This window comes from Rothia uropygioeca, from assembly GCF_004136585.1.
Classification (GTDB): Bacteria; Actinomycetota; Actinomycetes; order Actinomycetales; family Micrococcaceae; genus Rothia.
In genome coordinates, this window is sequence record NZ_NOIR01000005.1 from 57,018 (window position 1) to 114,688 (window position 57,671).

The 57,671-nt window shown below is 60.7% G+C and carries 42 protein-coding genes and 1 pseudogene (1 of these 43 only partly in view); 16 read left to right on the forward strand and 27 right to left on the reverse strand.

What is annotated here, in order from left to right; translation table 11 throughout:
* Both sepH and EWR20_RS12715 read left to right on the forward strand, forming a co-directional pair.
* On the forward strand, positions 1 to 572 hold the 3' portion of the coding sequence (gene sepH, locus EWR20_RS11925; protein ID WP_129360911.1) for a septation protein SepH. It extends 547 nt beyond the left edge of the window; the window shows 572 of its 1,119 coding nt (coding positions 548–1,119); the start codon falls outside the window, past its left edge; it ends in the stop codon at positions 570 to 572.
* A 107-nt stretch (positions 573 to 679) separates the two neighbouring features.
* Positions 680 to 2,005, forward strand: coding sequence for a hypothetical protein (locus EWR20_RS12715; protein ID WP_165001041.1), 1,326 nt, complete (start codon positions 680 to 682; stop codon positions 2,003 to 2,005).
* Between the two features lie 72 nt (positions 2,006 to 2,077).
* Here the strand turns inward: EWR20_RS12715 and EWR20_RS11935 are convergent, their stop codons facing one another.
* The 3 genes from EWR20_RS11935 to EWR20_RS11945 form a co-directional block, all read right to left on the reverse strand.
* Complete coding sequence (locus tag EWR20_RS11935) at positions 2,078 to 3,313, reverse strand: alkaline phosphatase family protein (protein ID WP_129360912.1); 1,236 nt, start codon at positions 3,311 to 3,313, stop codon at positions 2,078 to 2,080.
* Between the two features lie 14 nt (positions 3,314 to 3,327).
* Entirely contained in the window at positions 3,328 to 3,927 is a 600-nt protein-coding gene (locus EWR20_RS11940) for a DUF5998 family protein (protein WP_129360913.1), read from the reverse strand.
* A gap of 130 nt (positions 3,928 to 4,057) precedes the next feature.
* Complete coding sequence (locus EWR20_RS11945) at positions 4,058 to 6,775, reverse strand: bifunctional acetate--CoA ligase family protein/GNAT family N-acetyltransferase (protein WP_129360914.1); 2,718 nt, start codon at positions 6,773 to 6,775, stop codon at positions 4,058 to 4,060.
* Positions 6,776 to 6,860: 85 nt separating this feature from the next.
* Between EWR20_RS11945 and EWR20_RS11950 the strand changes: the two genes are divergently transcribed.
* On the forward strand, positions 6,861 to 9,428 hold the full coding sequence (locus EWR20_RS11950; RefSeq protein ID WP_129360915.1) for a DNA gyrase/topoisomerase IV subunit A: 2,568 nt from the start codon (positions 6,861 to 6,863) through the stop codon (positions 9,426 to 9,428).
* Here EWR20_RS11950 and EWR20_RS12995 read toward each other — a convergent pair.
* The 7 genes and pseudogenes from EWR20_RS12995 to EWR20_RS11990 form a co-directional block, all read right to left on the reverse strand.
* Positions 9,425 to 10,337: pseudogene (locus tag EWR20_RS12995) on the reverse strand (IS481 family transposase); the annotation flags it as partial. The gene EWR20_RS11950 and the pseudogene EWR20_RS12995 sit on opposite strands and share 4 nt — an antisense overlap.
* 371 nt (positions 10,338 to 10,708) lie before the next feature.
* Complete coding sequence (locus EWR20_RS11965; protein ID WP_129360917.1) at positions 10,709 to 11,737, reverse strand: endonuclease/exonuclease/phosphatase family protein; 1,029 nt, start codon at positions 11,735 to 11,737, stop codon at positions 10,709 to 10,711.
* A gap of 111 nt (positions 11,738 to 11,848) precedes the next feature.
* Positions 11,849 to 15,583: a thiol reductant ABC exporter subunit CydC gene (cydC, locus tag EWR20_RS11970; RefSeq protein ID WP_129360918.1), complete on the reverse strand. Its 3,735-nt coding sequence runs from the start codon at positions 15,581 to 15,583 to the stop codon at positions 11,849 to 11,851.
* A 9-nt stretch (positions 15,584 to 15,592) separates the two neighbouring features.
* A complete protein-coding gene (cydB, locus tag EWR20_RS11975) occupies positions 15,593 to 16,657 on the reverse strand; it encodes a cytochrome d ubiquinol oxidase subunit II (protein ID WP_129360919.1) in 1,065 nt (354 codons plus the stop codon).
* Between the two features lie 12 nt (positions 16,658 to 16,669).
* Positions 16,670 to 18,247: a cytochrome ubiquinol oxidase subunit I gene (locus tag EWR20_RS11980; RefSeq protein WP_129360920.1), complete on the reverse strand. Its 1,578-nt coding sequence runs from the start codon at positions 18,245 to 18,247 to the stop codon at positions 16,670 to 16,672.
* Between the two features lie 180 nt (positions 18,248 to 18,427).
* The gene (locus tag EWR20_RS11985) at positions 18,428 to 19,459 is read right to left on the reverse strand and encodes a malate dehydrogenase (protein WP_129360921.1); all 1,032 of its coding nucleotides are present in this window, start codon (positions 19,457 to 19,459) and stop codon (positions 18,428 to 18,430) included.
* 57 nt (positions 19,460 to 19,516) lie between these two features.
* Entirely contained in the window at positions 19,517 to 21,625 is a 2,109-nt protein-coding gene (locus tag EWR20_RS11990; RefSeq protein ID WP_129360922.1) for a DNA gyrase/topoisomerase IV subunit B, read from the reverse strand.
* 252 nt (positions 21,626 to 21,877) lie between these two features.
* Between EWR20_RS11990 and EWR20_RS11995 the strand changes: the two genes are divergently transcribed.
* Complete coding sequence (locus EWR20_RS11995) at positions 21,878 to 22,090, forward strand: DUF7455 domain-containing protein (protein ID WP_129360923.1); 213 nt, start codon at positions 21,878 to 21,880, stop codon at positions 22,088 to 22,090.
* An 81-nt stretch (positions 22,091 to 22,171) separates the two neighbouring features.
* Here EWR20_RS11995 and EWR20_RS12000 read toward each other — a convergent pair whose 3' ends face one another.
* The 3 genes from EWR20_RS12000 to EWR20_RS12010 form a co-directional block, all read right to left on the reverse strand.
* On the reverse strand, positions 22,172 to 23,578 hold the full coding sequence (locus tag EWR20_RS12000) for an RNA polymerase sigma factor (RefSeq protein ID WP_129360924.1): 1,407 nt from the start codon (positions 23,576 to 23,578) through the stop codon (positions 22,172 to 22,174).
* A gap of 262 nt (positions 23,579 to 23,840) precedes the next feature.
* Complete coding sequence (locus tag EWR20_RS12005; protein WP_129360925.1) at positions 23,841 to 25,187, reverse strand: DUF4192 family protein; 1,347 nt, start codon at positions 25,185 to 25,187, stop codon at positions 23,841 to 23,843.
* Between the two features lie 140 nt (positions 25,188 to 25,327).
* Positions 25,328 to 26,257 (reverse strand): proteasome assembly chaperone family protein, encoded by a 930-nt coding sequence (locus tag EWR20_RS12010; RefSeq protein WP_129360926.1) that lies wholly within the window; start codon positions 26,255 to 26,257, stop codon positions 25,328 to 25,330.
* A 258-nt stretch (positions 26,258 to 26,515) separates the two neighbouring features.
* Here EWR20_RS12010 and EWR20_RS12015 point away from each other — a divergent pair, with 258 nt between their 5' ends.
* The 4 genes from EWR20_RS12015 (at position 26,516) to EWR20_RS12030 (ending at position 31,984) form a co-directional block, all read left to right on the forward strand.
* Positions 26,516 to 28,036, forward strand: a complete 1,521-nt coding sequence (locus tag EWR20_RS12015; protein ID WP_129360927.1) for a leucyl aminopeptidase — start codon at positions 26,516 to 26,518, stop codon at positions 28,034 to 28,036.
* 182 nt (positions 28,037 to 28,218) lie between these two features.
* Positions 28,219 to 29,592: a dihydrolipoyl dehydrogenase gene (gene lpdA, locus EWR20_RS12020; protein ID WP_129360928.1), complete on the forward strand. Its 1,374-nt coding sequence runs from the start codon at positions 28,219 to 28,221 to the stop codon at positions 29,590 to 29,592.
* Positions 29,593 to 29,660: 68 nt separating this feature from the next.
* On the forward strand, positions 29,661 to 31,466 hold the full coding sequence (gene sucB / locus EWR20_RS12025; RefSeq protein ID WP_129360929.1) for a 2-oxoglutarate dehydrogenase, E2 component, dihydrolipoamide succinyltransferase: 1,806 nt from the start codon (positions 29,661 to 29,663) through the stop codon (positions 31,464 to 31,466).
* Positions 31,467 to 31,633: 167 nt separating this feature from the next.
* On the forward strand, positions 31,634 to 31,984 hold the full coding sequence (locus EWR20_RS12030; RefSeq protein WP_129360930.1) for a hypothetical protein: 351 nt from the start codon (positions 31,634 to 31,636) through the stop codon (positions 31,982 to 31,984).
* Positions 31,985 to 31,987: 3 nt separating this feature from the next.
* On the opposite strand, the gene EWR20_RS12035 is transcribed toward EWR20_RS12030, so the two are convergent.
* Positions 31,988 to 33,553, reverse strand: a complete 1,566-nt coding sequence (locus EWR20_RS12035) for a protein kinase (RefSeq protein WP_129360931.1) — start codon at positions 33,551 to 33,553, stop codon at positions 31,988 to 31,990.
* A 120-nt stretch (positions 33,554 to 33,673) separates the two neighbouring features.
* Here EWR20_RS12035 and lipB point away from each other — a divergent pair, with 120 nt between their 5' ends.
* The 3 genes from lipB to EWR20_RS12050 all read left to right on the forward strand — a co-directional run bounded on the left by lipB (position 33,674) and on the right by EWR20_RS12050 (position 36,329).
* Positions 33,674 to 34,354: a lipoyl(octanoyl) transferase LipB gene (gene lipB / locus EWR20_RS12040; RefSeq protein WP_129360932.1), complete on the forward strand. Its 681-nt coding sequence runs from the start codon at positions 33,674 to 33,676 to the stop codon at positions 34,352 to 34,354.
* 54 nt (positions 34,355 to 34,408) lie between these two features.
* Positions 34,409 to 35,416: a lipoyl synthase gene (gene lipA, locus EWR20_RS12045; protein WP_129360933.1), complete on the forward strand. Its 1,008-nt coding sequence runs from the start codon at positions 34,409 to 34,411 to the stop codon at positions 35,414 to 35,416.
* A gap of 166 nt (positions 35,417 to 35,582) precedes the next feature.
* The gene (locus EWR20_RS12050) at positions 35,583 to 36,329 is read left to right on the forward strand and encodes a DUF4191 domain-containing protein (RefSeq protein WP_371811983.1); all 747 of its coding nucleotides are present in this window, start codon (positions 35,583 to 35,585) and stop codon (positions 36,327 to 36,329) included.
* A 61-nt stretch (positions 36,330 to 36,390) separates the two neighbouring features.
* On the opposite strand, the gene EWR20_RS12055 is transcribed toward EWR20_RS12050, so the two are convergent.
* The gene (locus EWR20_RS12055) at positions 36,391 to 36,867 is read right to left on the reverse strand and encodes an RDD family protein (protein WP_129360934.1); all 477 of its coding nucleotides are present in this window, start codon (positions 36,865 to 36,867) and stop codon (positions 36,391 to 36,393) included.
* 228 nt (positions 36,868 to 37,095) lie between these two features.
* Between EWR20_RS12055 and glnA (EWR20_RS12060) the strand changes: the two genes are divergently transcribed.
* Positions 37,096 to 38,520 carry a type I glutamate--ammonia ligase gene (glnA, locus tag EWR20_RS12060; RefSeq protein WP_129360935.1) on the forward strand — a complete coding sequence of 475 codons (1,425 nt, stop codon included), beginning with the start codon at positions 37,096 to 37,098 and terminating at the stop codon, positions 38,518 to 38,520.
* Between the two features lie 940 nt (positions 38,521 to 39,460).
* Here the strand turns inward: glnA (EWR20_RS12060) and EWR20_RS12065 are convergent.
* Positions 39,461 to 39,658 (reverse strand): hypothetical protein, encoded by a 198-nt coding sequence (locus tag EWR20_RS12065; protein WP_129360936.1) that lies wholly within the window; start codon positions 39,656 to 39,658, stop codon positions 39,461 to 39,463.
* 592 nt (positions 39,659 to 40,250) lie between these two features.
* On the opposite strand from EWR20_RS12065, the gene EWR20_RS12720 reads away from it, so the two are divergent.
* Entirely contained in the window at positions 40,251 to 40,388 is a 138-nt protein-coding gene (locus tag EWR20_RS12720) for a hypothetical protein (RefSeq protein WP_165001042.1), read from the forward strand.
* A 4-nt stretch (positions 40,389 to 40,392) separates the two neighbouring features.
* On the opposite strand, the gene EWR20_RS12070 is transcribed toward EWR20_RS12720, so the two are convergent.
* Complete coding sequence (locus tag EWR20_RS12070; protein ID WP_129360937.1) at positions 40,393 to 43,479, reverse strand: bifunctional [glutamine synthetase] adenylyltransferase/[glutamine synthetase]-adenylyl-L-tyrosine phosphorylase; 3,087 nt, start codon at positions 43,477 to 43,479, stop codon at positions 40,393 to 40,395.
* 4 nt (positions 43,480 to 43,483) lie between these two features.
* Positions 43,484 to 44,824, reverse strand: coding sequence for a type I glutamate--ammonia ligase (gene glnA, locus EWR20_RS12075; protein WP_129360938.1), 1,341 nt, complete (start codon positions 44,822 to 44,824; stop codon positions 43,484 to 43,486).
* A 169-nt stretch (positions 44,825 to 44,993) separates the two neighbouring features.
* Here glnA (EWR20_RS12075) and panB point away from each other — a divergent pair, with 169 nt between their 5' ends.
* Positions 44,994 to 45,857, forward strand: a complete 864-nt coding sequence (gene panB, locus EWR20_RS12080) for a 3-methyl-2-oxobutanoate hydroxymethyltransferase (RefSeq protein ID WP_129360939.1) — start codon at positions 44,994 to 44,996, stop codon at positions 45,855 to 45,857.
* 19 nt (positions 45,858 to 45,876) lie between these two features.
* Here the strand turns inward: panB and EWR20_RS12085 are convergent, their stop codons facing one another.
* Positions 45,877 to 46,089, reverse strand: coding sequence for an SPOR domain-containing protein (locus EWR20_RS12085; RefSeq protein WP_129360940.1), 213 nt, complete (start codon positions 46,087 to 46,089; stop codon positions 45,877 to 45,879).
* Between the two features lie 43 nt (positions 46,090 to 46,132).
* Here EWR20_RS12085 and map point away from each other — a divergent pair, with 43 nt between their 5' ends.
* Both map and ppgK read left to right on the forward strand, forming a co-directional pair.
* Complete coding sequence (gene map / locus EWR20_RS12090) at positions 46,133 to 47,047, forward strand: type I methionyl aminopeptidase (protein ID WP_129360941.1); 915 nt, start codon at positions 46,133 to 46,135, stop codon at positions 47,045 to 47,047.
* A gap of 38 nt (positions 47,048 to 47,085) precedes the next feature.
* A complete protein-coding gene (gene ppgK, locus EWR20_RS12095; protein WP_129360942.1) occupies positions 47,086 to 47,970 on the forward strand; it encodes a polyphosphate--glucose phosphotransferase in 885 nt (294 codons plus the stop codon).
* Between the two features lie 198 nt (positions 47,971 to 48,168).
* On the opposite strand, the gene nrdR is transcribed toward ppgK, so the two are convergent.
* The 8 genes from nrdR to sepF form a co-directional block, all read right to left on the reverse strand.
* Entirely contained in the window at positions 48,169 to 48,819 is a 651-nt protein-coding gene (gene nrdR / locus EWR20_RS12100; protein ID WP_129360943.1) for a transcriptional regulator NrdR, read from the reverse strand.
* A 1-nt stretch (position 48,820) separates the two neighbouring features.
* Entirely contained in the window at positions 48,821 to 50,152 is a 1,332-nt protein-coding gene (gene hisD / locus EWR20_RS12105) for a histidinol dehydrogenase (RefSeq protein ID WP_129361033.1), read from the reverse strand.
* A gap of 84 nt (positions 50,153 to 50,236) precedes the next feature.
* Entirely contained in the window at positions 50,237 to 53,752 is a 3,516-nt protein-coding gene (dnaE, locus tag EWR20_RS12110; RefSeq protein WP_238147753.1) for a DNA polymerase III subunit alpha, read from the reverse strand.
* A gap of 78 nt (positions 53,753 to 53,830) precedes the next feature.
* Positions 53,831 to 54,796, reverse strand: coding sequence for an RluA family pseudouridine synthase (locus EWR20_RS12115; protein ID WP_129360945.1), 966 nt, complete (start codon positions 54,794 to 54,796; stop codon positions 53,831 to 53,833).
* Entirely contained in the window at positions 54,793 to 55,347 is a 555-nt protein-coding gene (lspA, locus tag EWR20_RS12120) for a signal peptidase II (protein WP_238147746.1), read from the reverse strand. The genes EWR20_RS12115 and lspA overlap by 4 nt, the downstream gene beginning before the upstream one ends.
* A gap of 156 nt (positions 55,348 to 55,503) precedes the next feature.
* The gene (locus EWR20_RS13040) at positions 55,504 to 56,289 is read right to left on the reverse strand and encodes a DivIVA domain-containing protein (protein WP_129360947.1); all 786 of its coding nucleotides are present in this window, start codon (positions 56,287 to 56,289) and stop codon (positions 55,504 to 55,506) included.
* A 228-nt stretch (positions 56,290 to 56,517) separates the two neighbouring features.
* Positions 56,518 to 56,820, reverse strand: a complete 303-nt coding sequence (locus EWR20_RS12130; RefSeq protein WP_129360948.1) for a YggT family protein — start codon at positions 56,818 to 56,820, stop codon at positions 56,518 to 56,520.
* Positions 56,821 to 56,866: 46 nt separating this feature from the next.
* The gene (gene sepF / locus EWR20_RS12135; protein ID WP_129360949.1) at positions 56,867 to 57,580 is read right to left on the reverse strand and encodes a cell division protein SepF; all 714 of its coding nucleotides are present in this window, start codon (positions 57,578 to 57,580) and stop codon (positions 56,867 to 56,869) included.
* Between the last annotated feature and the right edge of the window lie 91 nt (positions 57,581 to 57,671).

Below are 57,671 nucleotides of genomic sequence, written 5' to 3' on the forward strand. Positions count from 1 at the left end.
CGAACCAGACCGTGGTCGCCGGCAACGCCGTCGCTGAGTTCTTGTTCGGACAGCCGCATGAAGACGCCGAGGAGCTCGTTTCCCCAGAAAACGAAGACCCGGCGCAGGCCGACTCGCCCGGTGGGCCCACCGAAGAAGCAGCCTCCCCGTCCGATCCGGCAGATGAGGGAACGGGACCCGAGGCCGTTTCTTCCGCGGACCAGGATGCGTCAAGCGCATCGGGAGAGCCGGCGCCCGAGGAAGCCGGATACGAAGAGTCGGCACCGGCGCGGAAGCATTTGCGGGCGGTCGCAGACGATGAGCCGAATGCCACCGAATCGCTCCTGGACGAGCTCGAGGCACGTCGGGGAACCGCGGCCGGAAGCGATCCGGACAGCGACCAACACATCACGGGCCTGACCGAGAAACTTCCCGAACCAGATACCGACGCAGACGACGACAATGCTTCCTCGACCGCAAAGCGCGACGCCGCGACCGACAGCGATCCACGGGGCAATCGCTCACGCGGCGGTCGCCCGTCGGTACCGAGTTGGGACGACATCGTCTTCGGCCAACATCGTCCCAAAGACTAAGTGTGACGAAACCGGCGCACGACTCGCCACGGGGAGGCAGTAACGGTATTTTTAGGTGTTACAGGTAGTCAACGACCTGAGACCGCACGCTATGCACAAAGGTTTTCATGGGGAAAAAGCGTCGTAAGACACGTCCTGGGAGCGGCACTCATTCTGCGCTCCCCCACAACGATCAGGAGCCGAAGGATTCGTCCACAGAGGACGCAGCCGCCTCGGCCCCTGGTTCCGACGCGTCGAGCCGAAACGGGAGCCCAGAAGCAGAGCCCGCAGGCCCCCGGACGGGGAAGGCACAATCCCCCTCGAACAGTTCCGCTGACGGAACGGAATCCTCAGTCCAGAGCACAGATGACCCTGACACGGACGAGACCCAGGACCTCGCTCCGGGATACGAGTACGTCGGACAGCAACCGAACGTTTATTCGCCCGAAACGGAACCGCTCCAGAGCCTGAATGACGAGCTCTTTGCCGATGCAAAGATTCCCCAAACCAAACGCGAGCGTCGCGAACAGGAACGGCGCCGGGCAGCCGCGGCCGCCGAACTACGACGCAGAGAACGTCAAGCTGCTGAATCGACACGTCAAACGGAGGAGAAGTCCGGTCACGACGTCGCCGCCCCGGGGGGAACCGCAGGAGCCCCTGACGTTGCAGGTACTGCAAGCGCTCATCCGTCGACGGCGCCCACCGGCCCAGTGCTCTCGACTGGCGGCGCGGGTTCCACCCGGTGGATTCAGCACGAGAACTCCGCCCCTTCGAAGAATTCCGGCCCGGCCGCGGCCGCGACAGCTCCAGGCTCCGGCCCTGCTTCTGAAGCGGATTCCGACCAGTCGCATTCGTCCGGCAAAAAACCGCTTTTGTGGGCTGGAGCGGCGGTTCTCGCGGTTGCCGTGATCGGTGCAGGCGCCACGGCGGCATTCATCAACCACGACGACGACTCATCAAAGGTCACGGGCAATTCCTCCTCCACGTCCTCGAGCTCTCCCAGTTCCTCGAGTTCCTCGTCAAAGCCTGCTTGGTCGAGCCCTGCACCTCCGCCCACGCCAACGGTCATCGAGCAACAGCCCGAGCCGACCGACCCTTATGGCGAGGTGACGCAGGCGCCTGCGCCGGTGGTACCGACCGAGGCTCCTCCGGCTCAGGAGCCCACGGCCCCCGCACCCACCTCTGCCGAGCCAACGCAACCTGCCCCGACGACGCCGGAAAAGACCGAGGAGCCGACCCAGGCGCCAACTCAGGAGCCGACCCAGGCGCCGACTCAGGAGCCGACTCAGGAACCCAGCCGGGGAACTCCCGAGCAACCGACACAACAGACGCCACCGGCTCCGTCATCGGCCCCCGCGCAAACGGGGAGCACGGCTGCCGATGAGCGAGCTGGGAACGCCGGGCAACCTGAGCAAGAGGGCAGTCCAGGAGCCTCCGGGTCCGCTGGCCGTTGAGTCCGGTCCCATATGGTCCCGAGACATCGTGGGCTCGAGGAACGGGTTTGTCCTCGCGAATGGGCTTAGCCCCTAGCTTCCAGCACCGACCCAGGCCCTGAGGGGAACCGACCGTTCTTCCTCGGTCCACGAACCGTGTTGTCCGACCATCTTGAGTGCCCCTGTGTTGGTGCGCCGCACGTCGTACAGGGCCAGCGAACCGTGTGCGGCAACGATAATGTCCCCGATGCGATGCCTGACTTCGGGCCGTATGCGGTCTCCGAAGTATCCGGCGGAAATCAGCTCCTCCCTGTCGAGGATCCACGCACGATCTCCGAAATGATGAGCCCAGGCTTCGACGAGACGACGACGCACAGCAGCGTCGTCGGGATCCTCGAGATGCAGTTGCACCATTCTCGGCTCACCGGCTGTCAGCCGGACACCAGCCACCAGCTCGGGAATGTTCGAATAGTCCACACGGTCTGCTTCGGGGACATCGACCATTCCGTGATCGGCCGTGAGGAGAATCAAGGTATCGGGGCCAACTCGAGACGAAAGCCTCTTGAGTCCGTGGTCCAGTTCTTCGAGAGCTTCCAGCCAACGCTCCGACGTGCAACCGTGCTTGTGGCCGGTCTGATCCAATTCTCCCCAGTAGAGGTACATGAACGTCGGGTTCCGGGTCTTGAGGATATCCGCTGCTTGGCTCACGCGAGCAAGCGTCGATCCAGCTGCCACGAAGCGGCTCCCGCGCAGCGCCGCCCGGGTCAGAGCGCTGTCTTCGTATGCGGACATGGACACGGTGACGGCGTCTCCGAGACCGTCGATCCGCTCAAAGATTGTCGGATTGGGTTGCCAATGCAGCGGATCCACGGCGGGGTCCCATCCGGAGAGCTGGTTCACGACGACGCCCCGATCAGGATCGACGACGTCGTAGCCGACCATGCCCGTCTGTCCCGTCGGCATGCCTGTTCCGAGTACGGCGAGGGATGCCGCGGTCGTCGACGGCAAGGCGGAATCGAGCTCGCCCAGATCGAGGGATTTCCGGAGATGAGGCGCATGTCCGCCGTGTCGAGAGAGCAAACTGCTCCCCAAACCGTCCACGAGCACCACACACACGTTACGATAAGGCCCTCGTCCTTTGCCGTTTGCGGCAAGGCGCTCGCCGAGGTCCAACGAGTCCGGGAATTCGGTGCTCCGCTCGGACTCCGCGACCGGTCTGTACAGGGACGCCGCCGAGGTCATGAGGTCGGCAATCGATGCCTCCCCGTACCGAGGTGGGGCCGGGAACGCTTGTCCCGTCAGATCCTTACGAGGGTTTTTGCAGCTCATGCCTGGGTCCGACATCAGGAGTGGACGGTTCCGGACAGTGCAGTGTTCGCCCGACGCAGTGCCCGCGCGAATTCTTTGGCATCCTGCACTGCCTGCTGGCCGTCCGCCTCGGCGGAGATGCGCAGGACGACGTCTTCCCTCGCCGCGACGCCGGTGTAGCCGTGGTCGGCGTCGCACTGGGGGTCTGAGCAACCGGCCGGCTGGAGATCGAGGCGATGGCTTCCGGTCCAGGACATCATCAGGGTGACTTCGGCGGCCAGCGCATCAGAGGTGTAGTTCTGCGGTTGCCTGTAGGCATACGAGAGTGTGACCGACGTGAGATTACGAATGGGAACGGTCTCGGTCGAGACGTGGGCGACGACCTGATTTCCGTCTTCGTCCAAGGTTTGGTCATCAACGTGCGTGATCTGAACGATTTCCCCGGCCAAGGCCACCACGGTCACATGGCGGTGAACTTCGGTCTGATCGAAGTGGGTCTCCAAGTGAACCAGGTGTGAGGATGGGATCTGCCCATCCAAGGCATCCCGCACCACGTCGCTGACCAACTGAGGGTAAAATCCCGCGTTGACGATATCGCGGTCTAGGTTCTGCCCGTTGTTTCCTGACTCAGCCATGCACTCGCTTCCGATGGTCTTGTTGACGGCGTGTTGGCCGTCCGGCCCCTATGCAGGGGAATTCCTCGCCCAGATCAGGGCGCTGCATCTATTCTACGACCCGATGCCCTGGCCAGGCAGCCCTCGCCCGTCATGAGCGTGACATCGTCCGACGAGCGCTGTCCGTTCTCTGCTGCGGATTGCCCAGTTTCACGGTGGAATCCAGGACAGTAAGGGTCTGACCGGAAATCATGATCGGGTTGAGTTCGACCAGAGCTATTTCCGGATGTCTGTCCTTGAGCTCGGCTACGCGACGGATGAGGTCTTCGAGGAGGTCCACCCGTACCGGGGGTAATCCATCGTAGCCGAAGAGTTTTCTGGATGCTTTGGGCGATCGTACGAGCTTTTCGACATCTCTCTGGGTCAATGGCGGAACACGGTGCGCCCAGTCGTCCAGCAAGTTGACCGAGTCCCCCGACATGCCGAAGGACACGACCGGACCGAGTAGAGGGTCCTCCATTGCACGAATAACGCAGTTCTGTCCCGTGGGGGCCATACTCTGGACCTCGAGGTCGAAGTCCCCGTACGTGGCCAGCGTGCGTCGCATCAGATCGATGTCCCGTACGAGCGATTCCTGGTCTTCGATTCCGAGCCGCACTCCCCCAAGGTCCAACCGGTGTCGCATGGTCGGATCGATCGCTTTGAGTGCGACGGGATAGCCGAGTTTCTCGGCGGCCTCGCAGGCCTCGTTCTTGGTCTCGAATGGCACCGATTCCAGGACGGCGATTCCGTAGTCGCCCAGCAGTTCGGCGGTTCGACGTGGATCCAGTTCCAGCAGCCCTTCCCCCTGGATCTTGGGTTTGAGCTCCTCGATCTTTTCCTCGACCGCTTTGGCGTTCACGCCCTCAATGTCCTCGACGAAAACGTCTTCCTGTGCACGCCACGCCACGTAATCCATCGCCGCGGCGAGCGCCCCGATGGCCGCCCCCGGGCTCTCGTAGCAAGGAACGCCCGGGTAGTTGAAGGACTCGTCGGCTTCTGCAGCCCGGTATTCGCGGGGGCACGGATAAATTCCGCGCTGATACGGGGTAGGCTCCACGACGCCGGTGAAGGCGGCGAGCACGGGTTTCCCGGTTTCGGCTCCACAATCCGCCAGGACTTCGGTAATTTCGTCCTGCCCGACCAGAGGAGAAGGCAGGAACGAGGCAACAGCTGCGTCGACCTCGGATGAGCGCAATGCCGTGAGCACGGCGTCGCGGATCATGTCCAGGGCATCGATGTCGGGACTGGCAGTGTCGAGCACGTGCTCGGTGTGCTTAGCCTCGACGCCGTGGCTCGTGCAGGCGTCCGCAATGACCTGGCCGAGAGCGAAGGCATTGGAGAAAACCGCGACCCGCCGGCCTCGCGGCAGAGGTTGGGACACGAGCAACTGCGCAATGTCCATGAGGTGTTCGGAGGTTTCGGCTCTGATCACTCCGGATTGGCGGAACATCTCGTTGAGGGCTTCCGGCGGAGCGGAACTCGTGCGGCCTGTATGTCCGGGAGGCAATTGGACACCGGTCACATCCGACTTCGCGACCACGACGGGTTTGCTTCGAGCTAGGCGACGGGCGATCCGGGAGAATTTGCGAGGATTGCCGATAGATTCGAGGTACATGCAGCACGCGGTGGTTTCGCCGTCGTCCTCCCAGTACTGCATCATGTCGTTTCCGGAGACGTCGGCGCGGTTCCCGGCTGAGAGAACCGAAGAGAACCCCAGCTGGCGTCTGCGTGCCGACGTGTACAGCAGCACTCCGATGGCCGCTGATTGACTGAAGAGTCCAAGGCCTCCGGGCTGGGGCCTGGCTTCGCCGAGGGAAGCGTTGAGGTTCACGGCCGGATCCGTGTTGATGAGTCCCAAGGAGGCCGGCCCGATCACGCGCATCCCGGAGCTTCGAGCAGTGCGCACGAGAGCTTGTTGACGAGCCCGCCCTCGCGCACCGTCGTCGGCGTATCCGCCCGTGACGATGCACACGCCGCGTACGCCCTCGCGGCCGCATTCCTCGACAACGCCCGCAACAGCCGAGATCGGCACGGTGATGATCGCGAGGTCGACGGGTTCGGGGACCTCTGCGATGCTTGGGTACGCTTTCATGCCCGCAAGTTCGAAGGCCTCGGGGTTGATCCCGTAGACCGGGCCGGTGAATCCGCCCTCGACGATATTGACGAGGATCTCGTGCCCAACCTGGTTCCAATCACGGGAGGCCCCGATGATCGCGACCGATCTGGGAGCGATCAAGGAGGACACGGATTTCGCTTCGGCACGGTGCTCGCGGGTCGCCATGACCTCTCGTGATTTTTTCGTGGGGTCGATATTGAAATTGACCATGACGACGCCGTCGTCGAATACTCGCGCCACCTCGAACCCGGCCTCCGAGAACACGTTGAGCATTTTTCGGTTCTCCGGAAGCACTTCCGCCGAGAATTTGGTGATACCTCTCTCCAGTCCTGCTGCCGCAAGATGCTCGAGGAGAATCGATCCTATTCCCCGGCCGTGGTGGGCATCCGAGATGAAGAACGCGACTTCCGCCTCGTGGGGATCGTTCGTCCGGTCGTAACGGCCGATGCCTATCATTTCTTGACCGAGCATGATCACGAAAGCTACGCGGTCATGATGGTCGACGGTGGTGAATCGGGCGAGCTCTTTGGCGCTCAAGGACGATTTGTAGGTGAAGAACCGCAAGTAGATGGTTCGTTCCGACTGACGGGAATACATCGCGGCGAGCGCGTCCTGGTCGGTCGGGAGAACGGGACGGAGGTGGGCGGTTGCGCCGTCACGCAACACCACGTCGGCTTCCCAGTGGGAGGGGTAAACATTCTCTTCGGCCATACTCCCAGTCTAGTAGCGCAAGTCACAGGAGCCTATTGTTCTAGACTGGTGAGGCCCAGAACCGTCAGACCGTGAGGATCCATAGATGGCCCCCCGCCGTAAGTCGTCGAATACTCCCGAGGATTTCCCGCTCGACGTCGTCGAGAACATCGTCGATATCGATGTGTCGTCCGAAATGGAAACGAGCTTCCTCGAGTACTCGTATTCGGTGATCTATTCTCGTGCACTTCCGGACGCACGCGACGGTCTCAAACCTGTGCAACGGCGCATTCTCTATATGATGACCCAAATGGGCCTGCGCCCGGATCGGGGTCACGTGAAGTCTGCCCGCGTGGTCGGAGAGGTCATGGGCAAGTTGCATCCTCACGGGGACAGCGCCATCTACGACGCCATGGTTCGGCTAGCGCAGCCTTTCGCGATGCGCCTGCCTTTGGTCGATGGGCACGGCAATTTCGGCTCGGTCGACGACGGTCCCGCGGCTGCCCGTTACACCGAGGCCCGTATGGCACCTGCGTCCCTCGCTCTGACCGGCGATCTGGATGAAGACGTCGTGGATTTCGTGCCCAATTACGACAACCAGTTCACGCAACCGGGTGTCCTTCCCGCGGCATTCCCGAATCTATTGGTCAACGGCTCCTCGGGGATTGCCGTGGGCATGGCAACCAATATGGCCCCGCACAATCTTCGCGAAGTCATTGCGGGAGCCCGGCATTTGATCGAGCAACCGGATGCGACCCTCGATGAGATCATGAGGTTCATTCCTGGTCCGGATCTGCCGACGGGCGGCAAGATCGTCGGGCTAGACGGCATCAAGGATGCGTATGCGACGGGCCGTGGATCCTTCAAAACCCGTGCCAAGGTCAGCATCGAACAGGTCACGGCCCGGAAACAAGGCCTCGTGATCACCGAACTGCCGTATCTGGTGGGCGCGGAGAAAGTCATTGAGAAAATCAAGGACGGTGTCCAGTCCAAGAAGCTCTCAGGCATTTCCGACGTCGTGGATCTCACGGACCGCAAGAACGGCACGCGGCTCGTCGTAGAGCTCAAGAATGGGTTCAATCCCCACGCTGTCTTGCAGTCGTTGTACAAGTACACGCCGCTCGAGGACTCGTTCGGGATCAACAACGTGGCGCTGGTCGACGGCCAGCCCCGGACACTGGGTCTGTTGGACCTGTTGAAGGTTTACGTCGGGCACAGGATCGACGTCGTTCGTCGCCGAACTGCCTTCCGCTTGGGCAAATCCAAGGACCGGTTGCACCTGGTCGAGGGCCTTCTGGTTGCAATTCTCGACATCGATGAAGTCATCGAGATCATTCGCTCCTCGGATCAGACGGCTCAGGCACGAGAGCGACTGATGATGGTCTTCGACCTGAGCGAGGCCCAAGCCAATCACATCCTGGAATTGCGTCTGCGCCAATTGACCAAGTTCTCCCGCATCGAGCTGGAAACCGAGCGGGACGAACTCCGCGCGAAAATCGAAGAACTCGAGTCGATCCTCGCTTCCGATGCCAAATTGCGCGGCGTGGTCTCGGACGAGCTGGCCGAGGTCGCCGAACGCTACGGAACGGATCGCCGCACCGAGTTGGCTGGCTCGGACGATCTGGCGAAGTTGGCCTCCGCGGTGACCGATTCGGGAGCGAAAACTGCAAAGAAGGGGCTGGGTCTTGCTCTGGAGATAGCGGACGACCCGTGTTGGGTCGCGCTCTCCACGTCAGGTCAGCTCGGGCGAACTCCGGGTGGGCCCGGCGGCAGGGAGTCCTTCGAGGACCCCGGGAAACGGATCAAGCACGATGCCCTGCGTTCTTTGGTGCCGGCGACTGCCCGGGGCGAGATCGGGGCCGTCCTCTCCTCGGGACGAATGGTCCGCGTCAATGTCATGGACATACCGCAGCTAGAGCTCTCCGGAAGTGCACCGAACCTCGGCACTGGTGTTCAGGTCAAGGACTTCCTGACCTTGGAAAAGGGCGAGTCGTTGGTCGGCCTCGCGCCACTCAATCAAGTCATCGCGCTCGGTACGGCGCAAGGCGTCGTCAAGCGCGTCAATCCGGACTACCCGTTGAACAGGGACGACTGGCCCGTCATTTCGCTCAAGGACGGCGACGAGCTGGTGGGAGTCACGCATGCATCGAATGATGACAATCTGGTTTTCATCACTCGCGAGGCCAAGCTTCTATCCTTCGACGCGGCCAAGGTCCGCCCGCAGGGTCGTACCGCAGGAGGTGTCGCGGGAATCAAATTGGCCGAAGGAGACCGCGTTCTGTATTTCGGCGCCATCGCACCGGGCGAGCCCGCTGTCGTCGTGACGGTTTCCGATTCGGGCGAAGCGCTGCCGGGGACTGTGGCCGGGTCGGCGAAGATCACCGAATTCAGTGAGTACCCGTCCAAGGGGCGAGCCACAGGTGGTGTACGTGCCCACCGTTTCCTCAAGGGCGAGTCGGTCCTTCGGCTTGCGTGGGCCGGCAGGGGTCCGGCCAAGGCCGTCTCAGCGGCCGGCGTCTCCCGGTCCTTGCCGACCGAATACGGTACCCGCGACGGCTCGGGGGTTCAGCTCTCACAGTCGATCGATGCCATCGGACCAGCCCTCGGATCCGGTGCAGAAGACGGTTCGGTGCGAGACGACACCGATGATTCGGTCGACATCACGGCTAGCTAGTTGTACCGATCGGGGATGTTGATTAAACGTGTCAAGGACGCGGCTGATTGCCGCAAGCTGAGTGTGGGCGGTGCTGGTTGTAGTGATGCAACCAGGCATTGATCGCGTCGCGCCGTTCCTGCACTGACCTGTAGCAGCGGGAATAGGCCCAACCGTCCGCCTGGGCCCGGTGGAGGCGTTCCACTGTGCCAGTCGTCTGTGGCTGGTATGGGCGTGTCCATCCCGAACGGATAGTTAGGGATTCACAGGAGTCGCGCCGAAGGCGCGAACGGTAGGTACTGCCATTGTCTGAGATAACACGCTCGACGGTGACGCCACGTCCGGCGAACCAGTCGACGGCCCGGTGCATAACCCCGACCGCAGTGACTGCGGTCTCATCATCATGCACCTCTGTATAGGCAACGCGGGGGCGCTCGTCGAGGACATTGTGCGCAAAGGCGTAACCGAGATTGGGGTTGTGTCACTTGCTCTTCTGCTTGTCAGGCGTCACTGACCGATTCTTCTCCCCTTGCCCGCGGCCGGAATATCGCCATCCACCTCCGTCAGGGATGTTTTCGAGATTCTTCACATCGACGTGCACGAGCGATCCTGGATGGTCATGCTCATGGCCTCGGATGGGCTCGGCCGTGGCGAGGTCGGTGTAGGAGAGTCGATTGAGCCGCGCGGTGCGCAGAATCCGATACACAGTGGACGGGGCAATGCCGAGCCGAGCGGCGAGCTGAACCGGCCCCTCCCTCAACCGTTTTCGCTGGCTCACGCGCCGTTTTGTTGCTGCCTTCCGCGTTTTGTTCGGCGAGATTCCGGGTTGCGATGAGTGGTCTGATCATGGCCTCCCCCAGCGAGATACCTTCCGACCCATCTCTTGACGGGTGGCCATGAAACTTGAACGCGGGCTGCCACCTCAGCAATGTCTCGTAGGGCGACCCAGCTCGTCGGGGAGTCGAGTGGCAGCACGGTCCGGAGCCGCCCGGTCTTGATCGATGCCAGGTCCAACAACAAATTCGTGAAGAAGAAACCACACACAGGTGGGTGACATCCACATCGCAGGCGTCGAGGGCGACCTCTGTCTCTGCGAGGCCTGCGATCTCGCGCGGGTCGCATGATCCGCGAGTCTTCCCATGGGCCTCAATCGAGGATTGGCTCACAAGCAACTTCGGAGCACGCGACGAACACTCAACTAATGTCCCCGGTCAGTACGGCTAGTACCAGGGGCATTGCGCCGGCGGGGCTCGCATGGGGCGCGGCGGACAAGCCCGAGTACACCGGCTTCGGTGCGGCCGCTAGTATCGCAGGGTTGCTGTCACTGGCACGTGGTCCGAGGGACCCGTAAGTGACATGACTTTGCCGTCTTCCACTCGGACGGCCCCATTGACCACGATGTGGTCGATCTGAGTTCTGGCCCACGCAGGGGCAGCGCTCGGCCAGGTTCCGGTGGACACGCCCGATGACGGAAGCGCATCCGAGCATCCTTCACGCGAGGGAATGCTCGCCATGTGGCCGTGCCACGGATTGGCGTTGTAGTCACCCGCGGCGATGACGGGGCGTTCACGTTCGTGACGAGGAGAGCACACGGCATCGAGAACGTTCCCGACATCCGAGTCCCACAGGTCCATCCAATTCGGAACGGGACTAGCGGTGTGCACACCGAGGATGACCGGTTTTCGGGAATTCTGGTCGCGCGGTTCTACGGTCAATGTGCCCAATGTGGTCTCCGCTCCGTCCCGGACCTGGTACCGCCCCATGTTCTTCGAGATCATGACCGTCGTCGGGGAAACCCCGGCTTTGGTTTCGGTTGCAAAGATTTGGTATCGCCCGCCCTTGCCCAGTTGAGCCAGGTGAGTCTCGAGCGGCCCCGTACTCGCCTCCGGCAGGACCACGACCTCCGGGTCGTCGACGACGAGGTCCCGGAGATCATTCAAGTTCAGCTCGTCATGGACGTTCCAGCTCACCACGGAGAGGGTTTCGCCCTCGGACGGGCCCGTCTGCGACTCGGATACCGGATTGGCAGCCAAGACCACGCAAACCGCCGAGACCAGGATGCCGAGTAGGGGTGTCACATTGACGGTGCGGCGATCGTGCGAGAGAAATCGGGATGTCCAGCCGAGCAGCGCCCACATCAAGAACAAGAGCCCCATGGCGCAACCGACAAGCACTGGGAAGGCCAAGATCTGGCCGAAGACGAGTCGGGTGGTCCACGGTGCGGCGATCCCGATGCCCTGCACCGCCAGCCACGGAGTCACCAGCACGAACACCAGGTACAGCGGAGGGAGCAGAAATACGACCGAAGCAAGCTTGAGGCCTTTGCGCATGTGCTGTGGTGCTCCTTCGAAGAGGCCGAGCTGTTCGAGTGAATGGTCCGATTCCCCGTCCACTCAGGCGATTTGGGCGCCCGGCGTGCGGCTCAGCCACGACGTACCGGGCTACCGGCCCGAGTCGCCCTCGAGAGAAATGACGGAGCGACAATGCACGAGATCGGTGGGCCGATGCGAAATGACTATCGTACCCGGAGCGTCGGTACCCGATGTTGAAGTGCGCGTGGCTCGGTCCAGTTCCTCAATGAGAGATAACGCGGCCTCTTCGTCGAGATGCGCGGTCGGCTCGTCCACCAGAAGAAACGGCGCTTCAGTCAGAAGGGCTCGCGCCATCGCGAGGCGCTGCCGCTGCCCTCCGGAGAGCATTGAGCCTCCAGCGCCAACGCGAGTCTCCAACCCGAATTCCCATGAGTCGAGGAGAGGCCCCAGACCTACACGGCGCATGACGGATTTGAGTTCTTCATCGGACGGAGCGGCCCTCCGCGGGCGGGCGAGAGACAAGTTCCCCCGGATGGTCGAGTCGAAAATATAGGCGTCCTGTGGGCACCATGCCGAGGCCCCGCGGAGTCTCTGGGAGGTCACCTGTTCCGAGTCGACGCGGATTTCACCGCTCTCGGGAGTCAGGAATCCGAGCAGTATCGCAAGGGTGGTTGTTTTTCCGGAACCGGAGGGACCGGTGATCCCCAGGGTTGAGCCACGGCGGACCTGACCGGACAGTCCGTTGACCGCGGGACGGTCCATTCCTGGCCATCGTGCCGAGAGATTGTCGAGGGTCAGGGCCTGCGCGCCCATCAGACTCTTCTCAGAGGATTCTGCCTCATCACTCTCTTCCACTGTGTACGCCGACCCACGAGACGTGGTGACCAGCCCGCGACGGATCTTGGCTACGAGGCGCGAAAAAGTCGGCCACGAACGGATGGCATCAATGGCTTGGGTCGAGGGCTCGACGAGTGCCGTGCACAGGAGGACCGGGATCGCGGCCATCGGAGCGCTGATGTCCCCGTTGGTCACAGGACCCCACGCGAGAGCGGCAGTGCCCAGCGCCGTTGCCCACCACGTCGCGAGCGTAAGCCCGTTGCCCAGGCCGGTTGCGACGGCGGATCGTCGGGAGGCTCGCAGAGCTATGTGGTCCTGGCGCGTGAGTGTCGACAACACGGCGTTGCTCAGACGATTGCCCCTGAGGTCTTCGGAAGATTCCATGGCCCCGAGAGCGCCTCGCAGCGTTCGCTCACTGGATGTACGGCTCACGGTGTCCGCATGCCGGTCAGCAACGAGGACGATCCAAGGGATGATCACTGAGGTCACGAACGCGGCAACGGCAACCAACCACGCGGCGGACGGCACGGTCCAGGCCGTAGCCGCCACGGCTGCGATCATCGTGGGGACGATCGTGGCGATGGGCAGCAGGACTCGTGGCATGGCGTCGCGCAATTCGTCGACATCACCGACGAGCCGGTCCAAAAAAGTTCCTCCTCGCAACAGCGAGCGGAGGCTGAGTGCCGACTCCCCCATCGAGTTCCAGGCATTCATGCGCAAGCGGTTCGCGGCGCGCAGCACGATGTCGTGCGTGAGCAACCGCTCGAGGTAACGGAATACGGCACGTCCCAGACCGAAGAATCTGACGCCCACGATCGCGACCATCAGATACATCATCCCCGGCTGCTGCGAAGCCCGAACGATCAACCACCCCGAAAGCGCCGTGAGTGATGCCCCGAAAGCGACTGTCAGAAAGGACAGGCCCACGGAGCCCAATGCTTGGCGCCAGCGCACGCCGGTTGCGCGCCGGACCGTCGCCAAGGTCTCCCGGATGCCGTAAGCCTCGACGTCTTCACGCTCCTCGTCTCCGTCAACGATCGGTTTTTCAGTGCCAGGTCGGCGGGAGGCGACCCGCACCGATGCCGGCTCTCCTCCCGAGCGCACTCGGGATCCGAGGCTCTCATCCTGCCTGGAGGAATGATCCCGTTGGGCGATCCGACCGTTTCTGTCCAAGACGATCCGCCCCGCGCCGGGAGGGGCCGTGGAAACGTCGTGAGTCACCCACAGGATCGTGGCTCCCGCCTCCGAGAGTTCCCGCAACGCGCCGGTGACTTTGCCGGCTGCCTCCGCATCAAGATGAGCGGTCGGTTCGTCGACCAGGATCAGTTGACCGGTCTTGGACTCCCCCGAATCCGTGCGATCGGACAGCTGGACCCTTGAAGCAGCCAGGACCCGTGCGATGGCCAGACGGCGTGCTTGCCCGGCGGACAACGCTGTTGGCGCGATGCTCCCCAATTCCTCGAGACCTACCGATCGCAGAGCGGCACAGATGACGGGAGACCATTCGGATCGGAGCCTTTCACCCTTCGGGCTTTGGTCCGGTCCTCGTTCGGCTTCGAAGTCGCGGAGCCATATCTCGGCGTCTTCGGGATCGGCGTAAAGACCTACCTCGTCGGCCGCGGTCGAGGCCAGGAATTGGGGAGACTGTCCGATCCACGCCACCGCATCCGGCGTCGAGATGCTCCCGCTCATGGTTGGCCCTTGCGCGTTGGGTTCGACCCGCTCAGCGCGTGTCAGATCGCCCATGGCCTTGAGCAAGGTGGTTTTTCCGCTTCCGGAGGGGCCGGTGAGGAGGGTCGTCGTCCCAGGGGCGAGTGTGAAGGAAACGTCCCTGAGAACCTGACCACGGTCCGGGTATCCGACGGTCAGCCGGTCCACGGATACGGAACCGAGGCTGTGCTTGGTCACCACGGATCGGCCGACGGGCTCGTCGAGGATTTCTGCAGAACGACGAAGGGCTTCCACGCCGTCCTGTGATTGGTGGAAAGCCGTTCCGACGTCGCGGAGGGGCTGAAAACATTCCGGGGCGAGCAGGAGGACCAGCAACGCGGTATCGAGGCCGATCTGACCGTGGACGAGCCGCAGTCCGATGAACACCGCGACCAATGCAACCGAGATCGTCGTGATGAGCTCGAGGGCAAGAGAAGACTGGAAAGCCGATCGCAACGTCGTCATCGTCCGGCGGCGGTATTGTTCGCCCAGTTCGGAGAGCGCTTGGGCTTGTGCTTTCTCCCGTTTGAGCCCGAACAGAACCGGCAGTCCGCGGGAGAGCTCCACAATATGTTGCGACAGCCGAAGCAACTGCGACTGCGCTTCTCGTGTATCGTTCTGTGTCGTCTTCCCGATCAAGATCATGAAAATCGGGACCAGCGGCAGCGTGAGGACGAGGACCAGTGCACTCAACGGGTCCACGCAGAGGACCACGACCAACAGGATCGCAGGAACCACGCCCGTAGAGACCAAGGCAGTGATGGTTTTGACGTAATAATCGTCCAGGGCATCGAGGCCTCTCGATACCAGGATTGCAATGGCGCCGTCGCCTGTTGCTTCCCTGCCCGAGGAAGAAGCCCTAGGGGCGGAGAGAACACGTTCGAGCAGCCCTCGCCGAATGGTGGATTTCGTTTCCGTAGCGGCTCTTTGCGAGACGACGGACAGCCCCCAATCAGCGAGGGCACGAAGTACAAGCGATGACAGCCCGACCGCGACCGTGCCCCAGGACCAGGCTCCTCCGTCCCCACCGATCAACCAGTGCGGGAACAGTCCGTCCACGCCAGCCGACTTGGAACCCACAAAATCGGCCCAGCCCGAAGACGCCTCGCTGCCATGCCCGTGCGAGATCGCGTCGAAGGCGGCCTTCGCCAGGGCCGCAAGCAGTGAACCCACGGCCGCGGCGAATCCCACCAGGCCGACTGCCCTGAGGACGCTGACGACCCCAAGCACTGGGATGATCCGGCGAGCGTGAGGACCCAGCGGCGGAGGCTGACTCTTCCGACGCTGAGCCCTCGATTTCTTGGGGTGTGTGCTCAATGAGTTGATTCAGCTCGCGTTCGGATGATTGGCCAGGTCCGTGACGTTGTGGGCCTCGGGTATGTGCTCCGCCGAAAGACGCTTCCGGAACACCCAGTACGTCCATCCCTGGTATAGGAAAAGAACCGGCAAACCGACGGCCGCCACGATCGTCATGATTTTTAGGGTGTACGGCGACGATGAGGCGTTGCTGATCGTCAGGGTCGTGCCGTCCGCAAGCGTGGTCGGGAGGACATTGGGGTAGGCAGCCATGAAAATCGCGAGAGCCCCGAAGAACGCAAACCCTGCGATCCCGGCGAAAGCCACCCCTTCGCGGGCTCGGGCGGCCATGACCCACGAAATAATGGCAGCGATGACTGCCAGTGCGAGCAGCGTGAGCGACAAGGGGGTCGCCCCGATGAACTGGAGCCATATCGCCCAGGCCGCCATGGGCAGCAGGGCGATCGGCAACGCTCGCACCATCATCTTCCGTGCCCGATGGCGAACCTCGCCGTCGGTCTTGAGCGCCAGGAACGCCAGACCGTGTACAAGGCTGAATCCGACCATTCCCAAGCCACCGATCACTGCGGGAACGGTCAGCCAGGCGAAAGGCCCACCCATTCGGTCGGCGTTGCTGTTCAGCGGGAGCCCCGTCGTCGTGATGGCCAGAGCGGCACCGATGAGGAAGGCAATGAAGAACGATGCGACGGACATGAGAGCGTTCCATCGGGGTTCCCACCGGGGGCCGGTCAGCTTGCCGCGGTATTCGATCGAGACGGCCCGCAGGATCAGTGCTAGCAGAATCAATGTGAGCGGAATGTACAAGGCCGAGAACAAGGCGGCATACCACATGGGGAACGCCGCAAAGATCGCCGCGCCGCCCGTTACCAACCACACCTCGTTGCCGTCCCAAACGGGACCGATGGTGTTGAGCAGCAGGCGTCGCTCCTTCTCATTGCGGGAGAAGATCCGACCCATCAACATTCCGACGCCCAAGTCGAAACCGTCGAGGATGACGTATCCGATGAGCAGGACTCCGACCACCAGGAACCACAGGGTCGGCAAGCCGGGTTGGCCAACAAATTCTTCGAACATGATGGGTCGCTCCTAGTAGGCGAAGGCCAGAACGTCGTCGTTCTTGTGGTCGTCGTTGTCGTCGTCGTTGTCCTTCTGAGGTTTGACCAGCTCCGGCATGGCGGCGACGACTCCGGTCTTGACGTATCTGGAGATCAGGAAGACCTCCACTACCATGAGCACGGCATAGATCAGGACCAGGGCAATGAGCGAGAACAACAGCTCGCCCGCGGACACATTGGGCGATACCGCCGCCTCAGTGAACATGTAGATACGTTGGCTCAGGGGCAAATCGGGGTTCGGCGCCACGACGAAGGGCTGGCGGCCCATTTCGGTGAAGATCCAACCGGCAATATTTGCCCCGAAGGGCGCGAAGATTCCGAAGACGGCGAGACGCATGAGCCACTTGGCTTGTGGAACCGTGCCCTTGCGCGTTACCCACCACGCGAAGACGCAGGACGCGGCCGCCAGACCGCCGAAGGTGATCATGATTCGGAAGCCCCAGTAGGTGACCTCCATCAGCGGAAGATAACTGATCTCCGATCCTGCGCGGTCTCCGTACAGCGACTTATCGGCGAGGTTGGTCCCGTACATGTGCTGGTACTCCGGCATCAGCGTTGTGATACCCGGGATGTTCGTCGTGAAGTCGTCGTGGGCGAGGAAGGACAGCAGTCCGGGGAGCTCGATCAACGTGTTGACGTCGTCGCAGTTCTGAGAACCCAGATCGGAGATCGTCATGACGGAGAAGGCTGTGCCGTCGTGGCATGCCGCTTCGGCGGCCGCCATTTTGAGCGGCTGCTGTTGGAACATCAGCTGCCCCTGGATGTGCCCGCTGAACGCTGTACCCAAGAACCCGATGAGGCCGACGAGGATTCCGACTCGCAAGGAACGGAACCACACCGTGTGGTCCTTCTTGTCCTGGGCCCCATGACCAGAATCGCCGACGACGACTCGACCCTCAGAGTCGACCGTGTCGATACCCTTGGCCCGTCGCTTCCAGAGCTTGTACCAGGCGATACCGAGGAGGAAAGAGCCAGCGACGGCCAGAGAGCCGAAAAGCGTGTGGATGATAGCGACGATCGCGGTGTTGTTGGTCAACACGGCGACGATGTCATTGAGGATCGGCCGCCCGTTGACGATTTCGTAGCCAACAGGATGTTGCATCCACGAGTTGGCGATGACGATGAAGAAAGCCGAGAGCCACGAAGCCGCCACTGCCGCGCACAGACACAGCGCATGGATCACGGGCTTGAGCTTTTTCCATCCGAAGATCCACAGGCCCAAGAACGTTGACTCGATGAAGAATGCCAGCAAGCCTTCCATAGCCAGCGGAGCACCGAAGACGTCGCCGACGAATCGGGAGTATTCGCTCCACGCCATACCGAATTGAAACTCTTGGACCAGCCCCGTGGCCACACCCATGATGAAGTTGATCAGGTAGAGCTTGCCCCAGAATTTCGTGAGCCTGAGGTACTCCTCCTTGCCTGTCTTGATCCACATGATATTGAAGATCGCAACGACCATCCCGAGGCCCAGGGTCAGAGGCACCATCATGAAGTGGTAAACGGTTGTGGTCCCGAACTGCCAGCGGGCAATTTCTACAGTATCCACGATTCTCCTCGCGCAACTGAACGCACTCAACCGGTTCGGATCGGACCGGATACCTACAAGGTAGCAACCACCCCTGGGCGTCCAGTGACACTCTGTCAGGGGCCTTCTTGACAGGCTAGAAAGGGTGATTTCCACCCTTTGGCCGGCCCGGAAGACGCCTCCGAGGAGAATCCCCTAATGTCATGCTTTGGGTCCCAACAACCCTTTCGCACGAACCGCATCGCGTTCCTCGCGCAGCTCCGAAACGCTGGTATTGAGTCGCTCCTGAGTATCCTGAGTCAATTTCAAATCATGATTAATCTCACAACTACCTGACCTGCATGAGACGGGGAACGAGCTGATGAGCCCTTCATCCACGCCATAGGATCCGTCCGAGACGACACCCATCGAGGTCCAGTCCCCCTCATTCGTTCCATGGATCCAGTCACGCATGTGCGACAAGGCGGCGTGCGCAGCGGACGCAACGGAGGAACCTCCCCGAACCCTGATAATGTCAGCCCCGCGTTGGGCGACGGTAGGGATGAAGCCCTCACGGATCCACTCGTCGCCCAGGCCGTTCTCGTCAAGAACCTCACGGGCGGGACGGCCGGATATGGTCGCGAACTCGAGGTCCGGTACCTGCGTTGCGGAATGATTTCCCCAGATGGTCATGCGACGGATATCCCCCACCCGGGAATTTGTCGCCTGCGCCAATTGGGCCACCGCGCGGTTGTGATCCAGCCTGGTGAGGGCCGTGAAACGGTCGGTCGGGATATCCGGGGCGTGAGATGCAGCGATGAGAGCATTCGTATTCGCCGGGTTGCCTACGACGACGATGCGCACGTCGTCCGCCGCGCCGCGGTTCAGTGCAGCTCCCTGGACCGAGAAGATGCCTGCGTTCGCTTCCAGAAGGTCTGAGCGCTCCATGCCCTTCTGTCGTGGCTTCGAACCGATCAGAAGCCCGACGTTGGCCCCCTCGAAGGCTTGGGCGGCATCGTCGAAGATATTGACGGACTCGAGCAGCGGGAACGCACCGTCGGCTAGTTCCATTGCGGTTCCCTCGGCCGCTTGTCGAGCCTGGGGAATTTCCAACAGCCGAAGCCGTACGGGCTGGTTTTTTCCCAGCATCTCCCCATGAGCGATTCGGAAAAGACTCGCGTAACCGATCTGGCCGGCCGCACCGGTGACGGTCACAGTGACTGGTGGATTGGAAAACTCGACGTTGTTACTCATACCGCAGAGTATAGTGGCGTGGCCCGCTCCGAGAGGAGCCCCTGTGGACTCCCGTTGTCAGGCGTCGATTTGTTCGAGATCCAGCTGGTCGGCATTGGTGATCAAGAATTCTTTGCGAGGGGCGACTTCCGATCCCATGAGCAGTGAGAAGGCACGCTCTGCCGCTTCGGCATCTTCGATGCGAACTCTGCGCAGCAAACGGTGTCGGGGGTCCATGGTGGTTTCCGCGAGTTGGTCCGCATCCATTTCACCGAGCCCTTTGTAACGCTGGATGGGCTCTTTATAGCGTTTCCCTTCCGCTTCGAGACGGGTCAGGATTTCGTGAAGTTCTTTCTCAGAATACGTGTAGACCATGTCGTTCGGTTTGCCACCCCCGTTGATCACTTCGACCCGGTGCAACGGCGGGACCGCCGCGTAAACTCGGCCGGCGTCGACCAGCGGGCGCATGTAGCGGTAGAAGAGCGTCAGCAGAAGAGTCCGGATATGTGCTCCGTCGACGTCGGCGTCGGTCATCATGACGACCTTGCCGTAACGGGCGGCATCGATGTCGAAACTGCGCCCGGAACCGGCGCCGATCACCTGGATAAGCGCCGCACATTCGGCATTGGCGAGCATATCCGTGACGGAAGCTTTCTGGACGTTCAGGATCTTGCCGCGGATCGGCAGAAGCGCCTGGTATTGCGACGACCGAGCGAGCCGTGCCGTTCCGAGTGCGGAGTCGCCCTCCACGATGAACAGCTCGGAATGATCGACTTCGTTGGAACGGCAGTCCACGAGTTTTGCAGGCATGGTTGAGGTTTCCAGGGCATTCTTGCGCCGCTGGGTTTCCTTGTGGACACGCGCCGAGATGCGGGACTTCATCTCGGAGACGACTTTTTCGAGAACGGCAGCGCTCTGCTGTTTTTCGGAGCGGTTTCGAGAGGTCAGCACCTTCTCGAGCTCCCGCGAGAGGACCTTGTTGACAATAGCTCGAGCCGCGGGCGTACCGAGGATCTCCTTGGTCTGGCCTTCGAACTGGGGCTCCACGAGTCGCACATTGAGCACCGCAGTCAGACCGGCAAGCGCATCGTCCTTCTCAATTTTGTCCGACCCCACCTTGAGCTTCCGCGCATTGGCCGTGATTTCCTTGCGCAGCGTCCGCAGCAGGCCCTGCTCGAACCCGGTCACGTGGGTTCCGCCCTTGGGCGTAGCAATGATGTTCACGTAAGAGCGGACGTTGGTGTCGTAGCCGGTGCCCCACCGGAGTGCGATGTCAACCTCGCACTCGCGTTCGACCTCTTTCAGCTGGCTGTGCCCGTTGGAGTCGAGGACCGGAACGGTCTCTTTGAAGCTGTCGGATCCCTGAAATCGCCATACGTCGGTCAGCGCAGGATCTGGGGCCAGGAATTCAACGTATTCAGAGATGCCGCCGTCGTGTTGGAACACCTCTTCGTGCGGAGCATCCGCGCCCGGGGTCCCGGGCAGTCGACGCTCGTCACGGATGCTGAGTCGCAATCCGGGCACCAAGAAACTGGTCTGGCGGGCGCGCTCGACCAGTCGTTCGTAGTCGAACTTCGCGTCAGGGGTGAAGATCTGACGGTCCGCCCAGTACCGCACACGGGTGCCGGTTACTCCCCTACGGGCCTTTCCGACGATCTCCAGCGCCGCTTTGCCTTCTGCGGGGGTAAACGGCACATCCGGCTTGGGCGTGCCTCCGTCTTGGTAGACACCGGGTATACCCCGTTGGAAAGACATCTGGTACGTCTTGGACTCGCGGTCGACCTGTACGTCCAGCCGCGAGGACAGAGCGTTGACGACGGATGCACCGACGCCGTGGAGCCCTCCGACGGCGTTGTAGGTCCCGCCTCCGAATTTGCCACCGGCGTGGAGCTTGGTGAAGACCACTTCGACACCGGACAAACCCGTCCGAGGTTCGATGTCGGTCGGAATTCCGCGACCGTCGTCCGCTACTTCTACCGATCCGTCCCTGTTGAGGACGATTTCGATGGATTGGCCGTAGCCGGACAATGCTTCGTCGACGGAGTTGTCGATGATTTCCCAGAGACAGTGCATCAAGCCGCGGGAGTCGGTGGACCCGATGTACATACCGGGGCGTTTGCGTACGGCTTCCAAGCCCTCTAGGACGGAGAGCTGGTGGGCTGTGTACTCGGACTTCTTCGGCGACACTGAGGTAGGGCTCCTGACAATCTCGAAGTGGTGGTTGCCTTGTGGGGCGACATCCAGTCTAAGGGCATCCGCATGACGTCCAGGTCAACGCCCACAGCGAACGATGCTATGTCGGGATGAAATTGGCTGTTCGGCGTGTTTGCATAGATGAACACTCAAACCGGTTAGAGATTCCGCAATCGGCCCGCCGCCCAGGTTGGGAACGGTGGAACCTGAGGTAACTGACCGGCCGTAGACGTCAGGAGGAAAATCATGACGGCGACATTGGAAGCTCGGGAGCTCAACGCAACTGACCGTTGCGATTCCTGCGGGGCGCAGGCCTACGTTCGCGTTGTCCTCGAGAACACTGGCGGCGAGTTGCTGTTTTGTGCTCACCACGCGACGACCAACGAAGACAAGCTTCGCCCCATGGCCGGCTTGTGGCAGGACGAGCGCGATCGCTTGAGCACTACTCCCTCCGTTTAATTCGCTCAGCGAGCCTCATCCCCAGGGATGAGAAAATGCCCCGGATCGCAGTTGCGATCCGGGGCATTTTTGTGTCCGTTTCTAGTCTAAGTAGTCGCGAAGGACCTGAGACCGCGACGGGTGCCGAAGCTTCGACATCGTCTTGGACTCTATCTGCCTTATACGCTCGCGAGTCACCCCGTAGACCTTACCGATCTCGTCGAGGGTCTTGGGCTGACCGTCGGTCATACCGAAACGCATGGCGACGACGCCCGCTTCCCGTTCCGAGAGCGTGTCCAGGACGGAATGCAACTGCTCCTGCAACAGGGTGAAGGAAACTGCGTCTGCGGGCACCACTGCCTCGGAGTCCTCGATCAGGTCTCCGAACTCGGAATCGCCGTCTTCGCCCAGAGGGGTATGCAACGAAATCGGTTCACGCCCGTACTTCTGAACCTCGACGACCTTTTCCGGGGTCATGTCCAATTCCTTGGCCAGTTCTTCCGGAGCGGGCTCACGGCCAAGGTCCTGCAACATCTGCCGCTGGACTCGGGCAAGCTTGTTGATGACCTCGACCATGTGCACGGGGATACGGATTGTGCGGGCCTGATCGGCCATCGCTCGAGTGATAGCCTGACGGATCCACCAGGTGGCGTAGGTGGAGAATTTGAAGCCCTTGGAGTAATCGAACTTCTCAACCGCACGGATGAGACCGAGGTTCCCTTCCTGGATCAGGTCCAGGAAGAGCATCCCACGCCCGGTGTACCTCTTGGCCAGAGACACCACAAGGCGCAGGTTGGCCTCGAGCAGGTGGTTCTTGGCACGCTTTCCGTCGTGGATGACCCAGCGCAACTCTTTGCGCTCTTTGGCGCTGAGCGAGTCCTTGTTGTCCTTGAGCTTGTGCTCGGCGTACAGGCCAGCCTCAATGCGCATAGCGAGGTCGACCTCCTGCTCGGCATTCAGCAGGGAGACTTTACCGATTTGCTTGAGGTAATCCTTGACCGGGTCGGCCGTGGCACCCGGAGCGATAACTCGCTGCGCGGGCTCGTCGTCGTCATCGGTCGTGGAGATCACGAAACCGTTACCCCTGGCGGCAACCGTCTTCTTCTCTTCCCGATCGGGGTCCTCGTCCCCTTGCTTCTCGGTTTCGAGTTCGTCGACGGCGTCGGTTTCCTCTTCGGCTGCCGGACCTTCAACGAGCGAAACAACATCTTCCGACTTGGAATCATTGGAAGCGGTCGTCGAATCCGCTGATTCAACGGTGGACTTGTCCCCCGCCGGCTTCTTGGTAGCAGACTTTGCGGCCGTCCTCTTCGGAGCAGCTTTTTTAGCGGTCGACTTAGAAGCGGCCGTCTTGGCCGTGGTCTTGGTCTGAGCCGTGCTCTTGGAAGCCGTAGTGGTTTTTGGCGACGACGCGGAGTCGGCGCTCTTCTTTACTCCGGCGGTACCCGTGGTCATATCCTCGACCTGGGTATCTCCGGATTCCGACTTCTTGTGTGCAACTGGTGACACTCAAAAACCTTTCTTCCATGTCCTGTGTGCGCAGGTGGGTAAAACACCTATGACCCTGTCAAGCCCGGGTTCCCGGAAATTACGGGAATATCACGTGGACTTGCAAGGCCGTACACACAGGACAACTTGGCTTGCGCCGCGTTTATTCCCTGATTGGAACGTCAATTCGTCGAACCACGTGAGGTGCAGTGCACCGTAGGCAAGACGGGGTCTTCGAAGCAATATTCTGTCAGATTTTTCCGCCCTGACCTATTTCTGTTCATTAGCCCTCCTGATAACGGCCCAACCAGCGCGGCAGCGGACGGTTGTCCATGACGGCGTGAAGAAGGGCTGCGTGTGCTTTTCCGGGATATGTCCGAACGCGCTGAAGGTAACGGCCAGCTTGACTGTTCAACCCGAAAAACCAGCTCACATAAGCATTGGCAACGCTCGCGCAGTCCGACATCTCGGTGGTACCGAGCTGTTCGACCGCATTCAAAAGAACCCTCAACGCCTGAACGCGCGGCACGGAGATCTCTTCTTCTCTTCGCCCAGTCATCAGAGCCACTCCGTCAGACATGTCGGAAGCCGTGTCCGCGTGAGCGCCCCCGGCTGTGCGGTCCGTCAGTCTCCGGGCGGCACCGGGTCCGGCAGCCGCACAGGTAAGGAGCACGTATATTCCGATCGGTTTGTCCATCCAAGCGGCCACTGCGACGCATTCACCTGCAGACAAAGTCTTGGTGCACTCCACAGCCGCCGCTCGGGCGTCTCTCTTCCTCTCGAATTGAGCGGCCAGGCGCCCGATGAGGCGGGAAACCTCGTAGATACCCGGGCACCCGTGAGATCGTTCATGAGAGACAACCTCATCGAATTGCCGTCGCATCGACGCCGCCGCCGAGGCTCCTAGCACCGAAGCGAGTTCCCAAAAGCCTGGTAGACGACGGTCGTCCATGACAGCGGTTCCGGCATCTCTCACGACATGGCCTTGGAAAACCAAAGCAGCGCCTAACGGGCTTGCGAGGATCGTCCGGATGTTTCCGCCTCGGAGGACGGGCCATGCTGGGCCAGGGACAGCCACTACCTCCCGCGCGGGGCGCCTCGGGTCCACAGAGTCAATGCGATGCGCAGAACTGGCCTCAACCGTATCGTCGAATGGCAGAAGGGTCCCCCAACGGTCGTGGGCTCGGTCCACGACCCAGGTTGTCTCTCCCCGCAAACCGAATCGGGACGAAACCGCCATTGCCTGAGCCAATGCAGCCATCACGACTCTCCCGCATACAAAGTAGCTTGACGCTTCGACCGCTGAGCCGTCCCTCGGCGCCGTGACTTCCAACGATGCGGTGTGCCCGGTGAATGCCGCCGCGAAGACCCTTTTGTTCTCGGTGCGAAAGGCCAGGGTCTCGACAACCGGTGGCAGCGCTGCAGTCCATTCAGGAACCGTTGAAAGGCTCGTCGGCAGGTCGATCCGCAGACACGGTCCGAGGTAGGACTCGGAGGCCGAAGCGAGAAGGAGCGACTCTTGCGGCCAATACCCCAACGCATAGGGCATGTACGCCAAAACATCTTCAGGATCTTTTGCCGCGGTGCCCATCGGCGAAGGCTCGGTCCGCGACATGCGTGAATTGTTCATGACATCAAGCTGCCTCAAAACCCAGAGCTCAGCCGCCATCGGCGCCCAATCGGCCACAGAATTGGGTATAACTCGGCTCGAAACAGAAAGGCCGCTTCCTTGTGGAAGCGGCCTTTCCTTCGGTTTGTTCGAAAGAGGTTCTAAGAGCCGGATTCGCTCTCGTCGTCTTCGTGTTCAGCGAGGAAACGTTCGATGGTTGCTCCCAGCTCGTCCGCATCCGGTATTTCGGACTCGTCGCGTGCAAGCAAGGAGCGCGGACCGGCTTCGGTCATGGTTTCGTCGTATCGTTTTTCAAGATGGTTGACCACACCTTGGACCTCCGCCGAGCTCCCGACCTGCTCATTGATCTGCTGTTCGACCTCACGGCCCGCTTCCCGCAGATGGTCGGTCGGCAAATTCAGTTTGGTCGCCGCGCTGAGGTGTTCCAGTGCCGTCACGGCGGCCTGGGGCAATTCAGCCTCCGAGAGATACTGCGGGACATTGACGGTGTACCCCACCGTGTCGAATCCGCGTCGGCTGAATTCGACCTCCAGGAGGTGCCCCGCTGACGCCCCCAGCTCGGCCAGGGGCTTCCACGGTGAGATGCCCTGAATCAGGTCGTGCCGGTTTCCGTGCGCGGTCACAGGCAACGGACGGGTGTGAGGCACCGGCATCGGCATCGAAGCGATCGATGCGACCAAACGCACCTGGAGCTTCTCGGCCAGCTCGGTCACCGCTTCGGTGAAACGCTGCCACTGCAGGTCAGGCTCGGGTCCGGCGAGCAACAAGAACGGTTGTCCCAGACCGTCAGTCACGGCATAGAGCTTCAGTTCGGGAAGATTGACGTCTTCGAAGTGATCCTCGATGAAACGCACTCGGGGTCGACGCGACCGATAATCGTAAAGCTGATCGACGTCGAATTCGACGAGCTCTTCCGCATCGAGCTCCGCGAGAATCGCCTCAGAGACTTGCTGAGCGGTAAACCCGGCTTCTGCGAAACCCGTCAGAGACACGACGAGGTCCAGACCCCGGAGCCGCGGGTCGTTCAGCAGACCCTGATGACCCAAATACAACTTCTGCGGATCTTGCATCGGCTTACCCCTCACCTTGTCTCCAAGTGAACCACCGCAAGTGCGGCCCACCTCGTTTTCAGAAATTATCCGCGCATTCCTCACTAACCACCAAGCGCAACGCTTAGGCTGGAGCGTGGGAAACTACAGAAATCCTTGTACAGGTGTAACGATTCCGACAGGCTGAGTATTTCCCACACTGCTGTGACGCCGCGCGCACCATGCGCCCTCGTGAGCAGTGACGATTCCGTATCCACCGATCACAGCAAGGAGCATGGTTTGACAGAGTCCACCGATCTCGCGTTTTCCATCGTCAGTCCGGACGCCGAAAGCATCGAGGCGCAAGCCCTCGTCATCGGCGTCGTCCAGGGCGAGGACGGCCCCGAATTGACGCCTTCCGTTCTCGACATGGAGAGCGCAGACGCCATCGAAGCAGGGTTGGAGGACCTCGGCGTCACTGGAGCAGCTGACCAGATTCATCGCCTCCCCGGATACGGGGACGACAACCCAGGACTCATCGTTCTGGCCGGCCTGGGTTCGCTGCCGGCGAATGGACCCGAAAGGCTCGATGCGCTTCGCGCGGCAGCAGGCAGTGCCGTCCGGCAGCTCATCGGTTTCGACTCCGTGGCCCTCAACCTCCCGGCGACCAGCCTTTCTGAGGTCTCTGCCCTGGCTGAGGGTGCCGCTTACGGCGCATTCTTCGACGCCGGGCGTCGCACTTCCCAGGAGGTAGTGGATCGTGAGCCGGTTTCCGACGTCGCGATCGTGAGCGAGATCAGCCTCGAGGCTGCGGACGAAGTACTCACCAGAGCCCTTATTCTGGGCGAAGCGGTCGACAACGCTCGTCGCTTGGTCAACGAGGCCCCCAACGATCTGTATCCGCAGACTTTCGCCGACCGCGCCGTCGAGAGGGTCAGCAGCGTCGACAACGTGACATGTGAAGTTCTCGACGAGAAAGACCTGGAGGAAGGCGGATTCGGCGGCATCCTCGGTGTCGGCAAGGGCTCGGCCCGCTCGCCGCGACTCGTCAAGGTCGATTACTACCCCGAAAATGCTCAGAAGAGCGTTGCCCTCATCGGCAAGGGCATCACGTTCGATTCGGGCGGGATCTCACTTAAGCCCGGCGGGTCCATGATGACCATGAAATGCGATATGGGCGGCGCAGCAGCAGTCCTGAACGCCGTGGCCGCCGCGGGCGAACTCGAATTGCCGATCCGAGTCACCGGCTACCTGTGCATTGCCGAGAACATGCCGTCCGGTTCAGCGACGAAGCCGAACGACGTACTCAGCATGCGGGGCGGCAAAACCGTCGAGGTCCTCAACACGGACGCCGAAGGCCGCCTGGTGATGGCCGACGGCCTGGCCTTCGCCTCGGAATCCGAACCGGACTTCATGTTGGACGTTGCTACCCTCACCGGCGCGCAAATGGTCGCTTTGGGCTCTCGCTATGCAGCGGTCATGGGCGAGGAGGATCTGCGCGGCCGCGTCATCGAGGCGTCGGAACGCGCGGGCGAGCCTTTCTGGCCCATGCCGCTGCCTGATTACATGCGGTCAGAGCTGAAGACCGAAGCCGCCGATCTGAAAAACATCGGTGCGGGCCGCAACGGGGGCATGTTGATCGCGGGATTGTTCCTGCAGGAGTTCGTGGGCGAATCAGATGGCCGCAAAATTCCTTGGGCCCACCTGGACATCGCGGGACCCGCGTACAACGAGGGTTCCCCGTACAGCTTTGTCCCGAAGAACGGAACGGGCGCATCCGTGGCTACACTGGTCAACCTCATAGAAGACCTGGCTGACTAGGGCAGTCATAACTCCCGCCTGACCTCAAGGGCGTCCCCGAGATGTGAGTAGCCTCTCGAGGGCGCCCTTTGTGTCAAGTTGTCAATAAGTGGAGTCGGAGCCGACCTGAGATATAAGGTGGGAGCGATTGAACATCAGCGACGGGCCGAAAGAGCCCGTAACCAACGCGAGGGAGCGTCCACGTGGCCGATTCGGCAAATGCTTTCGACATTCTTATTTTGGGCGGCGGTAGCGCGGGCTACGCCGCCGCACTTCGATCGGTTCAGCTCGGTTTCAGCGTCGGGCTCATCGAAAAGGAAAAAGTCGGCGGTACATGCCTTCACTGGGGCTGCATCCCGACGAAGGCTTACCTCCACTCGGCAGAGGTAGCGGAGGAAGCCCGCGAGTCCGAAAAGTACGGTGTCAAGGTCAAGTACGAAGGCATCGATATGGGTGCTATCCGCGATTACAAGGACAACATCATCGCGGGCAAGTTCAAAGGCCTTCAGGGGCTCCTGAAGATGCGCGGCGTGACCGTCATCGATGGCGCAGGCAAGATGACCGGCGAAAACACCATTGACGTCAACGGCACCGAGTACACGGGCAAGCACATCATTCTGGCCTCTGGCTCGGTTTCCAAGACTTTCGGCCTGGAGATCGGTGGACGCATTCTGACATCCACGCAGGCCCTCGAAATGGACTACCTCCCGAAGTCAGCGATCATTCTCGGCGGCGGAGTGATCGGCTCCGAATTTGCATCGATGTGGCGCGCGATGGGTGTGGACGTCACGATTATCGAAGGATTGCCGCACCTGGTTCCGAATGAGGACCCCTCGATCATCAAGGTCTTGGAGCGCACCTTCAAGAAGCGTGGCATCAAGTACAACCTCGGGACCTTCTTCGACAAGGTTGAGCAGAACGACGACGGCGCCAAGGTCACGCTGACCGATGGCAAGGAATTCGACGCGGACATTGTGCTCGTGGCTGTCGGCCGCGGACCGAACACCGAAGGTTTGGGTTTCGAAGAAGCCGGCGTCACCATGGATCGTGGCTTCGTGATCACCAACGAGCGTCTGCACACGGGTGTTGGAAACGTCTATGCCGCGGGCGACATCGTTCCTGGACTCCAGCTCGCACATCGAGGCTTCCAGCAGGGCATCTTCATCGCAGAAGAGATCGCCGGTCTCAACCCGATCATCGTCGAGGACATCAACATCCCCAAGGTCACGTTCTCGGATCCGGAGATCTCCTCGGTGGGCTATACCGAGCCCAAGGCCAAGGAAAAGTTCGGCGACGACAATATTGAGGTCGCCGAGTACAACCTGGCCGGAAACGGCAAGAGCTCGATCCTCGGCGCCAACGGCATCATCAAGTTCGTACGCGAGAAAGACGGCCCCATTGTCGGCGTCCACGCCATCGGCAAACGTATCGGTGAGCAAATCGGCGAGGCCCAGTTGATCGTCAACTGGGAGGCCTACCCGGAGGATGTCGCCAAATTGATTCACGCCCATCCGACGCAGAACGAAGCGCTGGGTGAAGCCGCCATGGCACTCGCCGGTCACCCGTTGCACGGTTAGAACCGGGTTCGTCCGTACACCGCTAGAACTTACACAGGCACTATTCACAAGGAGAACGGGAAGAGACGATGTCTGAAACCGTAGAACTGCCCGCATTGGGCGAATCCGTCACTGAAGGAACCGTTACCCGCTGGCTCAAGTCCGTCGGCGACACCGTAGAGGTCGACGAACCGTTGGTCGAGGTTTCGACCGACAAGGTCGATACCGAGATCCCTTCCCCCGTCGCCGGAACCATTGAAGAAATTCTGGTCGACGAGGACGAAGAGGTCGAGGTTGGCGCGCCGCTCGTGCGTATTGGTGATGGTTCAGGCGCATCGGACTCCTCCGGCTCCGACGAATCGGCCTCCGAATCCGAAGCTGAGGAAGCGCCGGCCGAGGAACCAGCACAGGACGAGGCTCCTACCGAAGAAGCCCCCGCGGCTTCTGAGGAAAAGGAGCAGTCCTCGGGTTCGGCCGGCGGAGAAGGTCAAGAAGTCACGCTGCCCGCTCTGGGTGAGTCTGTCACCGAAGGTACGGTCACCCGCTGGCTCAAGTCCGTCGGCGATTCCGTCGAGGTTGACGAGGCGCTGGTCGAGGTTTCCACCGACAAGGTAGACACCGAGATTCCCTCCCCCGTCGCCGGGACGTTGCTTGAAATCAAGGTCGACGAGGACGAAGAAGCCGAAGTCGGTCAGGTTCTGGCGATCGTGGGCGAAGAAGGCGCCGCGACGTCGTCTTCGGACTCCTCGGGGCCCTCCGATCAGAAGTCCGAGCCCAAGCAGGAGCAGGCGCCTCAGGCCAAGAAGTCCGATGAGCCTGCCCAGGAGGAGGTCAAGGTAGAACAGCCGACGGCCGCTCCCAAGGCAGAAGAGTCTGCCCCCAAGGCCGAGGAGAAGAAGGAAGAAGCTCCCGAACAGAGTTCCGATTCTTCGCAGGGTTCCGGCGAGGTTTACGTGACCCCGCTGGTGCGCAAGCTGGCGAAGCAAGAAGGTATCGACCTGTCGACTGTCAAGGGAACCGGTGTCGGTGGCCGCATCCGGAAGCAGGATGTTCAGGCTTCTATCGACGCCAAGAAGGCTTCGGCTCCGGCTCAGAAGGAGTCCAATGCTCCGGCCGAGGCGGCTTCCTCGCAGTCTTCGGAAGCCCCCAAGGCCCCGGCCGTAGACACCGAAAAGCGTGGCAAAACGGAGAAGGCTCCGCGCATTCGCCAGACCATCGCCAAGCGTATGAAGGAGTCCCTCGACGTCTCCGCTCAGCTGACCCAGGTCGCAGAAGTGGATATGACGCGGGTTTCCAAGTTGCGCGACCGGGCCAAGCAGTCCTTCCAGTCGCGCGAGGGAGCAAAGCTCACGTTCTTGCCCTTCTTCGCCAAGGCCGTTGCCGAGGCTCTGCAGCAGCACCCGAAGCTGAACGCTTCCTACGACGCGGATTCGAAGGAAATCACGTACCACGACTCCGAGGACATCGCGATAGCGGTGGATACCGAGCGCGGTCTGTTGGTTCCCGTTGTCTCCAACGCCGGTGATCTGAACTTGGCCGGTCTGGCCAAAAAGCTCGCCGACGTCGGAGAGCGCACCAAGTCCGGCAAGATCGGACCGGACGAACTGTCCGGTGGCACGTTTACAATCACCAACATCGGTTCGTTCGGGGCCCTGTTCGACACCCCGATCATCAACCAGCCACAGGTCGCCATCCTGGGCACCGGAACGATCGTCAAGCGCCCTGTCGTCGTGACCGACGCCGATGGCAATGACACGATCGCGATCCGCCAGATGTGCTACCTCTCGCTGACGTATGATCACCGGTTGGTCGACGGCGCCGATGCCGGTCGTTTCCTCCAGACTCTCAAGAAGCGCTTGGAAGAAGGCCAGTTCGAGTCCGAGGTTGGACTGTAGAGCCACCCGCATCAGCCCTAGTCGCCGAAGCGGCCGTCCCCACTGGGGCGGCCGCTTCGGCTGTTTAATGCGACAGCGCGAAGCCGCATCATCGCCTGAGTGCGAGTCCCCACACATTTTGCTGACAGAATGACGCTAAACGGGTCGTCGAATCATAGAATGGCCTCATGTCTGTCCTTATGTCTATTCTTCTGTTCCTTCACATCGTCGGCGCCGCCCTGGTCTTCGGTCTCTGGGTCGCGTACTTCAAGACTCCTCGGGTCGTTCCGGTCCAGTTCTACGCCGCTCTCCTGCAAGTTGTTACTGGACTCTTGATGTTCGGAATCCTCGAGATGGGAGGTGGCGCGGTCGACCACATCAAGTTGGGAGTCAAACTGGTCATCGGCCTTGTCATCGCGGTCGTAGCCTTCATTGGACAGCGCAAATTCAAGCGCGGAGAACAAGTTTCCACAGGGATCGCCCACGCGGTTGGGGGCCTCTCTCTGATCAACATCGCCGTTGCAACGCTCTGGAATTAAGTCTCACTCCCTCACCGGGTCTACGGACCGCATCTTCCACGAACCGGCGGTGGATTCCAGCAGGATTTCGATTCTCTGGCTTCCATCGCCGGTTTCGGCGTTCCCGGGCTCCTTTGGACTCCATCCGGTGACGGCCAATCGCGCTTTCGCCCGTACAGTCCCATCCGACCCTGGCTCAACCTCAATATCCTCGATTCGAGTCTCAAGATTCGGCCACGCCACCGAGGAGGCCTTCATGAATGCAATACGTTGGATATCCCCTTTTTCCACCTCGCTTCCTGCTGTCGCGTAGTTCGAGACGAGGGAACTGTCCCTCGCTCTCAGAGCTTCATCGCGCATCTTGAATAGCTCCGGCAGGGCCCCCGTGACTTCTTCCGGAACTCGCTGCGGAGGAGGTGCGGCCGCGCCCTCTGATTGGCTGGCCGTTGACGACGAGCCCGGACCGTTGGATGAAGACACAGGATCAGGGCTGTCCCGAGACGGCAGCAAACGACTTCCTCCTTGGGCCACGGTGAGGGCCAAAAGTGCGAGGGTGAGCAAGCTCTTCCAGTGACGACGACAGAGTTCATGGACCCGGTTCTGCACGACCGTGCGCTGTGAGCTCAGGCGTTGCGGGACGTTACGTCGCAATGTGCCCTTGGGCCCTTGGGGTTGGGCCCGCGCTGGTAGCCGCGCCGCGAATTCTTCGTCGACCACAGAGTGCAGGTCTACCGGAGTTGCTTCCCAGGCACCACGAATGACCAACGCCATCTCTTGGATGTCGGGCCGTGACGACGGGTCCGGCCCGAGGGCGGCCTCGAGTACTTTGACGACCGATTTGGTAGCGCTTGGACAGGACATAGGTAAAGGGATTCTGTCTTCCCAGGTTCCCGCCGGGCGGCCGGTCAGCAACAGCCAGATGAGTTCCGCGAATGCGCGTACGTCCTGAGCTTTTCCGCCATCCGACCGCCGAAAGCCGTCCTGGCGCCAAGGATCCGGCCAGGGAGGCGTCACCAGCGAGACCGAGTTCCGGGTCAGGAACACACGTGACGCGGACAAATCGCCGTAGGCCGTTTCTTGACTGTGCAGCCAAGAGATCGCTCTCCCCACGTGAGCCACCACCGAAGCGCACTCCCCCGGCTCGAGTCTTTTCCGAACCGACAGAACGTTCTGCAAGCACCCGCCCTCGGGGAATTCGGTGACCAAGAAAGGCGAAAGTGGTTCGGCGGCCGACGCTTCGTATGTATGCAGGATATGGGGATGACGCATGGAATTTCTCTGGGCGTTGATGTGGCTTGCCCAGGAACGTGACGCCACGGCCAATGCTGCCGACTCCGCTCGAGGTGGAACGTACAAACGGATCATCCTCTCGGAAGCCGTACGCAGCTGCGCGGCCTTTTCATAACCTGCTGACGAGTCGATGCGACGTCCGACGAGCAAAGCTGACCCGTCAGATTCTTCCCCACGAAGGCGGGCGTACCATAGGGACGCGCCTTCGGCCGTCCCGATCTTCGTGATGAGCCGATATTGGTCCAGGTCCATTGCATCGGGGTCGGCAACACCCGGTGCTCCGGTCGCGGTCTGATTCATGCCTCTGGTGTACACCCTCAGAGATGACAATCATCACGTTATCCACAGGTTTCGGGAATCTTTGAAGATTTTCTCGACATGCAATTTAGACGGGTTACCGCACGGCGGTAGGGTAGTCACATGTCTTTGGTCATGAATCGGGTCGGTCTCGCGCCCGAGTACGTGGACTATCGTGAAGCCCTCGCACTTCAGGAAGAGATTCACCACCGCGTCAGCAATGAAGAGCAGGACAACACCGTGTTGCTCTTGGAACATCCGCCGGTATACACCGCGGGAAAACGCACCGAAAAGCACGAGTACCCCACTGATGGGACCGATGTCGTGCCCATTGATCGTGGAGGAAAACTGACCTGGCATGGACCAGGCATGCTCGTGGGCTACCCCATCGTCAAGTTGCCCGAACCGGTAGACGTCGTGAAGTACGTAAGGATTCTGGAAGAAATCCTCATGAAGGTCGTACGCGATCTGGGCGTCGACGGACAGCGGGTCGAAGGACGTTCCGGCGTCTGGGTACGTGGCGAGGGCATAGAACCGGATAAGAAGATCGCAGCAATCGGCATCCGCGTTTCTCGGAACACGACGATGCACGGGTTCGCCCTGAATTGCAGCAACGAACTGACCTCATTTTCCAACTTCATTCCCTGCGGCATTACCGATGCGTCTGTCACGACCATCAGTGAACAACTCGGCCGGAACATTTCGCCAGCCGATGTTGTTGACCGTGTTGAGCAGGAGCTTATGGCCAATGCCGACCGCCTGGCCGCACAATTCATCCCGCGTGGCGAACAGGCTTCAGCCTGATCGTTCCGTTCGCCGGCCGCTATGCGGCAAGCCGTGGACATCGAAGGAGAGACCATGACCATCGCCCCAGAAGGACGCAAGCTTCTCCGCGTAGAAGCGCGCAACGCTGAGGTCCCCATCGAGAAGAAGCCTTCGTGGCTCAAGAACACCGCCAAGATGGGTCCCGAGTACCAGGAACTCAAGAAGATGGCCCGCAGCCAGGGCTTGCACACCGTTTGCGAAGAGGCCGGTTGCCCCAATATTTACGAATGTTGGGAGGACCGCGAGGCCACGTTCTTGATTGCCGGTGATACGTGCACGCGACGTTGCGATTTTTGCGATATCGCAACGGGACGTCCCGCTCCGCTGGATCCGATGGAGCCCGTCAAGGTGGCTCGTTCGATCCAGCAGATGGATCTTCGCTACGCAACCGTCACCGGCGTCGCTCGTGACGATCTCCCCGATGGATCGGCGTTGCATTACGCCAAGACCATTGAAGCTATTCACGAGCAAAACCCCAACACCGGTGTCGAAATTTTGATCCCGGATTTCCAGGGCAAACCAGACCGTTTGGACATGATTGTCGATGCCGGCCCTGAGGTCTATGCGCACAACGTTGAGACCGTGCCCCGCATCTTCAAGAAGATTCGCCCCGCATTCACGTACGAGCGATCACTCGAGACCATTTCACATGGCAAGGAACGCGGGATGATCACCAAGTCGAACTTGATCCTTGGTATGGGAGAGACCAATGACGAGGTCTACGAAGCTCTCTGCGACCTGCATGATGCGGGAACAGACATCATCACTCTGACACAGTATTTGCGTCCTTCTCCGCTCTTCCACCCCATCGATCGTTGGGTCAAGCCTGAGGAGTTCGTCGCTTTATCCGAAGCCGCCGAAGAAATCGGCTTCCTGGGTGTCATGGCCGGCCCGATGGTTCGTTCGTCCTACCGTGCCGGGCGCCTCTGGGCGCGGGCGATGGAAAAGATGGGACGCCCAATCCCGGAGCACCTGGAACACATCCAGGACACTGGATCCGCTCGCCAGGAGGCTTCCTCCCTCGTCGCCGCAGGCCTGTAACTTCAGCAGGGCTGCAACCTGCTCCACTACGGCGCCGCCCCGGGTCTCCTGGCCCGGGGCCGCTTCGCGTCGTGCTCGAGTTCGCGAGAGGGTTCTCCTCCCGTAGAATGGTCCCGAATGCCGGGGCACCACAGTGCCGACCAATACCCAAATGCAATGAGGAAACATCGTGTCGTCTCAGTCTGCCAAGAACGGCAAGCTCACGCGTGAGGAAAAGCGCGAAGAGAAGCGCAAGAAGAAGGGCTCCAAGCCCGGCTATTTCGCCCAGATGAAGCAAGTCTTCACCATGACCCGAAAGTCGGATCCCAACATCACGTGGATCCTCCTTCTGGCGGGTTTGGTAACTCTTCTGGTTTTCCTCCTCGTGGGCGTGCTTCTGCACAACTGGATAACGTGGCTCATCATCGGCATTCCCGTAGCAGTCCTGGTTTGCGTGATTATCCTTTCTCGACGGGCCGAAAAGGCCGCATTCGGCCAGATCGAAGGGCAGACGGGTGCCGCGGGAGCAGCATTGTCCACTCTTCGTCGTGGTTGGATCGTGGAAGAGCAGCCCGTTGCGGTCAACCCTCGGACTCAGGATCTGGTCTTCAGAGCGTTGGGGCGTCCCGGCGTCGTACTGGTCACTGAGGGCCCGGCAAGCCGAGTGAATTCGCTGATCAGCCAGGAGAAGAAAAAGCTCAATCGCGTGGCCCCGAATGTTCCGATTCACGTCATCAAGGCCGGAAATGGGGAGGGGCAAGTTCCCCTCAAGAAAATCACCAAAACCATGAAGGGTTACTCGAAGAATCTCACGCAACAGGAGGTACACGCGGTGAACAACCGTTTGGCGTCCTTGAACAAGGGGATGCCGATGCCCAAGGGTGTGGATCCTATGAAGGCTCGACCGGACCGCAAGGGTCTGCGCGGCCGATAAGCCAGCTCATTGCAGAAAAGGGCCCCCAACCTTCAGGATGGGGGCCCAATTTGTGGGTGGTTCAGCGAATACGGACGAGAAGCGTCCCGACGGCTCGATCCTGCAGTCCACGTCCGTCCTCGTCGACCACCAGGATCGGAATGACCACGGTAACGAGCAGACTGCGCAGAAACGCCTTGGCGAAACCGGCGGGTTCCCCTCCGATGGTCTGAACCTGCATCCCGAATGCAAAGTGCCCCAGAGTGTGCCCCATGAAACCGACGAGCAGTCCCTGGTAGACCCAGAAGACGATTGAGGGCGCCAGGGAATGCACCAGAGAGTCCCCCGAGCCGAGCAACAGGTGGCTGATTCCCAGACAGATGACCCAGTCCACAATCAGCGCCAGAATACGCCAGGGTACGGTCGCCAGCGAACCCTTGCCCCGTTCGGGTCTCCCCAAACGCTGACCCGGATAATCCGGGCGACCTGATGAAGTCGGGGACGCTCGCTCCGGACCATGTGGGTTCTCAGAACCGGAAGGGTTTTGGTCAGTTGCCATGAACCCAGGATATCCAAGGTGCGACTCCCACACGGGTTATGGTTGAACAAGCAGTCACGCCGTTTCGGTTTGGATCGCCATTGACTGGGTCTGTTACATAGCTGAAACATGTCAGATACAGCTGGGCAATGTCGCGAGCCTACCGTAAGCAGCAGAAAGCACAAGGGCGTTCCTGAGGAGGGAACGGCCGGTGTGATCGCGTTGAGCAATCTAAGGAGAACTCCGACCATGTTCGAAAATGCCCAGGAAGTGCTGGACTATATTCAGGAAGAGGACGTCGTCTTCATCGACATCCGGTTCACCGACCTTCCCGGTGTTCAGCAGCACTTCAACCTCCCGGCAAAATCCATCGACGATGATTTCTTCGTCAACGGGCAGCTCTTCGATGGGTCGTCTATTCGAGGTTTCCAGGGAATTGCTGAATCCGATATGCAGCTCATCCCCGACCCCAAGTCGGCTTTCGTGGATCCCTTCCGCGTGGAGAAAACCCTGGTCCTGACCTGCTCGATCGTCAACCCTCGCACCGGCGATCCTTACCACCGCGATCCCCGCGGCGTCGCAGAGCGTGCAGAAGCGTACCTCAATTCCACCGGCATCGCTGATATCGCGAATTTCGCTTCCGAGGCCGAGTTCTTCATCTTCGAGGACGTCCGCTACCAGGTCTCCCCCGAGCACACTTTTTACCGTGTGGATTCCGACGAGGCCCCCTGGAATTCGGGCCGCAAGGAAGAAGACGGAAACCTCGGCAACAAGACCTTGACCAAGGGCGGGTATTTCCCCGTTGCTCCTCAGGACAAGCAGGCCGACCTGCGAGACGCCATTTCGGTGACTTTGGACGAGGTCGGTTTGGAAGTTGAGCGCGCGCACCATGAGGTTGGCGCTCCCGGCCAGGCCGAAATCAACTACAAGTACAACACTATGACGCTCGCCGCCGATGATCTCCTGAAGTTCAAGTACATTGTCAAGAACGTCGCAGATGCCTTCGGCAAATCGGCGACCTTCATGCCGAAGCCGGTCTTCGGCGACAACGGCTCGGGTATGCATTGTCACCAGTCGCTTTGGAAGGGTGGTGAGCCGTTGTTCTTCGATGAGCGCGGTTATGCGAACCTTTCTGATGTTGCCCGCTGGTACATCGGCGGATTGCTGGAGCACTCTTCTTCGGTTTTGGCATTCACCAACCCGACGGTCAACTCCTACAAGCGCTTGGTGAAGGGCTACGAAGCCCCTGTCAACATGGTGTACTCGCAGGGTAACCGCTCTGCCGGCATCCGTATCCCGATCACCGGGTCCAACCCCAAGGCGAAGCGACTCGAATTCCGGGCGCCCGATCCCTCGTGCAACCCGTACCTGGCGTTCGCCGCTCAGCTCATGGCCGGCCTGGACGGTATTCGTAACCGCATCGAGCCCCCGGAGCCGATCGACAAAGACCTCTACGAGCTGCCCCCGGAGGAAGCCAAGGACATCAAGACGGCGCCCGCTAGCCTCGATGAGGCTCTTGAAGCTCTGGAGCAGGATCACGAATTCTTGCTGGCAGGGGACGTCTTCACCGAAGACCTGATCCAGACGTGGATCGACTACAAGCGCGAGAACGAGTTGGAGCCGCTCTCACTGGTTCCGCACCCGTTGGAGTTCCAGCTCTACTACGGAGTCTAATCTCCATTCAGGCTTGCATGCCTGCAATTTCGGGGTAGCGCATTATGCGCTACCCCCGATTTTGTGTATATTCCCGACGTGTACGCTAGTCCGTCACCGCGCCGGCTTCCGGCCTGATACCCTCACCATCATCGACGAGCGAGTATCCGTATACGCCCGGCAAAAGGCGGTAGGAGCTATAACGCTCACCTTCCAGCAGATCATCACTTCCAGAGTTCCCATCAATAAGTCGAATGGGATTCGGCCGATAGGCTGCTCAGGTTTCCAGAAGGGTCAGGACGGGGGCTACAAGGCTGCCTCTATTCTGCCTCGCACCGCGCCTGGCCCACGAAAACCTCATACTCTACGTCCCCGCGTCACCCAGCGTTGGGTGGTGGTTACCCGATTCGTTGCCGTTTCCCTGCCTTAGGGAGTACCCCCTAAGGCAGGGAAACGCCGCTCGATCAGGTAACCCCGCCCAACAGCACCCAGCAAGGGGCACGGCGTCGACGGCCCCCGCGAGGTGGCACATCCGTACTTCCGCGGCCCTAACTTGCCCGAGGCGAGCACAAAACTGCGACCTCGGCCCTCGACCAAGGAAGGGAACCGGAAAACACCCAAGGAAACTCGCCGTGACGGCTTGAGGAAAACCACAGAAGCACCCCGCCAACCGACAGAAATTCAGACCGATCCACGAAGATTAGACCGAAAAACTGGCTTAGTCGCATCTACCGTCGAGGAGCAGTTCACATGGACCACCACCCCGCCTTGGCACCGAACTCGCCGACCCCGATACCGGGCGGACAACGTCCCACCCCGGAGCGGATAAATTAAGATTCTGGACCGCTCAACGCATGCAGTGGCAGACCGAGCGTAGGGGCAAGTCAGTCCGCCGAACCCGCAAGCAGCGGGAGGCAGGTGACTCCCCTGCCTCACGTTTGCCCAACGAAGGGGCTCCGCCTCAGTGCCCTTTTTCCGAGCTTTCGGAACGCCGATCTCGGGCATGACCGAACATGCCGACGGCGATCCACATCAAGGCAACCACCGCACCACCAATCGGTGCATATCCCTTGGGCACATCCGGCTGCAAGACACTAAAGCTGGCGCCATAGAGGATCGTGATCGCGAGGGCCACGAAAACCAGAATTTTGCGTTTCATAGGACCAGTATGCGCTGACATGGACGGAAGTGCCAGAGATCACCAACCCCAGGTGTGACAGAGCATGGCATGCGTTTGATAAGGGCATATTTCCGTCGACTTCCGGCCCTATTTTTCGACCGAAATTGTAACGATTGCCCCCGCACTCGACCGGTTACACCGGAAAGCAGGCAGGCGACAGCACGAGGTTCAGCGTCAAGTAATTATATGGGCCCGAGATACGCCTAGTGATAGCAGCACCTCGCACGTTCTTAGTGGAGGGCGATATCGGGATTTATCCCGGGCCGCCTCCCATACTGTATAAACATCAAGGACTCTTCATTGAACATCTCGCACTTACGAAGATCCAATTCGGGGACGATTTCCATTTTAACGTCTTTCGTCCCGGCAATTTCTAGCCTCCTATCCGCGACGCCTCCCCCGCTCGGGCGGACCAAATACCCATTTCTGATCGACCACATCGGCCCTGGGAGGCATACGGCAACTCGACGAGCGGTTCGCAAGCCCGAGGTCGCCATCGTTCGAACCCGGTCGGATCTGAAGCAATGAATTCACCTCGGTCGGCTAGACATTCCACACAGGCCAGAGGGATGTGCAGGTTGATACCGAGCGCAACCTGGACTACGTCATTGACATGACGGAGGAAGCGGATCCGAATGGCCGAAAAGTTACGGTCCTGGGCGCCGATTCGCACTTTTCGGACCGAACCTCACCGAGCCCCACACCGTGACCGACTATTCCAGATGCCCGTAGAACAACGTCTCGAAGATCGACCGGGCGCGTCGTGTGAGTCGCAGGTAGTCTTCCTCCAGGATCGCGGCGCTACCCGGTTCGTATCCGCTCCACCGGGCGATCGCTTCAAGGTCCTTCCGTGAAGACGGCAACGAATCAGAGGCACGACCATTCCGTAGAACGTTGCCCCCGCGGATACGCGTCGCCAACCTCCATGCCGATTCAAGGATCGCGGCGTCTTCGGCAGCGACGATCTCCAACTTGACGGCCTCTTCCAGAGCTCGCAGGGTGCTCGTGGTCTTGAGCCCCGGATTCTCGTGAGCGTGCTCGAGCTGAATCAGTTGCGTCAGCCATTCGACGTCGCTGAGCCCGCCACGACCGAGTTTGACCTGACGCGCAGGATCGGCGCCTCGGGGCATCCTCTCGGCCTCCACCCGCGCCTTCAAACGCTGTATTTGACGGATTTGATCCTCCGAAACATTCTTCGGGTAACGATAAGGATCGACGAGTCGGATGAATTTCTCGGCCACTTCAGCGGAACCGGCCAGAGGCCGTGCACGGAGCAATGCTTGGTACTCCCAGGTATCAGCCCAACGCTCGTAATACTCCGCGAATGAATCCAAGGTACGAACCATAGGCCCGGATTTGCCCTCGGGTCGAAGATCGGCATCAATTTCCAGAGTCTTCTCGGCACGTATCGCGGGCTTCATGGGGATCTTCAGCAACTGGGTCATCCGATTGATCAGGGTGTTGGCCTGCGCAACGGCCTTGCCGTGATCAGCGCCGCTCCGCGGTTGGTGCACATACATGACGTCGGCATCGGAGCCGTACCCGATCTCCGCGCCACCTTGGCGCCCCATCCCGATCACGGCAACATCGGTCAGGACCTCCTCGCCCTTCTCCTGATACAACTCGCGTTCCGCGGTGTGGAGGGCCCCCAAAATGGTCGCTTGATCCGCGTGAGCCAGCCCTTCCATCACGTCATTCAAATCGGTCACGCCAACCGCTTCCCCCAGGGCGATACGAAGGATCTCGCGGCGGCGAATAAGCCGAATCATCCGGATCGCTGACATTGCGTCCGGGTGGCGTGAAATTTTCGAACGGATTTCGGACCACAAATTCTCGAAAGGCTCAGGCCGCAGCCTTTCGTCCCGGTCCAGCCACGAAATCGATTCCGGTTCGTCTTCCAGAAGGTCCGTGATGAACCGAGAACTCGACAAAACCGCGCACAGGCGCTCAGCGGCCGCGGGCGAATCGCGCAGCATGCGCAAGTACCACTGCGTTTGACCAAGGGACTCGGAGACTCGGCGGAACCCCAGCAATCCGGCGTCGGGGTCGACGCCGCGGGCGAACCAACCGAGAAGCACCGGCAGAATGGTCCGCTGGATTTCGGCCCGGCGTGAGAGGCCCTTTGTCAGGGCTTCAATATGGCGCATGGCTCCACGCGGGTCCAGATAACCCAAAGCTGACAGCCGATCTTGGGCCGCTTCCGGCGTCAGAGCGACCTCATCGACGGACAACTTGGAAACCGCCGCAAGCAGCGGACGGAAGAAGAGACGTTCGTGGAGTCCGCGCACCGTACGCTGCGATCGTTTCCGTTGTTTGAGCAGATCATCGGGGGTGAACCGAGTCCGATCGGAGTTCCCGCGCATTCCCCTGGCGACGGCCGCCTGTTCGGCTTCCTTAACCGGCATGAGGTGCGTACGCCGCAGATGGAGCAATTGGATACGGTGCTCGAGTGTGCGCTGCCACCGATATTCGTGGTCCAGACTCCCCGAGGCGTCGCGTCCCACATACGACCGGTCGCGCAACGCGGAAAGCGCCGCCGTGGTCGATCGCATCCGGACGCTTTCGTCCGTCCGGCCGTGAACCAGTTGCAGAAGCTGGACCGTGAACTCCACGTCCCTCAACCCGCCAGGCCCCAGTTTGATCTGTCGCTCGCGCTCTTCCGACGGTATATTGTCGGTCACTCGACGACGCATGGACTGAACGGAATCCACAAAATTCTCTCGACCAGAGGCTTCCCACACGAACGGCGCAATGGCGCGCACGTACTCTTCACCCAGGCGCTGAGAACCTGCGACGGGGCGTGCCTTGAGCAATGCCTGGAATTCCCAGTTCTCGGCCCAACGGTCGTAATACCTTCGGTGTGAATCAATGCTCCTGACCAATGGACCGTCTTTACCTTCCGGACGGAGGTTTGCATCGACCTCCCAGAGGCCTGGCTCGGGACCAACCCCGTAAACCACTTTCGTCAGGGCCTTGACCAGTTCGGTGCCAATCCGGCCCATGGCCTCCTCATCGGGTTCCTCGAGGTCGCCGCGGACATCGGCCGAGGAGGGTCCTACCGCGTAAACGACGTCGACGTCGGAAATGTAATTGAGCTCGCGAGCTCCGCACTTTCCCATCGCAATAATGGTCAGATCCACGGAGGCCACGGCGGGTTCGTTCTCGGAGATCTCGGCCCTGGCGACGGCCAAAGCCCCTTCGAGAGCTGCACCCGCCAGATCCGCGAGCGCGGCGCCGACCTTGGGCATGTCCTCTATAGGGTCCTCTGAGGTGAGATCCGCAAGCGCTATTCGAGTCAAGTACTCGCGATACGTTGTTCTGACGGCGAGCTTCGCATCTTCGCCGGTTATTCGTGCGACGGGTTGCTCGGATTCGGGGGCTGCACCGACGGCCTCAAGCATCACACGGCGGTAACGTTCGTTCAGATCCGAGACACCGACGTCAGGCAAAGGCCGAGGGGCCTCGTCGAAGATGCTGAGATGCTCAGGGTGACGCATGAGGAACTCACCGAGTGCCTCGGATGCACCGAGCACCCGGAACAGGCCCGCTGCCTCCTGGCCGCGGGCGATGTGTCGACTCAGCTCCGGGGTATCGGTCAACATGCGTACGACCGCCTTGAGGGCCATGTCCGGGGAAGGGCTGAGCGCCAGGCCCTCGAGCAGCTTGGCTTTGTCGACGTCTCTCAGTTCATCCGAATCCAGCCAACGGTTGGCGCCGCTCAAATCATTGAATCCGACCGCCGCCAGTCGCCGCTTGGCCTTGTGACCGGCGCCTTCCCGGGGCCTTTCCTGCTCGCCCATGGTGCTACAGAAGGCCCAGGTTGTACTTCAGTTCGTACGGGGTCACTTCCATGCGATAAGCCGTCCAGTCGTCCTGCTTGTTGCGCAAGAACTGATTGAATACCTGCTCCCCCAGGGTCTCTGCCATGAATTCCGACTCTTCGGTCTGGCGGATCGCATCGTGCAGGGAAGACGGGAGGGGGCTGTGCCCCAAGCTGCGCCTTTCGGCTGCACTCATGGATGCGACGTCCTCGGCCTCGGCCTCGGACAACTCGTATTCGTTCTCTATCCCTTTGAGTCCCGCGGCAAGGATCACCGCGTAACCCAGGTATGGGTTGACGGCCGAGTCGATACCCCGGTATTCGATACGGGCCGACTGCATCTTGTTGGGCTTGTACAGCGGCACGCGCACCAGCGCGGATCGGTTGTTGTGACCCCAAGAGAGATAGCTTGGAGCTTCTCCTCCACCCCACAGACGCTTGTAGGAATTCACAAATTGGTTGGTCACGGACGTGAATTCCGGGGCGTGCCGCAGCACACCCGCGATGAAGTGCCGTGCAGTCTGGGAGAGCTGGTACTCGGCCCCGGCTTCGAAGAAGGCGTTGGTGTCACCTTCGAAGAGAGAGAAATGCGTGTGCATACCGGAGCCGGGGAATTCCGTAAACGGTTTGGGCATGAAAGTCGCATAGATGCCCTGCGAGAACGCGACTTCCTTGATGACCGAACGGAAAGTCATGATGTTGTCCGCGGTTTGCAATGCGTCGGCGTGCCGCAGATCGATTTCGTTCTGTCCCGGTCCACCTTCATGGTGGCTGAATTCAACCGAGATGCCAACCGCCTCGAGCATCGTGACGGCTCGACGTCGGAAATCCTGGACGACTCCTCCGTACACGTGGTCGAAGTAGCCTTCCCGGTCAACGGGAACGGGGGTGCCTTCTGCACTGAGCTCCTGGGACTTCAGGAGATAGAACTCGATTTCGGGCGACGTGTAGCAGGTGAATCCCATGTCGCCGGCTTTGGACAGGATTCGCTTGAGCACACCGCGCGAGTCTGCGGATGAGGGCTCGCCGTCCGGGGTCAGGATGTCGCAGAACATGCGCGACGTCGGTTCGGTCTCCCCACGCCACGGAAGAAGTTGGAATGTCGAGGGATCCGGTTGAAGGAGCATGTCGGATTCGTGGACCCGAGACAGGCCTTCGATGGATGAGCCATCGAAGCCGAGCCCCTCCTCGAATACCGTCTCGACCTCGGCGGGCGCGAGCGCCACGGATTTGAGGGTACCGACGACGTCGGTGAACCACATGCGAACGAAGCGCACATCTCTTTCCTCGATGGTGCGAAGAACGAATTCCTGCTGACGGTCCATGACACTCCTCCATGGTCGACGTGCCGCGCTGGCTAACCTAGGCCAACTCTATCCCGAGGGCATGCGCACCTCGACCAATTCGCGAAACGGCACGAATGCGCCGTAAAGGACCCTTCAACTCTGCAAAACTGCCACATCGTTGGAGGAGACCGCGCGTAGACTGATCGGCATGGCTTCGTACCTCCAGGACACTGACCACACACATTCCGACGCCGACGGCTGGCTCAGCTCGGTTCGACGCGTAAGAACCACTCATCTGCAGCGCTGCAGAGACCGCGGGCAACGATTCTCGATGTTGACCTGTTATGACGCCTTGACCGCGGCGGTCTTCGACGAAGCCGGAATCGAGGTTCTGCTCATTGGGGATTCGGCGGGCAACACCGTCTACGGTTACGAGTCGACCGTTCCCGTGACGTTGGACGAATTGATTCCGTTAACCCGAGCCGTCTCAAGTGCCGCGAACCGAGCAATGGTCATCGTCGACTTGCCGTTCGGAAGCTACGAACAGTCCCCTGCCCAGGCCATCGCCAGCTCGGTCCGACTCATGAAGGAAGGCGGCGCTCACGCCGTCAAGATGGAAGGCAGCGCCTACTACGCCGAACACGTCGAAGCCATGGTCCAGGCAGGAATCCCCGTCATGGCTCACATCGGTTTCACCCCGCAAGCGACCAACACTTTGGGAGGCTTTCGTGTGCAGGGCCGGGACGACGCCGCCGAGCGGCTCCTCGTGGATGCTCGGGCGCTCGCCGAGGCCGGTGCTTTTGCGGTTCTCATCGAGATGACGGCCAGCCCGGCTGTTGAAGCGGTCGTGGACGGGGTCGATGTCCCGACCGTAGGGATCGGCGCGGGAGGATCCACGACCGGACAGGTCCTGGTATGGCAGGACATGATGGGGCTCACCGGCGGAAAAGTACCTCGGTTCGTCAAAAAGTATGCAGACCTGCGATCCGTGATCGCCGATGCGGCAGGTGCATACAGAAAAGACGTGCTCGACGGCAGTTTCCCTGCTCCCGAGCACGTCTTCGAGGACTGATCGCTTGATCACTGTCTGATCAGGCTTCGCCCTTCCATCGTGCGTCGTCTTCGTCCCATTTTTCATTGCGTTCTTGAGCTATGTTCAAGGCGTTTTGCGCTTCCTCGCGGGAGCTGTACGGCCCGAGAAGTTGCCGATAGTCCGATTGGGCGCCTTGTTCGACCGTATGCGTATACGTGTTGAACCAAAATTGTTGGTCTTCCGGGACGTGCGCACTTCCGTTGGTACCCATGGGGTGACCTCCTCGTCGTCGATCGTGTTCTAGAGTTGACTATATGTCCCGTACCAATGCTTCCACGACATCCCACAACATTCCTGCCGAACACGGCGGCGCTCCCTTGGGCAGCCTGACTCCGGGCGCCATCGGTCCCACTCGCAAAGTTCCGGCCTCCATCGAGCGCCCCGAATACGTCGGCAAGGCGACCGCGGATGAGGGCAACGGATCGGATCTGTACACCCCTGAAGAAGTTGAACTGATCCGCGAGTCCGGGAAGATCGCGGCGGGCTCGATTGTCGCTGCCGAAGAGTATTGCGTTCCGGGGCGTACCACCGACGACATCGACCGCATCGTCCACGAGTACATGTGCGACCACGGCGCTTACCCCTCGACTCTGGGCTACCGGAATTTCTGGAAGTCCGTGTGCACATCCTTGAACGAAGTCATCTGCCACGGCATCCCTGACTCCACAGTTCTGGAAGAGGGCGACATCATCAACCTTGACGTCACCGCATATAAGAACGGCATGCACGGGGATACCAACCGGACACTGCTGGTCGGAGACGTGGATGAAGAATCTCGTCTGCTGGTCGAGCGCACCGAAGAATCGCTGAACCGTGCAATGAAGGCCGTCAAACCGGGACGCGAGCTCAACGTCATCGGTCGGGTGATCGAGAAGTACGCATCGCGTTTCGGTTACGGCGTGGTCCGCGACTTCACTGGTCACGGGGTGGGACGCGAATTCCACTCCGGTTTGATCGTCCCCCATTACGATGCCGCACCGGCCTACAACACCGTGATCGAGGAAGGCATGGTGTTCACGATCGAGCCCATGCTCAATCTCGGAACCATCGACTGGCAGATGTGGGATGACGACTGGACCGTCGTCACCAAAGACCGCAAACGAAGCGCACAATTCGAACACACCATGGTGGTCACCGCCGACGGCGTCGACGTTCTGACCCTCCCGTAGCCCACACCATTATCCAGCAAAACCCCGCAGGAGAATCCATGCCTCATACCTCACCGGATCGTCCCGACGTCGCTGTGCAGCAGGACCTCAGCGCGTCCCAAGACCTCCCCGAGCCCAAACCGCACGAGTTGGTGATCGGCGTCGACATCGGAGGCACCGGAATCAAGGGCGGCATAGTGGACCTGCGCAATGGTTCCCTCGTCAGCGAGCGATTCCGCATCGATACGCCGAGCCCCGCTACACCGGAAAAGGTTCTGCCCGTGGTTCGACAGATCGTTGAGGAGCTTCAGAGCAGGGACGTTGCCCCGGAAGAGGGCAGCGCGATTGGTATCGACTTTCCGGCCATCGTCAAAAACGGTGTGACGTGGTCGGCCGCCAACGTGGACAAGTCGTGGATCGGCGCGGAACTGAAGAAACTAGCCGAAGAACAGGTGGGCCGCACGGTGTACGCGGTCAACGACGCCGACGCCGCCGGTCTCGCCGAAGGTATTTACGGACAAGGCCGGGACAATAACGGACTGATCATGGTCATCACCCTGGGCACGGGGATCGGGTCGGCCATCATTCACAATGGTGTGCTCGTTCCGAACTCCGAATTGGGCCATCTGGAAATCGAGGGGCATGACGCCGAATCCCGTGCCTCCGTCCGCGCACGGGAACGCGACGACCTGTCTTGGAAGGACTACGGAAAACGTCTCCACACTTATTTCTCCCGCGTGGAAGCGCTCTTCTCCCCGGACCTCTTCGTCATCGGCGGCGGTGTCTCGAAAAAGCCCGAGAAATTCATGCCGTATCTGGAAGGCATTAAGACGCCGATGGTTCCGGCCGCCTTGCGCAATAACGCAGGGATTGTGGGCGCTGCCCTGTGGTCGGCAGGTCAGCCCGGCGAGCGTGAGCGACACGATCAGGATCTTCGGCGCTGACACCGGCGGGCATGGTCTCCAAGCAGCAACGAAGGCTTTCACCGTCCCGGCTCGGGAACTGAACTCCTGAGTCCGGGCGGTAGCCTCGACGGAACCGATGGGTCGTCGTTTTTAAAAGTTGAACGCCGGTACCTGACGGCTTCCCCTCCGCAAGTACCGGCGACCAGTTCCTATCTAATCACAAGATGAACGCTGGGTCTAGATCAAAGTTGGTTGATCCGGATCTTCCGACTCAGGAACAGCGGTGGATGCTTTTTTGGCCTTGCGCTTTGCCTGGGCAGAACCAGATTTTTTGTCTCTGCTCTTGCTGTGCGGTTCGGGCCCCGCAGCTTCGGGAACCCCGGAGCTCTCGGCCGTTTCGCTTTCAGGGTCGTTCTTGACCTCGAATGCGGCCGTCGCCGGATCCGAGCCCGTACGGAGGTTTTCTATAGCCTTTTCGAAATCCTCGAGACCATCGAACGCCTGGTAAACGCTTGCGAAGCGTAAGTAGGCAACCTCGTCGAGTCGTTGCAACGGATCGAGAATGGCCAGCCCGACGTCGTTCGCGTCGATCTCGGCAAGCCCGCGGGCACGAATGGATTCTTCGACCTCTTGAGCCAACAATGCGAGGTCGTCCTCGCTGACGGGTCGCCCTTGACACGCTTTGCGGACGCCGGAGATGATCTTGACTCGCTTAAACGGTTCGGTCGCACCCGAACGTTTGATGACGTTGACCGATGTGGTCTCGAGAGTTGAGAATCTGCGGCCGCACGAGGAGCACTGCCGACGGCGCCTGATCGATGAGCCGTCGTCGGCAACGCGCGAGTCCACGACTCGAGAATCCGGATGGCGGCAATAAGGACAATGCATATTAGGAGACCCCCTCCGAGGCGGAATCGTCGATTCGGGCGGTGATCGCTTCTCCGTGTGCGGGAAGGTCCTCCGCACCGGAGAGCGCGACGACGTCCTCCCCTACTTCAGCCAAGGCGTCGGCGGAGTACTCGATGATCTGAACGGCTTTCATGAACGATGTGGTGCACAATCCGCTGCTGTGGCGGGCCGAGCCGCCTGTCGGCAGAACGTGATTCGAGCCCGCAGCGTAGTCTCCCAAAGGCACCGGGCTGTATGGTCCCAGGAATATCGCTCCGGCGTTCCGAATTCTGGCCGCAATATCGCCTGGTCGGTCGGTCTGAATCTCCAAGTGCTCCGGCGCGTAGGCATTGGCGACGTCGATGCTCTGCTCGACGTCCTCCGTCAGGATCACGCCGGACTGCGGGCCGGTCAGTGCCGTCACGACCCTGTCGTGGTGTTTGGTCTTGGCCACGCGCGTTTGAAGGGCAGACGACGTCTGATCTGCAAGTTCCGGGGAGTCTGTGATAAGAATCGACCCGGCGTGAGGATCATGTTCGGCCTGCGACAAGAGGTCGGCCGCAACGTAATCCGGGTTCGCCTGCGCATCGGCGATCACGGCAATTTCGGTGGTGCCCGCCTCCCCGTCCACTCCTACGACGGAACGCAATTGACGTTTGGCCATGGCAACGAAGATGTTGCCGGGGCCCGTGACCGTGTCGACCGGTTCAAGAGTTTCTTCGCCGTCAAAACCGTAGGCCATGGCGCCCAGGGCCTGAGCACCGCCAATGGCCCACACCTCGTCGATTCCGAGGAGCCCGGCCGCAGCGAGGGTTGTGGGGTGCGGCAAACCGCCGAACTCCCTCTGGGGAGGGGTACAGAGAACCACCGAGTCGACGCCGGCCGCTTGTGCAGGCACAGCATTCATGACTACAGACGACGGATATACCGCCAGCCCCCCGGGAACGTAGAGACCGACTCGTCTCACAGGAGTCCACCGGTGCACAAGCCGAGCTCCGGGAGCGACCTCGATACTCGCGTCCTCCGGGCGCTGTGCGCCGGCGAAGACCCGGGTCCGTTCGATCGCAGTCTCCAGTCCGCGGCGAACCGAGGGATCCAGTTCCTCGACCGCGCGATCGATGGCACTCTGAGGCACACGCAGGTTCGTCTGCTCGACGCCGTCGAAACGCTCGGACAACTCACGCAATGCTTCGGAGCCGCGGTCCTTGACGTCGGCAAGGATCGAAGCGACGGAGTCCGCGGCCGAGGACACGAATTCACTCGTCTGACGCGGTACGACTGAAAGCAACTGAGCATGGCTCAGTTGCTTTCCGCGCAGGTCGAGGACGCGCATCGAGAAGGGCTGGCTGGGGCTCGGGTCTGAAATGGTCACCAGTCCAGTTTAACGCCCGCGGTGCCGCCTTACCTCTCCACCGGGTCACACACCGACTTCGGACCCCACCGAGGATGACTTCTCCAGGCACGAGGAGCCGAACAACACTTTCAGATCACCGTAGAGCGCTGGGTTCGGATTGACCCGCAGCCTCGGGGAAAGACGCATCAGGACGTCCTTGGTTCGGCACGCGAGGTTGATTCGGACCTCGGCATCGCCGCGATGGTTCAAAAGGATGGATTCAAGCTCACGCAGGTTCTGCTCTGTTGCACGGTGTTCGGGCAGCGACAGGACGATCGGGCCTTTCTGCCCGTCCGCATCGATGTCCGGCACCTTGAGCTCCATGGCGCTGATCGTCACGGTTCCGTCGTCCCGGCGTTGGAGTCGACCCTTGATCGTGCAGATCAGGTCCTCGGTCAGAACGCCGGATATCGGTGTATAAACCTTTCCGAAGAACATGACTTCCATCGAGCCCGTCCTGTCCTCCAACTCGATGCGCGCATAGGCGTTGCCGCTGGTCTTCGCGACCTTGCGCTGGACGGAGGTGATCATGCCCGCGATGGTGACGATCGATCCGTCCGGCTTCCCGTCTTCATCCAGCAAGGACTGCACGGATGAATCAGACAGCTGCCCCAGGACGTCATCGAGCCCACGCAAAGGGTGGTCCGAAACGTACAGACCGAGCATTTCCCTCTCGAAATTGAGTTTGTCGCGGCGTTCCCACTCCGGGACGTCCGGAATCGCAACCGTGAGCTCAGTGGTCGGATCTTCTTCCTCCGCGCCGATTCCCCCGAACAGGTCGAATTGTCCCGCGGCCTCCTGGCGTTTGACCGAAACCGTCGAATCCACGGCTTCCTCGTGGATCAGGGACAAAGCTCGACGACGATGTCCCAAGTCATCGAAAGCGCCCGCCTTGATCAACGATTCTATGGTTCGTTTGTTGCAGCAGACCGCCGGAACCTTCTTGAGGAAATCGTGGAAGGACGTGAAGCGGCCTTTTTCGGTACGGGTTTCCACCAAGGCAGAGACGACGTTCGCACCGACGTTGCGGACAGCGCCCATGCCGAAGCGGATGTCGTCCCCGACAGGCGTGAAGTTCAGCGCGGACTCGTTGACGTCCGGCGGCAGAACCGTAATTCCCATGCGACGGCATTCGTTGAGATACAGGGCAAGTTTGTCCTTGTCATCGCCCACCGAAGTCAGAAGTGCCGCCATGTATTCCTGCGGATAATGGGCCTTGAGATAAGCCGTCCAGTACGAGACCAATCCGTAGGCTGCAGTGTGTGCCTTGTTGAACGCATAATCGGAGAAGGGCAGCAGAATGTCCCAGAGCGCCTTGATCGCGGCTTCGGAATAGCCGTTGTCCAACATCCCCTGGTGGAAAGTCACGTACTGGCGATCCAGCTCAGCCTTCTTCTTCTTGCCCATCGCACGGCGCAGAATATCCGCCTCACCGAGCGAGTACCCCGCGACCTTCTGCGCGATGGCCATGACCTGCTCCTGGTAGACGATCAGACCATAGGTCGTGTCCAGGATTTCGGCGAGCGGCTCTTCCAATTCCGCGTGGATCGGGGTGACTTCCTGGAGGCCGTTCTTGCGGAGGGCGTAGTTGGTGTGCGAGTTGGCGCCCATCGGGCCCGGCCTGTACAAAGCCAACACAGCGGAAATGTGTTCGAAGTGGTCCGGCTGCATGAGTTTGAGCAACTGACGCATGGGGCCACCGTCGAGCTGGAAAACGCCCAAAGTGTCCCCGCGGGCCAGCAACTTGTAGGACTCGGCGTCGTCCGTCTCCAGGGTCTCCAGATCAAGAGTGAAGTCTCGGTTGGACTGGATGTTTTCGATCGCGTCGGAAATGATGGTCAGGTTGCGCAGACCCAAGAAGTCCATCTTGATCAGGCCGAGGCCTTCACACGTCGGATAGTCGAATTGGGTGATGACCTGCCCGTCTTGTTCACGGCGCATGATCGGGATGATGTCGATGATGTTGTGGCTGGACATGATCACGCCCGCCGCGTGCACACCCCACTGGCGTTTCAGGCCTTCCAGGCCTTCGGCGGTCTCAAAAACCTTGCGTGAGTCCTCGTCCGACGCGATCAGCTCACGCAGTTCCTCGGCTTCCCCATATCGCTTGGCGTCCTTGTTGTAGACGTCCTGAAGCGAAATGCCCTTCCCCATGACGTCCGGCGGCATCGCCTTGGTCAGACGCTCGCCCGTTGAAAAGGGGTAGCCCAGAACGCGGGAAGAGTCCTTGAGGGCCTGCTTGGCCTTGATGGTTCCGTAGGTGACGATCTGGGCGACTTTGTCCTCGCCGTACTTCTCGGTCACATAGTGGATGACTTCGGAACGACGACGATCGTCGAAATCGACGTCGAAGTCGGGCATGGAAACGCGATCGGGGTTCAGAAAGCGCTCGAAAATGAGATCGTGTTCGAGCGGGTTCAACTCGGTGATACGCATCGCGTACGCGACCATTGAACCTGCACCCGAGCCACGACCCGGTCCGACGCGTATCCCGTTGTTCTTGGCCCAGTTGATGAAGTCGGCCACGACGAGGAAGTAGCCAGGGAACCCCATCTGGGTGATGATCCCGACCTCGTATTCGGCCTGCTTGCGGACGTCGTCCGGCACGCCGTTGGGAAAACGATAGTGAAGGCCGTTCTCGACCTCCTTGACGAACCAAGATTCCTCGTTCTCCCCGGGCGGGCACGGGAAGTTCGGCATGTAGTTGGCACTGGTGTCGAATTCGACGTTGCAGCGTTCTGCGATTTCCAGGGTGTTGTCGCATGCTTCCGGGAAGTCGCGGAATAACTCCCTCATCTCCGCGGGAGATTTCAGATAGAACTCGTCGGCGTCGAATTTGAAACGCTTGGGATCCTGAATCGTTGAACCGGATTGCACGCACAGAAGGGCCGCGTGGGCTTTGGCGTCTTCCGCGTGCGTGTAGTGGAGGTCATTGGTTGCCACGAGCGGCAATTGCAGGTCCTTGGCCAACCTCAGAAGGTCGCTGGTAACCTGCTTCTCGATGCCGAGGCCGTGGTCCATGAGCTCGCAGTAGTAGTTCTCCTTGCCGAAGATATCGCGGAATTCGGCCGCAGCATCACGAGCCTCGTTGTACTGACCCAGCCGAAGACGCGTCTGCACCTCCCCCGAGGGGCACCCCGTGGTCGCGATCAAACCGTCCGAGTACATGTTGAGCAGCTCACGGTCCATGCGCGGTTTGTAGAGCTGACCCTCCAACGACGCCCTCGAGGACGCCCTGAACAGGTTGTGCATGCCCTTGGTGTTCTCCGCGAGCAAGGTCATGTGTGTATAAGCACCGCCGCCCGAGACGTCGTTGCGACCGCCATCGGCGAACTTCACACGCGTTCGATCTTGGCGGGCGGTACCAGGCGTCACATACGCTTCTACGCCGATAATCGGTTTGATGCCCGCGTTGCGTGCCTTGTTCCAGAAGTCGAACGCGCCGAAGAGGAACCCGTGGTCCGTGGTGGCCATCGAGCTCATGCCCAGCTCGTGGGCATGCTCGAACAGATCATCCAATCGCGCCGCACCGTCGAGCATCGAGTACTCGGTATGGACGTGGAGATGGGTAAAGTCTTTGGAATTAGCCGCGGAAGTCACTTCATCATTTTAGGGCTTCTAGGAGCCCAGAGCATCCCCGTTGCGCATCGACTCAACGGCGAACCTCAGATCAGGCGGGTATTCGCTCTCGAACTCGACGTAACGTCCGGTACCGGGATGGTCGAATCCCAAACGATGGGCGTGAAGCCATTGTCGGGTCAGCCCAAGTCGTGCGGAGAGTTTGGGGTCCGCACCGTACGTCAGGTCCCCGCAACAGGGGTGATTGAGCGCGGAGAAATGAACGCGGATCTGGTGGGTTCTGCCCGTCTCCAAGTGAACCTCTGCCAGGGACGCAGGACCGTAAGCCTCGATGACCTCGTAGTGGGTTACGGAGTCCCGCCCGTCTTCGACGACGGCGAATCGCCATTCGTGTCCCGGGTGCCTCCCGATTGGAGCATCGATAGTTCCATGGAGCGGATCCGGTATACCCTGGATCATCGTGTGATAGACCTTGGTCACGGTCCGCTCTTTGAACGCGCGTTTGAGCGACGAATAGGATTTCTCGTTCTTGGTCACGACCATGAGCCCGGACGTTCCGACGTCGAGTCGGTGCACAATGCCCCGGCGCTCGGCAGCTCCCGAAGTGGAAATGCCGACCCCGGCCGCGGACAGCGCGCCCACGACCGTCGGCCCGTGCCACCCCGGCGACGGATGCGCAGCGACCCCGGAAGGCTTGTCCACGACAACGATGTCCGAGTCTTCGTGCACAATGCGGAAGCCGTCCACGCTCTCGGGAACGACACGGACCTTGTCATTGGGGTCCGGGACGTCCGCTGTGATCGACGCGCCTTCGGGAACCCTCAAGGATTTGACGGCCTTGATGGGCCGCCCCTGAGATGTGACCTCAACGCGCCCCTCCGCGCACCATGTCGCTGCGGCCGAGCGAGATTGACCCGTCCGGTTGGCGAGGAAAGCGTCGAGTCGGGTCCCTGCGTCGTCCGCAATGACTGTCCATTCGTGCTGCCCTATGATGTATTCGCTCACGCGGTGTCCTCCCGTTCGATGTCTTCTTGCCGAGATTCCGTTGCGCCCTCCAACGGAACACCGCGGAACAGAAGAATCGCCAGCACCACGATGCTCACGCAAATGCACGAGTCCGCGATGTTGAAGATTGCGTAATGGGGCACGGAAATGAAATCGACAACATGCCCCCGGCCGAAGCCGGGTTCCCGGAAAAGCCGATCCGTGAGGTTGCCGAGGACTCCGGCCAGCAAGCCGAAAAGACCGAGAATCCAGCCGCGTGTACGGGCCTTGGGAAGATAATAGAGAATCACCACGGCCACGATTGCCATGATGATCGTGAAGATCCAGGTCACCGACTCCCCCATTGAGAAAGCCGCACCGGGGTTCCGTATGAACCTCCACCACAGTAGACCGTCCACGACGGGGACAGCTTGTCCCTCCGTCATATGGGTGACCACTGCGTACTTCGTGATCTGATCCAGAACATACAGAACCACCAGGAGGACGAGACCGAGAACCCTATGGGCCCGAAACCGCCCGGATGACAAGGAAACAGCGGCTCGGTCGCTCACGATGGGTGGTACTCCTCAGGATTCTTCAGTGGTGGCCCGGCGGGGAGGGAACCTCGATCGCCCAGGCCCGACCGGGATTTAATTCGCGAACGGGGCCAGCAGAACGATTCTGCTGACCCCGTTCCTTCAGAACACGTGCGGGCCGAAGCCCTCGGTTCAGCGGGTCTGGGTCGGCTCGACGCGCGGAGAATTCTCCAAATCCGTGAGCTTGCCCTCCAAGTAGGACTTGAGCTCGCGGCGGTACTTCGTCTCGAAACTGCGCAATGTCTCTACGTCGGTCTCCAAGTTGGTCTTGGATTCCTCGAGAGAAGCCAGGATCTCCGAGCGCTTGGCCTCCGCCTCGCTGAGCAGCGAGTTCGCGGTGGTCTGTCCTTCCTCGATGAGGCGCGCCTTTTCGGACTCGCCCTGGGACACGTAGTCGTCGTGCAGACGCTGAGCCATTGCGATGACGGCTGCGGCCGAGGCCGCGGATTCGTTGGACTGGCCCGAAACGTTGTTCTCCCGTACAGAGGATTCCGAGGTGGTCTCGGCGGAAGCCTGGGCTGCGGTCGTTCCCGAGCCCGGCTGGTCGGAGCCCGATTTCTCGGCGGCCGTCGGAACCTGTTCATTGGTCGGGTGGATCTCGGAATCGAGGTTCTCCGGTTCAACGTCGGAGGACGAATCCGGTTCGACGTTCAGGGCCGCCACCGAGGCTGCATCGGAGGTCTCGGCGGCCGAGGTCTTGTTGCCCTGAGAACCGGCCGCGGAAGAGACGGATCCGGAGTCCGGGTCGATGCCGGCTTCTTCGAGCTTCTGACGGAGATCGTCATTTTCCTTGTTGAGGCGTCGCAGCTCGGAGACAACCTCGTCCAGGAAGAGGTCCACCTCTTCCTGGTCGTACCCCTCGCGGAATTTGGTGGGTTGGAAGGTCTTGTTGATGACCTGTTCCGGGGTCAATGCCATGAAATACACCTCTTATCTTGTCGATGCGGCAGCAGTCGCACCGTACGCCTAAACGGGACGTCCCCCACAGAGGGCGTCCATAACTCATTGTGCCTGCAGCCAAAACCGTAAATGTCTGGCACGCACCTGGATCACATCCTAACGACTCAGGTGCGAGGGTATGAGAAATTTCTGGATATACGCTGAGCGCCAAATCGAATGGCATTCAGGTGGGTGGTCGCCCCACCCTTACATCAGCATAGAGCCGAGAGACGAACCGACGATGGCACGCACGATGCTCAGGGCGACCAGCAACACCAGGAAGCCCATGTCTAGCGAGACGGTTCCGATACGCAACGGCGGAATCCACTTTCGCATGAGCCGCATCGGCGGGTCCGTCACGGTATAGACGGTCGAGGCGAAGATCAGGGCCACGCCTTTGGGGCGCCAGAAGCGGGCGAAAGTCTGAACCCAGTCCAGGATCAGCCTGAACATCAGCACCAGGAACGCCAGATACAAGACGAAGTCAACGATGGCGAGGGCCGAGATCAACTGGACGTACCTTTCTTATGCCTGACAGGAATGATGGGAATGACGATCAGCTCTGGTCGAACAGCGAGTCGTCGACCGCGGGAGCCGAGGACGACACATCCTCGGAAGCCAGTACTTCGAGGTTAGCCGGCGTCAGCAGGAAAACTTGTTCTGTCACACGCTCGATGCTCCCATTGAGGGCAAAAGTCAAGCCTGAGGAGAAATCAACCAGTCGCTTGGCCTCCGCAACATCCATGTCCGTGACGTTCATGATCACGGGGATATTGTTTCGGAAAGATTCTCCGATCACCTTTGCATCGTTGTAGGAGCGCGGGTGAATGGTGGTGATGCGTCGCAATTCGTTGTCGCTTTCGGTCTGTGCCGCGGCACGGTTGATCGGGGTGACGGGAGCCCGGTAGTCTTCAGGCTCTTCGTCCCTGGCGGGCTCGAGTTCTCGGCGGGCCGGAGCTGCGGAGGATTCCGGACGACGTCGCGCCGTCGCGGCTTCCTGTCGAACCTCACGTTCTCGCGGACCGCGGGACCCAGCATCCTGCCGGACCCCTTGATCCTCGGCCGGACGCTGGCGAGAAGGGGCTTCGCTCCGCGTATCCAGTGCAGCCGAACCGCCGTCGGTCTCACGCGGGGCGCGTTCCTCGTAGTGGACATGCGGCTGAGCCGCGGTGTCAGCCTCAGCGCGGCGCTGTTGCGCCGCGGGTTGAGCCTCGTACCCGTCGTCGGCAAGGCCCAGAAAGACCATTGCCTGGCGCAGTGTTCCGGCCATGTGAACTCCTCGAGAATCGTTCGTTGAGACGGGCGCTACCCGCCAATGGGACCATTATTCCCATCGACAAGGGAAATTGCAGGGGGCAACA

Coding starts and splice junctions, on each gene's coding strand:
- lipB (WP_129360932.1), top strand. CDS start 33,674: ATGTCTTTGGTCATGAATCGGGTCGGTCTCGCGCCCGAGTACGTGGAC.
- EWR20_RS12055 (WP_129360934.1), bottom strand. CDS start 36,867: ATGGCAACTGACCAAAACCCTTCCGGTTCTGAGAACCCACATGGTCCG.
- sepF (WP_129360949.1), bottom strand. CDS start 57,580: ATGGCCGGAACACTGCGCCAGGCAATGGTCTTTCTGGGCCTTGCCGAC.
- EWR20_RS12010 (WP_129360926.1), bottom strand. CDS start 26,257: ATGCAAGATCCGCAGAAGTTGTATTTGGGTCATCAGGGTCTGCTGAAC.
- EWR20_RS11965 (WP_129360917.1), bottom strand. CDS start 11,737: ATGCGCAAAGGCCTCAAGCTTGCTTCGGTCGTATTTCTGCTCCCTCCG.
- EWR20_RS11985 (WP_129360921.1), bottom strand. CDS start 19,459: ATGAGTAACAACGTCGAGTTTTCCAATCCACCAGTCACTGTGACCGTC.
- glnA (WP_129360938.1), bottom strand. CDS start 44,824: ATGGACCGTCAGCAGGAATTCGTTCTTCGCACCATCGAGGAAAGAGAT.
- glnA (WP_129360935.1), top strand. CDS start 37,096: ATGTTCGAAAATGCCCAGGAAGTGCTGGACTATATTCAGGAAGAGGAC.
- cydB (WP_129360919.1), bottom strand. CDS start 16,657: ATGTTCGAAGAATTTGTTGGCCAACCCGGCTTGCCGACCCTGTGGTTC.
- EWR20_RS12085 (WP_129360940.1), bottom strand. CDS start 46,089: ATGGGTACCAACGGAAGTGCGCACGTCCCGGAAGACCAACAATTTTGG.
- EWR20_RS11935 (WP_129360912.1), bottom strand. CDS start 3,313: ATGAGCTGCAAAAACCCTCGTAAGGATCTGACGGGACAAGCGTTCCCG.
- map (WP_129360941.1), top strand. CDS start 46,133: ATGTCCCGTACCAATGCTTCCACGACATCCCACAACATTCCTGCCGAA.
- EWR20_RS11945 (WP_129360914.1), bottom strand. CDS start 6,775: ATGGCCGAAGAGAATGTTTACCCCTCCCACTGGGAAGCCGACGTGGTG.
- EWR20_RS12030 (WP_129360930.1), top strand. CDS start 31,634: ATGTCTGTCCTTATGTCTATTCTTCTGTTCCTTCACATCGTCGGCGCC.
- sucB (WP_129360929.1), top strand. CDS start 29,661: ATGTCTGAAACCGTAGAACTGCCCGCATTGGGCGAATCCGTCACTGAA.
- EWR20_RS11995 (WP_129360923.1), top strand. CDS start 21,878: ATGACGGCGACATTGGAAGCTCGGGAGCTCAACGCAACTGACCGTTGC.
- EWR20_RS12070 (WP_129360937.1), bottom strand. CDS start 43,479: ATGGGCGAGCAGGAAAGGCCCCGGGAAGGCGCCGGTCACAAGGCCAAG.
- EWR20_RS11940 (WP_129360913.1), bottom strand. CDS start 3,927: ATGGCTGAGTCAGGAAACAACGGGCAGAACCTAGACCGCGATATCGTC.
- nrdR (WP_129360943.1), bottom strand. CDS start 48,819: ATGCATTGTCCTTATTGCCGCCATCCGGATTCTCGAGTCGTGGACTCG.
- EWR20_RS12035 (WP_129360931.1), bottom strand. CDS start 33,553: ATGAATCAGACCGCGACCGGAGCACCGGGTGTTGCCGACCCCGATGCA.
- EWR20_RS11950 (WP_129360915.1), top strand. CDS start 6,861: ATGGCCCCCCGCCGTAAGTCGTCGAATACTCCCGAGGATTTCCCGCTC.
- panB (WP_129360939.1), top strand. CDS start 44,994: ATGGCTTCGTACCTCCAGGACACTGACCACACACATTCCGACGCCGAC.
- ppgK (WP_129360942.1), top strand. CDS start 47,086: ATGCCTCATACCTCACCGGATCGTCCCGACGTCGCTGTGCAGCAGGAC.
- lipA (WP_129360933.1), top strand. CDS start 34,409: ATGACCATCGCCCCAGAAGGACGCAAGCTTCTCCGCGTAGAAGCGCGC.
- EWR20_RS12065 (WP_129360936.1), bottom strand. CDS start 39,658: ATGAAACGCAAAATTCTGGTTTTCGTGGCCCTCGCGATCACGATCCTC.
- EWR20_RS12005 (WP_129360925.1), bottom strand. CDS start 25,187: ATGAACAATTCACGCATGTCGCGGACCGAGCCTTCGCCGATGGGCACC.
- dnaE (WP_238147753.1), bottom strand. CDS start 53,752: ATGCTCGACGGTGCGGCGCGATTGGATGATCTGTTCGAGCATGCCCAC.
- EWR20_RS13040 (WP_129360947.1), bottom strand. CDS start 56,289: ATGGCATTGACCCCGGAACAGGTCATCAACAAGACCTTCCAACCCACC.
- EWR20_RS12715 (WP_165001041.1), top strand. CDS start 680: ATGGGGAAAAAGCGTCGTAAGACACGTCCTGGGAGCGGCACTCATTCT.
- hisD (WP_129361033.1), bottom strand. CDS start 50,152: ATGCGCGTCCTCGACCTGCGCGGAAAGCAACTGAGCCATGCTCAGTTG.